The following is a 57,211-nucleotide window of genomic DNA, read 5'->3' as shown; positions in this document are numbered from 1 at the left end:
AGAGACGATTATTATTAAAAAAGTGTATTCAAAAGGGAAACGCCGTTTAATGCGTTTCCCTCTTATATTTTTAGAACTTTCGTCTTTTATATTTAATTATAAATACAAGTGCTCCTGCCATAATCGCAACATACAGTCCAAACAGAGCATATTTTTTTACATCTGCCTTTGAATTGTTCCTGTCTTCCATAGGTCCGAATCCATTAGGTGGTTGCATCTGCCCCTGCTGCCCATTGCCGCGTTCCCGCTTAGGACGTTTTACGGCATTGTTATCTTGTGAGTCTTGCGACTCTGATTCTCCTTCTTTTTTATCACCGCCGGGACCGCCCATATCGAATTGTCCCATTGCACTGACATCAATTTCCGAACCGTCGATGAGAGCAGATGAATCCTGTTTCTGACCTTCGTCGGTTGAAGGTATTGTACCGTCAAGCTGTCCTTTAATGCTTTCAGCTCTGAGCTCCACTGTTTTATACAGCATTTCACATGCCGTTTCATATTCTTCATAGCTGTAGAATGCAGTCGGATCTTCTTTAACCAGTGTATCTATCTGACTTCTGATCCTGTTATAAGTTTCCTCGAATCTTCCGCCATCGATATACTCTTCTACAAGCTGTCTCAGATACTCATGGTATTTTTCCAGATATTCATCATTTTCCAATAATGCATCAAAGAAATCTGTTGCCGAGAACGGAGTATCTATCGCATCGTTTATCATCTCGGTTCCTTTATCGCTGTCTTCTCCGCCTCTTCCCATGGCTGACATTCCGCCAAACGAAAGATTATAATCCCAAGGTAAAATATTCAACTGTCCATCATGCTCATAAAGATAATAGTTATGTGCCATATTTCCGGACAGGCTGTCCAGATTTACCGCAAAAGTATGTACAGCCATGTACTTAAGAATATTATCGACATCAAGATATTTCTCTATGTCAGTTCCTTCACTTATATTCTTAAGCGCCTTAACCACTCTTTTATGATCGCCGTCTGCAGTCTCTGTTATCTCGCCGTCCCATATAGTCGAATAGCTGTCAAGGTCGTCATCTATATAATTAAGATTCGCGCCTCCTTTGCCCATCATAGGGCCACCACCTTCCATTCCTTCGGGAGGTGACGGAGGATTGTCGGGATCAAAATCTTCCATACCATCCGGCGGTGTTGGAGAATTAGCAGAACCAGCACCATTCATACCATCCGGCGGTGTTGGAGGATTGTTTGAATCATCACCTTCCATGCCGGGAGGTGATGGCATATTAGCAGGATCAAAGCCTTCCATGTCAGGCATTTGTGGAGGTTCTCCGGGGGTATCGCCCTCCATGTCAGGCATCTCCTGCGGATTAAAATCGCCAAAATCCGGTTTGCCGTCTTCACCAAACGGTGGCATTCCGCCTCCCGGACCTTGTTGCGATTTTGCTCCCTGTTCGGATTTGGGTTTATTATCGCTTCCGCCGCCCATTCCCATACTTTCGGGCTTATAAAGCTCTCCGTTCTGGGTTCCGTAGTTTCGGAGCAAGAAGCTCTCTTCAACAGCTTCCAATGCAAGATATACACCCTTATACTCACCGTTTAGTGATACAGATGCATAATTGTACAATGACGAATCTGCTCCGATAAAGTTAAACATGTCATATATGATCGCCTCTTTCATATTGGTGGCGTCAGCGTAGTTATTGTTTAGAATAAGCTTATCAAGTCCAAAGCAAGTCTGGCCTTCTATGAAATGACCGAACTCCAGCTTAAAGCTGTACCTGTCGGTATCCGGGTTCATCGCTATTGACGAAAGGGATGTGTTTCCCTTGGGACGAATCGCAACATTTTTAAATGTTTCGCCACATATCTCGACATCGCAGGTGTAGTATTCCTCGGACATCGCATTTTCCAGCATCTTATTCCATTCTTCTTCATCCATTTTGATGTTTATAGTTATTGCTTCATCTGTATTAAAAAGCTTGCTTGGATATTCCATTAAAATGTTCGCGTTTTCCGCATATTTATTACTTTTTCCAACGATCAATCCGGCAAGCAGACATATCACTACAGCTACGGCCATGATGACCATCACAATTTTATCAATATGCTTGTTCGTAGCCATAACAAGGCCCTCCTATATAACTTCAACTCATGTACTCGCCGTTAAAAGCAACAAGCGTAGCGCTTGATACGCCGTTAACATCATTCACACGATTTACAAAACTTGTTGCCGCATTTTTTGTACGTACCTCAACAGTAAATTCAATTCCGTCGTCGGTAACAGTCTTAGATTTTACGATAAACTTATCCACTTCTTTTTTAATAATGCTGTATACCTTCTCCTCCGCTCTCTCGTCAAAGCAGTCGACAATAAGGATATACGGAATATTTGAGACCTTCTTGTTGGCAAACAAAACAAGTATAATTCCAATTATCACAGAGCCGATCACAGCAAGAGGGATCATTCCTGCCCCAACTACAATTCCGGAAGCAAGTGCCCAGAACAAAAATACTATTTCCATAGGCTCTTTTATGGCTGTACGGAAACGCACAATAGAAAGTGCTCCGACCATACCGAGTGACAGTACAACATTTGATGTAACCGCCATGATCACAAGATTGGTTACAAGAGCAAGTCCTACAAGAGTCATTGCAAAGCCTGTAGAATACATAACTCCGCTAAATGTCTTTTTATAGATCAGATAAATAAACAATCCTATAGCCAGCGCAAAGGCCATTCCTATCAATGTATCAACAACAGAAAACTGTGTTACGCTTTCCAAAAAACTTGATTTAAAAATATCGTTAAATGACATTATTATTTCCTCCTTCAAATGAACAGATTTGTGTATCTAAATTTTTTTATCCGAATCTACGGCATGCGCCGTATTTTGAAAATGCCTGTCTGGTTATGTTATTAACCTGTATCAGGTCCTGTATCACCGATGGCAAAAATGCATCGTATTTCACTTCAAGTATCATATCCTCAGGGTTATCCGTCGCACTTATGTCCCTGACCTCCCTTGTCAGAAACTCCCTGCTATATAGCGTTGTTCTTATCCTCGAATCGAATGTAACCCTGACATTACCTGCTTTATATATATAAGGCTCGCGTACATACGAAACCAAAACCCTCGGAACAAGTCTTTGATATCTCATCTTTGCATACAGCTCTTTTACCAGTTCATGCGGACTGTCTTTCATAAATTCAAGATTGCCGTCAAGAATCATTCTGCACTCGCTTTCGGTTATCCTTGCATCATATTTAAGACACAGGTCGTTGATCTTCATTTTCTTTTCAAGTGTTATAAAAGAAAAATCATCATTGTAATACCTGATACGAAACTTCTCACGTTTCTGTATGCCGTCAATCTTCTCTCGAAGTGCTTTGTCATCACTGTTATCAAAATATATGCTCCTGATCTGATAAAGACCTTCCGAATTTGTATGTGGATCGGAGATCATTATATTTCTGAGCCGGTTTCGCATTGCTATGTACTCGGAATAAGAAATACTGTATTTGAGTTCATGTCTGTAATGCTTTTCCACTATCCTCTTTTTCTCCCTTCTTTATCATCTTGAAGCCATAATATATTCCCAACCTGAAATGAACCTGAAAAACAATTTAAAAAATCGTAAAAAAAGAGAAGCCCCTTTTCGACTTCTCTTAACCTGCTTAAATTATAACTTTTATCGTCATTGTCTTACCGCTTGGGCACTCCGCACTTATCGTGCCGCCATGGGCTTCTGCCGCAGCCTTAGCGATTGCAAGTCCGACACCGGTACCGCCCGTCTCCGTACTTCTTGATGAATCGGGTCTGTAAAAACGGTCAAACAACTTATCCGTATCAGGTATCGCACTTAATTCGCATGTATTAAATACCTCAATTATCGCCTTGTTTTTCTTTTTATATACACTTAATCTGATCTCTGCGTTTTCATCGGAGTATCTTATCGCATTATCAATAAGCACCGACAGCATCTGATGAATTGCCGATTTGTCACCGTAAATATTCACATTGTCCTGAATATCCGCGGAAAAATTCTTTTCACTTGCCTTGGCCTGAACTTCAAACACCTCGAATATTTCCCAGGCAGCCGAACTCAAGGAGAAATGTTCCTTGTCGGGAAGCGGAATATCTTCATCAAGCCTCGATAGCTGAACAAGTTCGCTTACAAGCTTACTCATTCTTCCCGTCTGCTTTCTGATATTATCTATCCACTCGTCATTCTCATGTTCCATACTAAGAACATCCAGACTTGTACTTATTGATGTGAGCGGAGTTTTAAGTTCATGGCTTGCATCCGTGATAAACTGCTTCTGCCTGCTGATATTTTTGGCTATAGGGCGTATCGCCCTGTTTGAAAAAAGAACTACCAATATAAATACAAGTAAAAGACTTACAATCGAAACCGCAATCGTCAGCGACCTTAGTGTGTGCATAAATTGCAGCTCTCTCATGGAATTAAGAAAAACTATCACCGTGGAATCTCCCAGTTTAGCTTTTCCAAATCTGAATTCTTTTATATATCCACGTTCTTTTTTGCCCGAGTAAACCTGTTCGGCAAGCTGCTTTGCTCCGGAAGCATCGACTGATGCGACAAAATCAAGCGATGTTGACATGACAATACCACTACTATCTAGTCGTGCAATAAAAAATCGCGTCATATAGCCCGCTTCCGCATCGGGAGAATTCTGAAAAGGGCCATCAGGCGGCGGTCCCGGCGGAGTTCCGTCCGGGCTTGGTGGATTTCCTTCCGGCCCCGGCTGCCCCGGTATCATTCCGGGTGGCATCTGCGGATTTCCCGCCTCAAATTCCTGAATGTAATAAATAGTTTCATCAAGCCGCTTTGTGACAACGGTATAATTTATCAGATTCACAAGAAAGGCAACCATAAGTATTACTGCCAAAAAAGCTGCCATTGCTGCGATTATCACACGGTAACGCATTCTTTTCAGCATGAGGTCACCTCCAGTGCATATCCGATGCCACGCATTGTCTTTATTTCCACATTGGCTTTGATCTGCCTTAACTTCTTTCGAACATACCCTATGGTAGTCCATACCACATCTACATCAGATTCCGTATCATAGCCCCATATCTTTTCCATCAAATGCTCTGTTGAAAAGACCTGTCCCGGATGAAGGACAAACAGTTCGATAAGTTGAAACTCCTTGTTGGTAAGTTTGACACTCTTTTTACCAACGCTCATTTCATACTTGTTACTGTCAAGAACTATATTACCGATACTCTGAACAGAATCGTTGTAGTTGTCGCTTCTTCGTCCGAGTGCCTTAACCCTTGCAATCAGTTCACTTGTGGCAAAAGGTTTCGGAAGATAGTCATCGGCTCCCGCTTCAAGCCCTGCCACTCTGTCTTCTATCTCAGCCTTGGATGTAAGGAGCAGGACAGGCGTCCTGATTCCGTTCTGCCTTATGAGCGACAGAACTTCAAGCCCGCTTTTTCCCGGCATCATAATATCAAGCACGATTACTTCATACGAACCCTCTTGTATGTAATCCCACGCATCATCTCCGTTATGCACAATATCCACGGAGTACATCGCTTTCTCCATCAGGAGTTTAAGCGCTTTCGCCGTTGCAACCTCATCCTCTGCGATCAGAATTCTCATATACGCCCCTCATTAAACGTTTTTACATCTTTAAAACATCTATAAATTAATAATATGATGTAAATGAAAAAAGGTCAAAGATATGAGCAAGCTTTGTCATATTCAGAATAATAGCAGATGTCACTACTATCTGGAAGAAATATTATTTCATTCCAATCAGCAAATTGTCCAAAAAGAAATCACAAATCCCATTAACTAATTAGTTCATTTGTGGAAAAATTGAAAGTTTTATTAAATCGATTTCTTTATGATTAATCGTGTGATATAAATATATCGATTGGTTTTTTGGTTTTAAATTTGAGAAAAGAGGGATTGGAATGGCAGAAGTAAGTAATAGTTCTACTATGTTATCACAAGAAGAAATAGATAAGCTTATTAAAAAACTCGAAGAAGAAAAAGAGAATAACGCATAATATAAGGCTCGTCGCTATGACGAGCCTTATTTTTTCTATAATGTTGAATATCCAAATCCATTGCAGATTGCATCAACAGGAACTCCGCTTTTGCACAGAGGGCACGAGTCCTGCGAAGCAGTTGAGTAATCCGGAAGATCACGCACCGTGAACAACGCACGGATCGGAATGTTTTCGATCTGAGTAGCTAAAGAGAAGATCGCGGATATTCCAACAATTTCCCCTTTATAAAATCTAATAGACTCAAGAGCGCTCTTTAAGGTCTTTCCGGTCGTTGCTGAATCGATAAGGATAAGCACCTTCTTTTCATTTATCATGTGCTGATTGTTCTCACGAAACATCATCTGACCGTTGACATTGTATTCGGGTGCCGTAATGTACATGGACTTATGGGAATTCATGGATAATATTCCTGCCTCGGTAAGCTTATTGGCCATGTATGAGCCAACCACTTCCATTCCGTCAAGACACAGGATCGTATCGATAACATCGGAAGACATGTACATCTCAGCAAGCGATTCACCGGCCGCACGAGCCTCTTTCATTCTTGCTTTGGTATCACACAGATCAATATAGTAATTAACATGGGAATTAGGGGTTATGAAATGTCCCTTTGTATAACGAAGAATTACGTCAGTATTTCCGGTGTATTCAAGTTTTTTGTATCCTTGCATGTGTACCCTCCTATGAGCCCATCGGCAAACAACAAAACAACCTAAATCTTATTACCATATTTACTTACAATACCATTATAATTTATATCTTATATCAGATGCAATTATAGCCTCTATTAATAAGGATGTTTTCAACCTGTGCAATGTCATCTGTATGTATCACCATAATAGGAAGACCTGAATCACGGTTAAAAGAAAGATATGTGTAATTTACATTTATATTGCTGTCAAATAAGGTCTTTAAGATTTTATCCAAAGATCCGACTTCATCCTGACACTCAACGGCAAGAACAGGAGTTGTCTTGCAAATGTAGCCTGCGCTGCTGAGTACTTCGATGCTCTTTTCAGGATCTGAAACAACCATTCTTATTATTCCATATTCTGCAGAATCATTAGTTACAGATCCAAGGATATTGATTCCGTTTTGGCAAAGAATCCCTGTAACATTCTGTAAGCATCCTTTTTTATTTTCTGCATAAATAGATATTTGCTTTAACATATAATTGCCCCTCTTCCAGTTGATTTATGCATGTATTCTAACATTGCACTTTATTATTGTCCAGTGTAAAAGAACTGTCAAAATCAAATAAACAGCGAGGCTACATGCTTTATATAGCCTCGCTTATTATAATTATATTACTCTTCTTCCTCTTCAAACGCCTTATTTACCGCTTTCAAAACATCTGAAGCGCTAAATGGCTTAACAATGAAGTCTTTGGCTCCCTTTTTTATCGCCATGACTATCATTCCTTCATATTTCTGATCGGAACACATGATCACACGCGCTTTGGGATCAAACTCCATCACGGAAGTCAAAGCATCTATCCCGTTCATCTTAGGCATATTTATATCAAGAACCATAAGATCGGGCTTCTTTTCTTTATACATATCAACTGCCTCGCCCCCGGTAACAGCTTCACCAACAATCTGATATTCATCTACGCTAAGCGCATTTTTTATCATCTCTCTGAATAATGATGTATCATCTGCTATAAGAACCTTCTTTTTCATGAGTTTGTCTCCTTATCTGAAATACAACCGTCTAAGAAAATACTTATTTAATCAGAGTTTCCATATATATATTATGTCTACAAAAGCACATATATTTCAAATAAAATATTGATAAAAAATGAAGGTCACTTTTTGTTTAGTCTGGCTATATCCGCCTGCCTTATGCGGGCTCTGCTTATCTTTCCGCTGCTTGTTCTTGGTAATTCGTCTACGAATTTGATTATCCTGGGATACTTGTATATCGCAACACGCTTTTTTACGAATTCCTGAATCTCAGTTCCGAGCTTGCCTGTATCTTCAACGCCATCTTTGAGGATAATGCTCGCTTTTACAACGGCGCCTCTGTTCTTTGAAGGAAATCCCGTAACAGCGCACTCAAATACCGCAGGGTGGCACATTATAACGTCCTCTACTTCGGAAGGTCCTATACGGTAGCCGCTCGATTTAATGACATCGTCATTTCTTCCCAGGAAAAAGAAATGTCCGCTTTCATCCATGATAGCTTTATCTTTTGTATGATAAACGCCGCCGCGCCAAACTTCCTTATATAATGCCTCATCACCGAGGTATCCCTTGAATATACCTATAGGTCTTTTGTCCCCTTCGGGAATTATGACTATCTCGCCCTCTTCACCTACAGCAACAGGTTTATTATCCTCATCGACCAAAGTCACCTTATATAAAGGAGACGATACACCAATGGAGCCCTTTATCTGCTCTTTGCCTACAGGTGTGCATATCTGTAGCGCGGTTTCAGTCTGGCCGAACCCTTCGCGAATGCGGATTCCCGTCATGTCAAAAAACTTTTCCGCTACTTCTTCAGGCATCGGCTCGCCGGCAGTTGTCGCATTTTTTAAATTGCTAAGATCGTACTTGGAAATATCTTCCAGAATAAGATACTTATAAATAGTAGGCGGAGCACAGAACGTGCATATCTTTTCCTCAGCGATAAGCTTCAGCAGATCTGCGGCATAGAACTGCTCATAGTCATAGACCATTATGGCTGTTCCTATAAACCACTGGCCATACAGCTTGCCCCATGCAGACTTAGCCCACCCTGAATCGGCAACCGTAAGGTGCAGTCCGTCATATTCCACACCGTGCCAGCATTTAGCCGTGTAGATATGTGCTATCGGATATGAAAAGTCATGTATTACCGCCTTTGGCGCACCGCTTGTACCTGACGTAAAATAGTAAAGCATATTGTCATTTACATCGGTACTTATTCTGTCAAGTTCCTCAGAAGCTTCTTCCATGATTCCCGCAAAAGAGATTGTATCCTTATAGCTGTCTCCAACTACAATCTGAATGACATCATGCCCTGAAACGGCGCGTTCCACTTTATCACAGATCTGCTCTGAATTAACACAGATTACGGCCTTTGCTCCAGAGATATTAATTCTCTCTTTAATATCCTCGGAAGATACCATATGTGACGTAGGTATAGCTATTGCTCCAAGCTTATGAATCGCAAGAATGCTGATCCAGAACTCATATCTTCTTTTTAGAAGGAGCATTACAGGATCCCCTCGCTTTATTCCAAGCGATTTAAGAGCATTTGCAGCTTTATTGGTAAGTCTTTTAAGATCACCGAAAGTAAATCTCGTATCCCTGCCATCCATGCTTCTGTGCACCATAGCAAGCTTATCGGGACATTCTTCGGCAAATTTGTCTATCACATCATAAGCGAAATTGAAATTATCATCAAAACTCGTTTCAATACTTACTATATTTCCGTCTTTATCGCATTTTTCCTTATAGTATTTTTGATATATGTTAATCATCTTTGCCTCTAATATCCGACTCTTCTGAATTTTTCATATCTTTCATCGGTAAGTGTATCAATATCCGTAGCCAACAATTTCTTAAGCTCCGAATATATATCGTTTTCTAAGTTCTCAAAAGAATCATTGCTACAAATCTTATCTATAAGCCCCAGTTTGTACAGCTTCTCAGCCGTAAGATAAAGAGCATCCGCGACCACATCTGCTTTTTCCGTACTTTTCCATAAGATATTCGCGCAACTCTCAGGTGATACCACGCTAAAATACGCATCCTCCAGCATCCATATTCTGTCCGCATGTGAAAGAGCAAGTGCGCCTCCGCTTCCACCTTCACCGATCACTATTGATAATATGGGTGTTCGAAGATCTGACATCTCATACAGATTCTCGGCAATGGCTCTTCCCTGACCGCGTTCCTCCGCATCTACACCGCAGAAAGCACCTGCTGTATCTATAAAGCACACTATCGGTCTGTGAAACTTTTCCGCCTGCTTCATGAGTCTCAAGGCTTTTCTGTAGCCTTCGGGATGAGCGCTTCCAAAGTTATGAGCTATCCTGTCTTCGGTATTCTTACCTTTTTCAATTCCGATAACCGTCACAGGCATGTCTTTTATCATTCCTATACCTGCGATAACGGCTCCGTCATCACCAAAGTATCTGTCACCGTGAAATTCAATAAAATCACCGATAACGGCGTTCATATAATCAACCGCCGTGTACCGATTGTCACTTCGTGCACCGAGCACGATATCATAATCTCTCATATCTGCCCTCTTGTATTCTTCTTTAGCAGTTGTGAATCTTAAGTATCTTTTCAAGGTAATCCCTTTGCTTATCTCTTGTTACAATGTCATCTATAAATCCGCATTCCAGAACTCTTTCTGCTTTCTGGAAGCCCTTGGGAAGCGCTCTGTTAAGAGTCTTCTCAATAACACGGGGGCCCGCAAATCCTATCCTTGCTCCGGGCTCTGCAAGCGTTATGTCCGCAAGCATCGCAAAGCTCGCATCCACGCCTCCTGTCGTAGGATTGGTCAAAAGATTTATATACAGATTTCCCGCATTGTTATGTCTTTTAACCGCCGCGGAAACCTTAGACATCTGCATAAGAGAAAGCATTCCTTCCTGCATTCTTGCTCCGCCGGAGACTGTAACTCCGATAACGGGAAGGCTCTTTTCGGTGGCATATTCAAAAAGACTTGTAATGCGCTCTCCGACAACCGCTCCCATGGATCCCATCATGAAATTTGCATCCATTGCAAAAATGCATGTTCTGTAGCCACCAATCGTTGAAACACCGCAGATAACGCCCTCATTCTCACGGCTCTTTTCCCTTGCCGACTGCAACTTGCTGTCATACTCTGGGAAATCAAGGATATTCTTTGACTCAAGATCTCCGAACAATTCCACAAAACTTCTTTTATCCGAGAGCATAAGTATTCTGCGCCTTGCTCGTACAGGAAAATAATATCCGCAGTTCGGACATACGAAATTGTTTTTTCTTATCTTGGCTACGGCAGTTTCTTTCTGGCATCTCTTACATGTAACTTTTCTGCTTTTTTGTTTAACATCACCGTATTCAAGCTCATTATTCGCTTTTAGAAAAAAACTTTTTAATTCCATAGTTTACAAAACCTTCTGACATATTCCCGTGTCATAATTACCGACAACAAACTTGCCGTTGTCCATGAACTTCATATGCATCTCTCTGTTGTTATCAACACCGACAAGCACAAACTCTGAGAGTGCACTTTTCATCTTACGGATCGCACCGTCCCTTGTATCCGCACAGACTATGAGTTTACCAAGCATGGAATCATAGAACGGAGTCACCTCATAGCTCTGATAGAGCGCCGAATCAAATCTCACGTCTACTCCTCCGGGAATATGTAAAAGCTCAACCTTTCCGGTAGACGGTCTAAAGTCTACTGAATTTTCCGCACAAATCCTGCATTCAATTGCATGTTTATTGTGCGCGATATCTTCCTGATTAAAAGGAATATCTATTCCTGCCGCGGTCCTTATCTGCCACTCAACTATGTCTATGCCGCATACCATCTCAGTCACGGAGTGCTCAACCTGAAGACGGGTATTCATTTCCATAAAATAGAAGGAATCCCCTTTCACAAGAAACTCCACGGTTCCGACAGTTACATAGCCAACCGTTTTGGCAAGATCTGAAGCCGCTTTGTACATCTTTTTACGTGTTTCGTCAGATAAAACCGGAGCAGGACACTCTTCTATGAGCTTCTGGTTTTTGCGCTGAACAGAGCAGTCTCTGTCGCCAAGGACAATTACTTTTCCTCTCTGGTCCGCAAGAATCTGAACCTCAACATGCTTTACATTCTCGAGATACTTCTCCATGAAGATGGCATCATCTGCAAAAGAGCTCTTTGCTTCCTTTTTTACCTGCTCAAAAGCCGGTATTAATTCACTTTCCTCTCTTACAACGCGGATTCCTTTTCCGCCACCACCGGCTCTCGCCTTAAGTATTACCGGATATCCTATCTCTTTTGCCCATCTGATCGCAGCCTTGTTGCTCTCTAAGATGTCGCTTCCGGGTGTAACGGGAACTCCCGTGCTGACAGCAATCTGTCTCGCAATCTCTTTTTGCCCCATCTTCTCCATAACTTCGGAACCGGGGCCGATAAGCGCGATATCGTTTTCTTCACACTTCCTTGCAAACTCAGGATTCTCGGAAAGCATACCGTATCCGGGGTGAATTGCTTCAGCTCCGACTGCCTGAGCTAACGTAATTATGACGTTAATATTCAAATAGCTGTCGTTTACTAAAGGTCCGCCGATGCAGTAGCTCTCATCAGCCATCTCTACATGAAGTGCGTCTTTGTCTGCATCGGAATAAACCGCAACGGTCTCTATTCCCATTTCCTTGCATGCTCTGATAACACGTACGGCAACTTCACCACGGTTTGCTATAAGAATCTTAGAAAACATGTCACGCTTCCTCTCTTTCTCCAACTTCCGTAATGGCAAAAGAAAAATCTCCGCTCATACATTTTTTCCCATCTACAGTCAATTCCCCATGAAGTACATACATGGGATGAAAAGACCTTATTACCTTAGTGTCGACTCTGATCCTGTCTCCGGGCTTAACCATGTTTCTGAAACGAACCTTATCAAGTCCCGTATAAACAGGGATAACTCCACCGTTTGCCATCTTATCGGCAAAAAGAACGCAGGCAGATTGTGCCATTATCTCGCACTGTATTACTCCGGGCACGATGGGATTTCCGGGAAAATGTCCCTGCAAAAAGTACTCATCGCCGCGCACGTTGTAATATCCCGTCGCAGTTCCATCCTCGTTAAGATACGCCTCATCAACAAGGAGCATCGGCTCTCTGTGAGGTAATATCTTCTTCAATTCTTCTCTATCCATAAATTCCTCTTATTCAATCACAAAAAGTGTCTGTTTATACTCAACAAGCGCGCCGTCTGTGACACAGACTTTCTTGACAACACCGCTCACGGGAGCTTTTACTTCGTTCATCATCTTCATTGCCTCGATGGTGCAAAGTACGTCTCCTTCGGATACTTTGTCGCCTTCTTTTATCGCCTTTTTTTCTCCTACAGAAGCATAGAAAATTCCAAGAAGTGGTGCGTTTACTTGTGTTCCACTAACCTGCTCAGATGCATCTTCCTTAGCTTGAACGGCCGGAGCACTCTCCTTCTGTACCGGTGCTGCTTCTACTACTTTTACGCTCTCGGTCTTGATGGAGTTCTCTCTTTTCATTTGAATCTTAAAGTCTCCTTCTTCGACAGAAAGCTCTGTTAAATTCAATCTTAAAAAAAGATCACCGTACTCTTTTAATGAACTCATATTTGCCCTTTCTCAATTAACTTTCTTAAATGCTATACATGCGTTGTGTCCGCCAAATCCGAGTGATGTGCTGATCGCATAATCAACATCAACGTTTTCAGCTTTGTTTACCGTATAGTTAAGATCACACTCTTCATCTTTCTCTTTGTAATTGATAGTAGGAGGTATGATTCCTTCGTTAAGTGCCATAACTGACGCAATTGCTTCAACGGCACCTGTTGCACCCATCATGTGTCCGGTCATAGACTTCGTTGAACTGATATGGATGTCATAAGCTTTCTTACCAAAGACCTTCTTGATTGCCTTTGTCTCCATCGCATCGTTAAGGTGTGTACCTGTTCCGTGTGCATTGAAGTAAATCTCGTCGTTATCGCTTACTTTTGCTTCCTTAACTGCAGCCTGAATTGCTCTTACAGCGCCGTCTCCTTCAGGATCGGGAGCAGTGATGTGATAAGCGTCTGATGTGTTTCCGTATCCTACAACCTCAGCGTAGATCTTAGCTCCGCGCTTCTTTGCATGCTCATATTCCTCAAGGATAAGGATTCCTGCACCTTCGCCCATTACGAATCCGCCTCTTCTCTTATCAAAAGGAATGCTTCCTTCCGAAGGATTTTCTGAAAGGTTGAGAGCCTGGCAATTGATGAATCCGGCCATAGCAAGTTCGTTTATGGAAGCTTCACTTCCACCTGCGATGATCGCATCTGCATAGCCGTGCTTGATAACTCTGTATGCTTCACCGATAGTATGTGTTGAAGTAGCACATGCTGTAACGATAGGAAGTGTAGGCCCCTTAGCACCGAATTTGATAGATACGGCACCTGCTGCCATATTACTGATCATCATGGGGACAAAGAAAGGAGAAACCATCTCGGGTCCCTTTTCATCAAGCTTTCTTGTCTCACGGATTGTTGTATTTATTCCACCGATTCCGGATCCTATATATACACCAAAGCGCTCTTTATCAAGATCGCTCTCTAAGATTCCACTCTGCTCAACAGCCTGTCTTGCAGCAGCCATTGCATACTGCATGAAAAGATCTGACTTACGGATTTCCTGAACGGTGTCATAATATTTTTTAGGCTCAAATTCTTTTACTTCTGCATCAAGGCTAACCTTAAGTCCTGAAGCATCAAATCTCTGAATTTTGTCAATGCCGCATTTTCCGGACTTTAAGCTATCCCAAAAAGTATCGATATCATTTCCAACCGGTGAGATTACTCCCATTCCTGTAACAACTACTCTACACATACATTCCTCCATCTACTTTTATAACTTCGCCTGTGATATATGAAGATTTCTCACTTGCAAGGAACAAAGCAAGTTCCGCAATATCTTCCGGCATTCCGAGTCTTGCAAGCGGAAGCTGCTTCTTAAGCTCATCTGTCTGAGCTTCGGACAGCTGGGCTGTCATCTCGGTAGCTATATATCCGGGCGCGATGGCATTGCATCTTATATTCTTTCTGCCATATTCCTTAGCTACAGTCTTGGTAAAACCAACTATTCCTGCTTTTGAAGCGGCATAGTTTGCCTGACCTTTATTTCCCATCAGTCCTACTACAGAACTGATATTTATAACATTTCCACCTTTTCTCTTTATAAAATTACGGATAAAAGAGCGTGTTACATACATTGTTCCTTTTAAGTTAATGTCAATAACATCGTCTATATCCGCAATGCTCATTCCCGGAAGCAAGTTATCTCTTGTTATTCCGGCATTATTTACTACTATGTCAACTCCGCCGAAGTCTGACAGAATTTCCTCCGATACGGAAGTTACCTGATCGGCATTTTTTATATCACACAGATATAGCTTTACATCTGTACCGTTCTTCTTAAGTTCTTCAATGGCGGCCTGCGCCTTTTCATTGTCTTTTGTAGCGATTATCGCAAGGTTCGCACCGTTCTCTGCGTATTTCTTCGCAATGGCGTTGCCGATTCCTCTTGTACCGCCTGTAATTACAGCAACTTTTCCCTTTAACATTATTTTTTCAGCTCCTCTACAACTTTGTTCAAAGAATCGATATCGCTTACGTTATAAATGTTTGCTCCGGGAACAGTTCTTTTTACAAATCCGGAAAGTGTCTTTCCGGGGCCGCATTCTATGAAGGTGTCAATTCCTTCAGCCGCCATGTTATTAAGTGTCTCTTCCCACTTAACACTGTTTGATATCTGATTCGAAATAGTATCGATTATGCCTTCTTTATCAACGGGATACGGCTTTGCTGTCATATTGGCATATACCGGAGTCTCAGGTCCGTTTATGCTATATAACTCTTCGTTTTCTATCTCTTCCTGTAACCCTAAAGACGCCTCTTTCATATATGGTGTATGGAAAGGGCCGCCTACTGCGAGAGGCACGAATCTCACACTTTTTTCGGAAAGAGCGCCTTTCAACTTCTCAATCCTGTCTTCCTCCCCGGAAACAACAATCTGTCCGGGGCAATTGTAATTGACAGGATATACTCCGAATTCATCGCATAATGACTCAAGCTCACTCTTATCCATTCGCATAACAGCGATCATGCTGCCTTTCTTGGCATCTGCAGCTGCCTGCATGAGCTTTCCTCTTTTACATACCAGTCTGAATGCGTCATCTTTGGCAAGTGCCCCTGACATTCCCATAGCAACAACTTCTCCGAGTGAAAAGCCTGCAACCACGTCAGCTTTTATTCCGCTGTTTTCAAGCGCGATTGCACTTGCAATATCAGCCAGAAAAAGGCAAGGCTGTGTGTTCTCTGTTTTTTTCAGCTCTTCTTCCGTTCCCGAAAACATCTGGTTAAGTGTTCCGGGTCTTACAGATTCGGCAGTGTCAAAAAACTCCTTCACTTCAGTGATATTCTCATATAGGTCTTTTCCCATTCCGGCGTACTGACTCCCTTGACCGGCAAATAAAAATGCGATTTTTTTCATATTTTCTCCACTTTTCAAGCACCCATAAGTGCCATCGCTTCACTGTATATGCTCTTAATGATCTCTTCGCAGGTTCCTTCGCTCTTTACAAGTCCCGCGATCTGTCCGCACATACATGAACCGTACTTTACGTCTCCGTCTATAGCTGCTTTTCTTAATGCGCCTGCGCCCATTGCTTCAAGCTCTTCACTTGTAGTATTGGGATCAAGCTCTTTTGCCTGAAATTCTCTGGTCATTCTGTTCTTAAGTGCTCTGACAGGATGTCCGAGAGACTTTCCGGTAACGATTGTGTCTCTGTCTTTTGCGCTGAGAACTTTTTCCTTGTAGTTTTCGTGCACGCCGCACTCTTTTGCTGTAAGGAATCTTGTTCCCATCTGCACTGCCTTTGCTCCAAGCATGTATGCTGCAGCCATTCCTCTTCCGTCGGCAATTCCGCCTGCAGCGATAACAGGGATGTTTACTGCATCTACAACCTGAGGTACAAGCGCCATAGTTGTTGTCTCTCCGACATGTCCGCCTGACTCGCAGCCTTCTGCAATAACAGCGCTTGCGCCCATGCGCTCAACCATTACGGCAAGTGCAACGCTGGCAACAACACAGATAACCTTTATATTTGCACCTTTAAGCTTTTCCATATATTTCGAAGGATTTCCCGCTCCTGTAGTAACAACCGAAATACCTTCTTCACATACAACATCCACAGCCTCGTCGATATAAGGGCTCATAAGCATCAGATTTACTCCAAAAGGCTTATCTGTAAGCTTTTTTGCCTCTTTTATCTGGGCTCTGAGCTGTTCGCCGTTTGAATTCATCGCTGCGATAAGTCCAAGTCCACCGGCATTTGAAACGGCAGCGGCAAGCTTTGCATCTGCAATCCATGCCATTCCGCCCTGTATTACGGGGTATTCAATCCCAAGCATTTCGCAAACAGGATTTTTTTCCATTTTCTTATTCCTCCAAACGGATCACTGATTACTGCTTCTCAATAAGCTCTGCAAGTTTGTCAATTGTTGTGATTTCCTGAGAAAGTTCGATCTTGCAATCAAGTTCTTCCTGCATCTGCATTACAAGTTCCATGATGTCAAGTGAATCAAGTCCGATTTCTGTAAAAGTATCAGTTGTCTTGATCTCTGACTCCTCCTTATCAAGGTACTCTGCGATTATACGTACAATTGTTGCTTTTACATCTTTCATGTTCTTTTCTCCCTTTTCTTAATTATTTTTCCTATTGTCTGAAAATAAGATTGTATTAACTTAATTCTCTGTTACAATAAACGTGGGGGTAACCCCCAGGTCAAGTGCATTTTTGATATTTTTTTATCATTTTTTAGGAGGTTTCTATGACAAGATTTAGTGACTTCGAAGATGAAGATATAGAGTATTCACTGAGCGTGAGCCAGTTTGCAAAACTATGTGGTACGACAAGAGATACTCTCAGATATTATTACGAACAAAATATTTTGACTCCGAGAGTTGATCCAAACAACGGCTATCACTACTATTCCGCATCACAGATCAGCTCTTTTTTCTTTATAAATACAATGCGAAAAGCCGGTTGTTCGATAAAAGAGATCAGCACTACCATTCACAATTCCAGTAAAGAAAGTATCTCAAAATTGGTAAACACCAAAATACTGGATATGCAACGTGAGCTTTTTCTTATCAATAAAAAGATAAGTTCTCTTCATCTTGGCCTTTGGATCTTGGAAAAATATGACGGTTGTAAACCCGGTGTCCCGTTTCTTGATATCATTCCGGACATGAGTTTTTCATCAACAAAAGTTAAAGACAAATCTTCGTCCTATCATGCCGCCGATGTTGCCAAGGATATCTCCGCACATCTGGCCAGGGCGAATTCCGACTCTTCTTTTGCCGCATTCCCTTCGGGAGTTACTATCGATTATAAAGACCTAATAAAAGGAGATTACGTATATAACAACATTATTACTTTGTCATTTTTGCCTGCGGATAATGTTGATTCTTTCCCGCTCCCAAGCAGAAAAGCGATAAGCTGCTATCACGACCACAACACTTCCGGAATAGACAAGACATATAAGAAAATGGTCACATACATAAAAAGGAACAAGCTGACCGCCTGCTCAGATCTTTTTTCCGTGAGTCTTATAAATATATATAATAAAGAAGCAGACCACACGTATTTTAAGTATTTGTTCATCTGCGTCGAGTAATCTTACATATACAATGCAACTTTTAAACACATCATTATTATATTTCGTTAATTACTCTGGCATTAAGGCCTCACCCTCATTTTAAACCATTTAATCATGCGTCTTTTCAGAATTATGCACTAAAAAATACTATAATTTTTGGCGTTTTTTCGATTTAAAACTCTTGTAAGGCGCATAAAAACATTGTAAAATCTTGATTAGTAGTTAAAATACTCATTTTGAGGGAGGTATTATCATGAATAAGACAGAACTCGTTGATGCTATTGCAAAAGAGACCGGTCTTTCTAAGAAGGATTCTGAGAAGGCTGTAAAGGCTTTCACAGAGGCAGTTTCTAAGGAACTTAAGAAAAAGGGCAAAGTTCAGCTTGTTGGATTTGGTACTTTCGAGACAGCTAAGAGAGCTGCTAGAACAGGTAAGAATCCTCAGACTGGCGCAGCTATTAAGATTCCTGCAGCTACTGTTCCTAAGTTCAAGGCTGGTAAGGCTCTTAAGGATGCTGTTAACGGTAAGAAGAAATAATAATTTCAATCCCCCTGCTTATCAGTATTGATCAGCAGGGGATTGTTTTTGCTTAATTTATCGTAATATCAATACTCATATCTTCTGATCTCGCAATTATTTATTCCAAATCTTGAGAACTCCTCATTATCCATTTCCCTGAAATAAGATTCTACGATCCTTACGATTCCGTTATGTGCAACAAGTATATACTCTTTGTCGTCTTTATTAATGTCATCAAGAAGGTTATATATTCTCTGTGCCAGTTGCATCATTGATTCTCCGGTCTTAAAGCGGCTTGCCATGTGCTTCTTGGCTTCATGAAACTCAAGACCGTCACGAGCCGTTGATTCATATATTCCAAAATTCTGTTCTATAAGCCTCTGCTCAACTCTTACCGGAATACCGGTGACTTCCGAGATATGTTTAGCAGTATCATATGCTCTCATCAATGGGGATGTAAGTATCTCATCAGCCTTGATATTCTTTTCCTTGATCATGCGTCCAACCTCGATTGCCTGTTCATGCCCTCTTTCGGTCAGTGCGATGTCAGTTGCTCCACAGATCTTGTTTTCAACGTTCCAGATGGTTTCCCCATGTCGTACAAAATAAAAATGATCCATTTGTAATTATCCTTCCAAAAGTAAATGTGATATTTTATTATTTTCGTTTTTTCGAAAACTTAAATTAAGTTTCACCTTCAATCATGTTCACAAAATGAACACATCTTTTTCACATAAATAACACACGAAAAAGCGAAAATAGCTATTGCGATTTGCAGGAATCGACGATCCAGTTTTCGATGATATATTTAAGAAAGAATATATTCTACACTAATCATCTTTAAGTTCCGGCTACAAATTCCAATGTGTTTTTTTATTTCTTTCTAAAATAAAAAAATTCTTATTCGCTATTTCAGGAATAAGCGTCTTTAAAAGAAATGATTTTTCTTTTCTGTTATCTTTGGCTCCTTCGAGACTTGTCCGCATGATCCTGCAGTCACAGGCACTATGTCACGAAGGAGTATCCTTATTAATACTCTCTTTTGGTTGAAGCGCGATTTTTTCTTTTTCAATTTCCCAATGGATTAAAAATGTCAGAGTTGCCCTAAGCGCAATAATAGCCCCAAGGATACCTAGTTCCGACCATTCTCTGACCACAACGGTCCTAAGCACCTCTCCTCCAAGCTTAAATTCAAGAGCGAGAGCTATTCCCTGTGCCAGTTCGAGCCTTATAGACTCATCCTTTTTTAACCAGAATATAAAACTTTTTACAGCTGTAAATACAAGAATACAGATTCCAAATAATTCCAAAAGAAGTGTGGAATATTCTACGGCATATCTAAGTACTGTTTCAGAAACACTATATAATCCTTCCATTTCCGTCCTCCATACAGCAATTTCAAGAATTATCCCTGCAATGTACTTTACATAATGCTATTGTTTATATCTGTCAGATTTATTATATCAAAAGTCGCCGGTCCGGGACACCGCCGTTTGCGCAGTTTTTACGATATGCCTTATTTATACTTGACTTGTCAGGGCGATACTGCAATAATATGTTAGATACATACCAAAATACTTGTATACAATTTGCAGGGGATTGATTTATGAAAAAATACAGTGAACTGTCACAAGATGAATTGATTAAAGAGAAAGAAGTTCTTTCAAACGAGTACAAAAAGTGGCAAGCCAAAGGCCTCAAGCTCGATATGAGCCGCGGAAAGCCTTCTGTTGAGCAGCTCAATCTTTCTATGCCTATTTTTGATATCTTAGACGGTAAGTCTTTAATGAGATGCATGAATGGTGTTGAAACAAGAAACTATGGTTGTTTGGAAGGTATCGTTGAGGCTCAGCACCTGATGGCCGAGATAATGGACTGTCAGCCCGAGCAGGTTATCGTTTGCGGTAACTCTTCCTTAAATATAATGTTTGATACCGTTGCACGCGGATATATGTTTGGTTTTGGCGGTTGCACACCTTGGTGCAAACTTGAAAAAGTTAAGTGGCTCTGTCCTGTACCCGGATATGACAGACACTTTGCCATAACACAGCATTTCGGATTTGAAATGATCAACATTCCTATGAATGATGACGGCCCTGATATGGATATGATTGAAGATCTCGTATCAAAGGATGACTCAATCAAGGGAATCTGGTGCGTTCCTAAATATTCAAACCCTCAGGGAATTGTTTATTCGGATGAAGTTGTTCGTCGCATGGCTAACCTTAAGCCTGCAGCAAAAGATTTCAGGATCTTCTGGGACAACGCTTACGCAGTACATCACTTATATAAAGAAAAATGCAAGATCTTAAATATCCTTCATGAATGTGAAGAAGCAGATAATCCAAGCCTTGCCTTTGAATTTGCTTCCACTTCAAAGATCACTTTTGCAGGTGGCGGAATCGCTGCCATTGCTTGCAACAATGCAAACAGACAGGAACTTAAGAAAACTCTTACTGTTCAGACTATCGGATTCGATAAGATCAACATGCTTCGTCATGCAAGATACTTCATGGATGTTGAATCCGTAGATGAGCACATGAAAAAGCATGCCAAGATCTTAAGACCTAAATTCGAGATGGTCATCAAGACCATGGAAAGAGATCTCGGTGATACAGGTTGCGGAACATGGACTTCTCCAAAGGGTGGTTATTTCATCACTTATGAAGCACCAAAGGGAACCGCTTCACGTATCGTTGAACTTGCAAAAGAAGCAGGTGTCATCTTAACTCCTGCAGGAGCACCTTTCCCTTATCACATGGATCCTATGGATTCTATAATAAGATTTGCTCCTTCCCTTCCTCCTCTTGAAGAACTTGAGCAGGCTGCGGATATCTTTACCGTATGTGCAAGACTCGCATACTTAGAGAAGCTGATATTAGCCAAAGCATAATTTCACACTATACGAAAAAGCTCGGACATTTACTTTAATGTCCGAGTCTTTTTTATAAATTCCGGCATTGCCAAAACAAATATGAGGTCAACTTACGCAGACCATGATTTGAATATCGTATAATCTTTTGTTATCATACGTATATCAAATACTTTTTTTATATAATTGGAGCGTTATTATGAATAATACATTTATTGAAGCAATCGGATATTTAGGATCGACATTGGTTCTTGTTTCTTTCCTTATGGCCTCTGTGGCAAAATTAAGAATCGTAAATTCGATAGGTAGTGCGATCTTCACATTATATGCGTTTATCATTCACTCTTATCCCACTGCGATAATGAATATATGCCTCGTTTTGATAAACATATATTATCTTGTAAAGCTGAGCAATACGTCCGTAGAATACACTTGCATAAAAATATCCAAGGATGATTCGGTGATAAAGCATTTCCTTGATCACTATAAGTCAGATATTTCCAAGTGTTTTCCGGGCATCAATACAGACTTTGATTCTGCAGATGTCGGTTATGCGGTTCTGCACGAAGGAACTCCTGCCGGAGTATTTCTTGGAAAAAGACAAGCCGATGACAATGTAGACATTCTTTTAGACTATTCTATTCCTCAATTCAGAGACTTCTCTATAGGTAAGTTCTTGTATTCAAAACTTCCCGATGACGGAATAAAAACCCTTACCTATAGCGGTCCCGATAGAAATCACATGAAATATCTTGCAAAGCTTGGCTTTGAGAAAAATGAAAGCTGTTACAAAAAAAGATTTTAATTACCTGTTTTTGGCGATATCCATTATCTGCTGAAAAGTTGTTATATCATTGGCGGTTATCTTTATGTTTGACTCAATCTCTTTTCCGTCAGGTGTAGTCACTTTCACGGCAATAATTGTTCCTTCTTTCATTGAATCATTTCCGATTGCTTTGAAAAAAGCGATGATCTTGGGATGTTCCTGCTGGAATATCTGAAAGCGCTGTTGTAATTGCATTAAACTCATTGGATTCATATTTTTAAAATTTCTCCTGTTTTTCTTTTTATACTAATGTAAAACTTGAGCGAAATCAAATTATTTTCCCGACAATAGGTCTAGAATATGTATGCGCTTACATATTAAAGAAATACCTGATATATAAAAGGAGGATAATAAATGTACGGATTTGGTGATATGATACAGAAGCTTAAGGCAAACCCGAAGACCATCGTTTTTCCCGAAGGATCAGATCCCAGAATCTTGGAGGCTGCTTCACGTCTTCTTGCCGGAAACTTTTTGAAACCTATATTGCTTGGAAATGTTGACGAGATCAATCGTTCTGCCGAAGATGCCGGATATAACATCAGAGGCGCTCAGATAATCGATCCCGAGAACTATGATAGATTTGATGAAATGGTAGAGACTTTCTGCGAACTTCGTAAGAGCAAGGGAATGACTCCCGAGAAAGCTATACCGATTCTCAAGCAGACAAACTATTTTGGAACAATGCTTGTAAAGATGGGACTTGGTGACTGTCTTCTCGGTGGTGCAACATACTCAACTGCAGATACAGTAAGACCTGCACTCCAGATTATTAAGACAAAACCTGAAAACACTATTGTTTCATCATGCTTTATTCTTGTTCGTCCTTCAGCTACAGGGGAGAACGAAGTGATCGCAATGGCAGACTGCGGTATCAACATCAACCCCAACGAAGACGAGCTTGTTGAGATCTGTGGTGAGACTGTAAACTGTGCTCAGAGATTTGGTGTTAATCCCAAAGTTGCTTTCCTTTCATTCTCTACAAAGGGCTCTGCAAAAGATGAGACAGTTACAAAGATGCAGAACGCAACAAAGAAAGCTCAGGCAAAATATCCTGATGTTCCGATTGACGGAGAGCTTCAGTTTGACGCTGCGGTAGCTCCCAATGTTGCAAAGCAGAAGGCTCCCGGTTCACCTGTTGCAGGATATGCAAACACATTCATATTCCCTGACATCAACGCAGGAAACCTTGGATACAAGATTGCTCAGCGTATGGGCAACTTCGAAGCATACGGACCTATTCTTCTTGGTCTTAACGCTCCGATCAACGACCTTTCTCGTGGCTGTAATGCAATCGAAGTTTACTCAATGTCTATCATTACAGCTTCTCTTGCATAAAGCGGTTTCTTTGTAAAATATAAACGAACATAAAACACCCCATAGAAATCAGATATCCTGACTTTTATGGGGGTATTTTTTACTCATCTTTATTTAGTTCGTGCTTTCCTCTGCGTTCGTGTTCTTTATCTTTGTAATAAGCAGCCTTATCTTCATACATACGCTCATCTGCTTTTTTAACAGCTTTATTGATTTCCCTTGAATCTTCAAGCCATATATAGCCTGTCGCAGCGGATACTTTTTCCAGTTTAGTGCGAAGTTTTTTCACAAGCTCTGTAAACTTCTCTTCGGTTATCTCGGGGATAATGGCTATAAACTCATCTCCGCCTATCCTGTAACAATACTTCCTCTTAAATACCGAAGCGACGATTGACGATGTCTCTCTTATCTTTTCATCTCCGGCATCATGTCCTTCAGTTGCATTGATTGCTTTAAGTCCGTTTATATCTATATAGCACACGCCTACTACAGAAGACATTCCTGACAAAACAAGCAGTGCCTGATTCAGAGAGTTTCTGTTTCCAAGCCCCGTCAGTGCGTCGTGACTTCCAAGATACATCATCTCTTTTGTCAGAGCTCTGTTTCTCATATCATAGGAAATAAAGATCGCTACTGACTCCATTACTTCAGCGACATTTATCGGCAACGTATTTTCATAATTATCGGCAACAAGGTATCCGATGATCTCATCGTTATCATGAAGCGTTGTCACTATATATCTTGAAACACTTCCCGCAAGAAGCTCGTTATAAACCTCTTCTTCATATTGCAAGATAATCGAAGTATCATTTACAACTATCGTATTCTTGCCCTTGAGCTGTCTGTCCCACATATCAACTATGTTCATCCGCTCAAAATCTTTTCGACTCGGAAGATTAGAAGCATGTGCATCATTAAGCCACTCTCTTACATCTACAACCTTTTTGTCTTTTACCTCAACGATTCCTACACGGTCGGCTTTTATCGCCTGTCCGAGTAGCTTCAGTACTTTACGTATTCCTTTGCCAAACTCTGCGGATGACAAGGCTGTAGCGCAGTCAATAACAAGCTTACTGGTATTGGAAGCAAGCTCGCGATTATCCTCACTCTTTTTTGCAATTGTTATGTCATGGATTATAAATGCACAAAAGCCCTTCTGATAAACAGGAACAGCGCAGTATTCAAGCCACTTGTCATGTTGTGTGTTATAAGTCCTTATTGTCGAAGACTGTCTTAAGATCGCAGCCTGATAACTATACTTGATCCAGTCCTCATCTCTGTTCATAACAGTCTTTAAATATGTATTGCCAACAAGCTCAGCCGAAGGCTTTCCGACAAGCTGAGAATACTTCTCATTTGCGAACAAAAAAAGCATATCCTTCACTGTTCCGAAAGGATCTGTCATAACTTTAAAAATACAATATGCATCCGGCAGATCTTTTAGCATATACAAAATATCACTTGGCGCAAAATTAGAAGATGATGAGTATCCAATTTTTCCGTCATTCTGATTGTCCGGCATCTGCATTCTCCTTAATTAAGTATATTCATTTACTTCCTTTCGTAAATTATACTATAAAACAGTACACTTTGCACCTATACCGATGGCTCCCCCACATATTTTACCAATTCCGCGCGGTCAAGATTTTCTCCGATTATTATAAGTACCGCCCTGTCTGTGTTTACGCGCTTTGTATCATACCTTTTCCTTGTAACATTAAGTTCAATCTTTTCGGTATCGCCTACTTGGATAAATCCCTTTATCCTGTGCACATTCCCGCATTTCTCATCCTCAAATATCTTAGTTACCGTTTCATGCAACAGTTCTTCATCCATTGCAAAATCAAAATAAAACAGCGTCTGATATCCGGAATCTCCTACGTGCATTCGCTTGGGATAATCAGCTTTTTTATATCCCGAACCAAACATCTTGTTATAATCCGCATCTGAAAATTCATCCCAGTTTTTCGCGATTATATCTTCAGGTCTTATTACTCTCGAACAGTCAAATTCATCCATGACTGACTCGATATGCGAAAGAATCTCATCTCGTTTTTTCTCATTTTCTTCATCCAACTTACTTACAACAACGACTCCTGCCGATGCAATCTCAGACATCAGCATATAGCGGGATTCCTGTGACAGATCCGCCACGTGCTCCGCATCGTATATACATATTACGCTCCCCATCTCATACCACATATCTATCGGTGACTCATACAATATGTCAAATAACTCATCCGGATCAAAAACACCCGACGGCTCGATTATTACCCTGTCATATCCAAGCATTCCCATCGCTATAAGCTTTGTCTTTAGCCTTCGCTGATGCGCCACCTCTCCGTCTCCGCCGACTATCATCTCAATATTGCAGTTTTCACCGAGCAGCTCCTGCAAAAGAACCATATCTACATTTATGGCTCCGAAATCATTCTCAATAATGCATATTTTCTCACCTTTTTCCATGAGTTTTTTTGCATATTTTTTTAAAAAAGTAGTCTTTCCCGATCCAAGAAATCCTGTAATAAGATCGACTTTTGTCATTCTTTCTCCATTCCAAAAAAGAGGCCCATAAGACCTCTTTTCCTCAATCTTCAACTGTTATACTCTTTATCACTATATCCTTGCCTTCTATTATCTTTGCCCTTTTTCCGCCACAATTAGGGCATAGATATCTGTTGCTCTTATCGGGAAAATACTCTTTTCCACACTCTTCACACAGCGCTTTTACGGGAACCTCTTCGCATATAAGCTCGCTTCCGTCAAGCGGTGTGCCTTCCACAACTTTTGTATAATATTTATTTAGATAATAGGGCAAAATTCCGCTTGTCTTGCCGACAAGAACATGAATACTTTTTATCTTGCTGTCTTTTGCAGAATCCATCGCCATCGCTACTATCTTCGTGACGTAACTCATTTCATGCATATTATTCACCGTACATCATATTTTAATTATCATTTTATAGCATTTTAATTGAATAAATCCTGCTTTGAAAAGATAATATTAATACCTAAAGGAGGGTTTGCCATGTCACATAATGCCATAAAAATATGCATAGGCTGCGGTCGTACATTTAATGCCCGCAACAGTAACATGCCCTTTTGCTGCAAGTTCTGTAAAAAGAGATACTCCTATCACTACACTTTCAAATGCAGTGATTGCAGAAACGCAGCATGTGAAGTAAGAAACAACTATCTAAGCGGCTGTGCAATAGGATGCCCCAATCTAAAATGGGTTCCGTAAGGCTCTTCTTATCACATGCCAAGCAAATGGTTAATAAACTGCTGTGCTACACGACCGGAAATGCCACCATGGTTCATTTCCCATCTGTCTGCCTCTCTAAACAATTCTTCTTCCTTCATATCTATTTTATTCCTGATTGCCAATTTTTTGACAATATCATAATATTCCTGTCTTGAAGGCTTATAATAGCCGATCGTCACACCAAATCTGTTTGCAAGCGAAAGCTTCTCTTCCATTGTATCCGAGTGATGGATATCAGCATTCTGTTCAACATCATGCCTGTCTCTCCAAGTCTCGCGGATGAGATGCCTTCTGTTTGACGTCGCATAAATAAGGATATTATCGGGTCTTGTCTCAACGCCACCTTCGATAACCGCTTTGAGGAACTTATAATCGGATTCATCTTCTTCAAAAGAAAGATCGTCCATATAAATAATAAACTTATAGTTTCTGTTCTTGATCTGCGAAATAAGTCCGGATAACAGCCTGAACTGATACTTATATATCTCGATCATTCTAAGTCCGTCGCTGTAAAACTCATTTACTATAGCTTTTATACTTGTCGATTTTCCCGTACCGCTGTCACCAAAAAGAAGTACGTTGTTCGCTTTCTTTCCCTCAACAAATGCCTTGGTATTTTCAACAAGTTTCTTCTTCTGGATTTCATATCCCACAAGGTCGTCAAGCACAACACTGTCCATGTTGTTTATTGATGAGAAAAGAATCTTTCCGTCGTTTCCCTCATTTAATCTGAACGCCTTATTAAGACCGAATGCGCCAACACCGATTTCCTTGTAAAAATTCGTTACGGTATCAAAAAAAGCATTTTCATCCTTAGCATTTTCAAGCTTTTCAGAAAGGCTTCTCACCTTTTCGCTTACGTTGTGATTGTACATAAGCTCAGGCTTCTCAATTGCCTTATAATCCGTTATGCATGAAAAACAATCTATCTCAAGCGCATCTTCTATTTCTGAGAAATCATATTCAAAAAGTTTTTTGAAAACGCCAAAATCACTCTTTGCAAAATGATTTACGCTTCCGTCCTTGCTTCCGACTTTTTCACATGTCAAAGAAAAAGGATTTTCCTGCATGATCAGAAGATATGTCAGATAGTTATGCCATAAGTTTTTATCAAAAGCATAATCTGTTCCCAACTCAAGAATTCTTTTTATCTGTTTATATATTCTTGTCGTCAGGTCTGTCTTATCATAATCATTTGAGTGAAAATCCTTAAAAACAGACGCAAGCTGCATTAATATTGAATTTTGAGGCAGATCGCCGTAAATCAGCAAATTTGATACCAGTTGTTCCATAATGTTCTCCGATCATAATTTCTATGATGATATACAAATTCTTTTTTGCACCTACATCATGTATGATAGGTAAATTATATATCAGTTATCTGAACTTGGCACCATTTTGCATTTATTTTATTCGGTATTTCCTTAGATCTGCATAGCTTCTATCTTTCTTGATATTGCGGTTGCCAGTGCTTCATGCCCCTTTTCATCAAGATGTTCGTCGTCGCGCTTGCTGGGTGAAGCATAGGAAGAAGCTGCAAGGAAAGTGTTTCCTCTTTTTTCCGCGATCTTCTTGTATGTGTTTGCAAGCTCTTTACTGCGGTTTACAGAATCCGTGTCAAACTCCGGATCCTTTGTGGGCTGCCACACATCGTCGCCAAGATGAATCGGAGATACGACCAGAACCTTCTCGGGCGATACATATTTTTCAATTTCCTCAATGCAACGCTCAAGGCCCTTTCCTATCACATGCGGATTGGCATGATAGTAGGTTTTGCAGTCATTGGTTCCGAGCATGATTATTACTCCGTCTAAAGGAGAAGCACTCTCAAGAATAAGGGGAAGTGTATCGACACCTTTTCTGAAAGGTCTTATCTCATCTTCAAATACGGTTGTTCTTCCGCAAAGCCCCTCTTCTATTATTTTTGTGTCATTAAGTTTGTTCTGAACAAGGCCCGTCCATCTGATCTCATCGGGATATCTTTCCTTTGTTCCGGGGATAAGTCCCCATGTATTTGAATCACCAAACGCAAGTATGTTTTTCATAGTTTTGTACTCCTTTGATAATTCCATTATGCTATTCAAACTTTATTTTGTATAATATTGACATCTTATAGGCAGATATAAGCATTTCATATTACAATATAAAAAATATTTATATCATACAGATATCAGAAGTCAGAATTTACTTATGAAAGGGAAGATGTTATGAGAGATAAGCTAAAACTCATTCAGGAATGCATGGACAGAGCCGTTGAGAACGGGGAAGTTGCAGGCGTTATCGCACTTGAGATAAGAGAAGGAAAAGAAATCTTTTTTGCCAAAAGCGGCTATGCCGATATAAAAAACAATATTCCAATCGGTCGCGACAATATCTTCAGACTATATTCACAGTCAAAACCGATAACAGCAACTGCCGCCATGATGCTCATAGAAGACGGAATCCTTGACCTTGGCGAGCCCGTCGGCAACTATATCGAAAGCTACAACAAGCAGACTTATCTTTCCAAAGACAAGGTTCATAAAGTACCGGAAGAAAATAAAATGAGAATACGCGAACTCCTTAACATGACTTCAGGACTCGTTTATCCCGGACTCAATACCGCTTCCGAAGTTGAAGTCGGCCGTCTCATGAACAAGATGGAGAAAAAACTCGGATCGGATAAGATGATGACTACAATGGAATTTGCGGACGAACTTGGAAAGATCCCTCTTAATTTCATACCCGGAAGTCATTTCCAATATGGCACAAGTGCGGACGTTCTCGGTGCCGTTATAGAAAAAGCTTCGGGAATGAAATTTGGAGACTTCGTAAGATCAAGAATCCTTGAACCTCTTGATATGAAAGACACTGATTTCTATGTTCCCGAAAGCAAGAAAGACCGTCTTGTAAAAGCATACAGATTCACAAAAGGAAAGCTTTGCAAGTACTCCGGTGACCATCTTGCCATTAGAAACAACGGCGATCCCAATCCGTTTGAATCAGGCGGAGCAGGTCTTTTCTCAACAATAGATGATTACGCACATTTCGGGCAGATGCTCCTAAACGGCGGTACATATGAAGGCAAGCAGCTCCTTACTCCTAACAGTGTAAAATATCTGACTTCAGGAAAACTAAACGTAACTCAGCAACTCGACCTTCAGAAGTGGCAGGGACTTGAAGGCTATACCTACGGAAACCTCATGCGCGTTTTGGATGATCCGAGACAGGCTTCTCTCATTGCCAACAAAGGTGAATACGGCTGGGACGGATGGCTCGGTGCACACTTCTCAAACGATCCAGAGACCAACACGACATTCATCATGATGGTCCAGCGCTACGACTACGGTACAGGACCGCTCACAAGAAAAATCAAGAATATCATCTTTTCATAAGTGTATTTACGGACGTCCGGCCGCAAAGGTATATTCGGAAATTCGCTGTGTACGGCTGCGCGGTGATTTTTTAAGACTCAAAAAAGAAGAGAGCTCTCCTCTCAGCGTTGTTCGAAGCAGTCGAGCTCTCTTCTTTTTTTAGTCTTAAAAATCATCCTGCTCGTCCGAAGACAGCGAATTTCCGAATATATACCTTTGTGGCCGGGCTGTCTGTGAAAATGCTTTTATTTGATAAGATTTTCTTACATTAGATATAAGCATCTTGGTCTTTTGAAATCAGTACATTTCCAAAACAGTTAACTTGGCGGGCGAGATGTATGTATTATTTAGTTACTTAAGAACCTTCTTAAATGCAGGGATTATCTGGGCTGCAACGACTGCTTTGATAAGATCGAGTACAATAAAAGGGAAGAATCCCATTGTGAAGCCTGTAATTAAGTTATAGTGTGACATTGCCATAAGATAAAGCATTCCTATAATATCTATTACCACAACTCCGATGACGGCGCTGATGGTATATCTGATTCGATTGTAGGACTTTCCGCGGATAAGGGGAATAAGTACCGCCACAACAATAAACGCCCACGTATAAGCTCCCCATGGCTGAATAAGATAGCCTATACCTCCCTTTCCTCCAATGAATACAGGAATGCCTACAATTCCCAAAAGCATCCATACCGCTACGATGAGAAATGATTCTCCGACGTTGAATAACAACGCGATAAGTAACAGCACGAAGTTTATCATTGTTATATGCGGTGCTCCGGGAATCGGAAGCGGAACGCTGATATATGCTCCTATACATAATAGTGCTGCAAAAAGTGCACTGATCACAAGTCTTTTGGTCTTATTGCTCTGCTCAGTCATGGTTTGTCCTTCTTTCAGTCTGTCTGATATTGAATCTTTCTATGTTTTCTCACGTAAAATCTGAAAACAATAAATTTATTTGCATGTACCTTAGGAAGTATATATTCTATCGTTTGCATTGTCAACCTTGTTTACTAAACAGGTTGACAATATTATTTTATTGCTTATACTAAAATGCAATCGGCAAACATAACTGCAACGACATACGATTTTCATGCCGTTTGACATTAATCGCAACATTAACAGGAGACAAAACATGACTGTAAATGAATTGAAAGAGAAAGTATTAAACGATGCAACAATTTCCAAAGAAGAAGCTCTTTTTCTGGTAGACGCAGACCTCGAGGAAGTCGCTTCTGCCGCAGATGAGATAAGAAAAAAGAATAACGGAAACAATTTTGATATGTGCGCCATCATGAGTGTAAAAGGCGGACGTTGCTCAGAGAACTGCAAATTCTGCGCTCAGTCGAGCTGTTCAAATGCAGATATCCCCGAATATAAAGTCAGGGATACAGATTACGTTGTCGCTGACGCAAAAAAGCGTAACAAAACCGGAATAACCCACTACTGCCAGGTTTCATCGGGAAGAAAAGTTAATTCCAAAGAGCTTTCACAAATATGTGAAAACGTAAGAGGAATCGTATCGGAAACAAACCTTATCCCATGCGTATCTCTGGGACTTTTATCAAAAGAAGACTTAGAAGAATTAAAGAAAGCCGGAGTTAAGCGCGTGCACAACAATATCGAAACAAGCCCGAAGTACTTTGGAAAGTTATGTACAACGCACACTACCGATGAAAAAATAAAAGTAATGAAACTTGTCCATGAAGCAGGACTTGAACTTTGCAGCGGAGGAATCTTCGGCGTCGGAGAAAGCTGGGAAGACAGGATTGATATGGCACTTGCTTTAAGAGAAGTAAATCCCGAATCCGTTCCTATCAACATGTTAAAGCCCATCAAAGGAACTCCGCTGGAATCCTATCCCTACCTGTCAGAAGATGAACTAAGAAGAATCATAGCCATTTTCAAATTCATCCTTCCACACTCCGAGATCCGCTTTGCGGCAGGAAGAGATATCATCGAGGATGCGGGGATATCATTTTTCAGATCCGGCTCAAATGCCACAATCTCAGGCGACATGCTGACCGTAAAGGGTGTCTCTTTGGAAAAAGACCTTGAGAACATCCGCGCGCTCGGATATGAAATCGCAGAATAATTGATTTATCTTAAAGCAGATCACTTAATAACTCTGTCATTATATGCTTTCAAAACTCCCTTTGTACTCTCTGTGCTCAGCCTCGAAAGATTGCATATAATGGCAGCAATAAGTCTGTTCTTTGTCACCGTAGATTTCCCCGGCTCAAATAGCGCTCCCGCTATGCTTTGCAAGTCTTTTGGAAATAGACTCATATCGGAATCAAAATTTATACCGATCCCGATAACGATCCACTGCACCGTTCCCGTATCGAACTCTGTTCCCGACTCTGTGAGGATTCCGCAGATTTTTTTACCGTCGACGAATAGATCGTTCACAGGCTTTATCTTCGGTTCTATCCCGCATAAATCCTGCACCGCTTCGCAAACTGAAACACCCGCAAGCGCTGTAATAACGTCGGGTTCAAGACTTGGAAGCATTTCGGGAGTCAGAATTATACTCATATAAATTCCGCCCTCGGGAGAAAAGAATTCGTGCTCTCTCCTTCCTTTTCCCAAGGTCTGACTCTTGGCAATGACCACCGTTCCGCCGGACGCTCCCGCTATCGCCAGCTCCTTCGCGGTTCTGTTGGTCGAATCAAGCGTTTCATGTATATGTATCATGCCGTGAGATGAAACGATCGCGCTATAAATCTTTTCTTTTTTTCCAGATGACACATTGGCTGAATATGTTGAAAGCTCCGCAAGTATACCAGACTCCGAGATTATATCGTTCGATGTTCCCAGAATATATCCTTTTTTGCTGGACGCTTCTATTACATATCCCTGATTTCTAAGCTCCTTTATCGCCTTCCACACAGCGGTTCTGGACAGTCCGAGACTCTCCGCCATGAATTCTCCCGAGATAAAATCCTCTTTATTTTTTTCCAAAAAATCCAGCACTCTGTCTTTTGAACTCATGCATAATCTCCTTCTGCCAGTCTAAATCAAATAAACTATGTACATATTAACATACTTTTTACCTTTCTTTTGAATCCTGACAAAAAAGTGATATAATACCCAAAACGAAATACCAAGAGGAAATGAAATGATAAATATTGGAATTGTGTTCGGATGTTTCATACCGATGCACAAAGGGCACGAGTCCCTGATAAAAAGAGCTCTTGATGAAAACGACAAAATCATTCTCGCCGTCTGCGGTTATCAAACTGACAGAGGCCGCGACTTCATCGACTTCGAAACAAGAATACGACTTGTTGAAAAGATGTACAAAAACGAGAAAGACCGCGTCATTGTAATTAAGATTGATGACAAAAAACTCGGTCTCGACGGAACTTTTACCCATGAAAACTGGGTTCTCTGGGGCGACGAACTTTTTGCCAATGCAGGCATAAGTCCTGACAGCGCACACTTTACCTGGTATACGGGCGAGCCTTCATACGTCGACAAGTTGGGAGAAATTTATCCCCATCACACTTTTACTCTTGTTGACAGGCAAGTGATAAAGACCTCCGGAACAGAGATAAGAAACAATCCGGACGTACATGAAAGCGAAATAAACAGCGTTTTTCTCGAATACTTAAGATCAGCGGGAAAACTCAAATAATGTAATAGAATACAAAAAAGGAGCCAATTATGGAAAATATTATTCAAAGCCTTCTGGAAACAGACCTTTACAAGTTTTCAATGGGCCAGGCAATTTATCACAACTTCCCTGACTACACTACAACATGGACATTCAAGTGTAGGAATAAGGACGTGAAATTCACCAAGGAGATGGTTGAAGAGATCAAGAATCAGATTCTTGCTTACTGCAATCTCACATTCAAGGAAGACGAACTCACTTACCTTTCCAAAGTCACATGGATAAAAAAATCTTACGTAGACTTCCTTCGTCTCTGGCACCCCAGATATGAAGACTTCACAATAGGCACCGATGCAGAATGCGGACTTACCATCGAGACAAACGGCACATGGCTTAACACATCTATGTACGAGATTCCCACTCTCGCCATCGTAAACGAAGTTTATTTCAGAATGGCTTACGATTACAAGGAGCTCATGGCTTCTTTCGAAGAGAAACTTGATGAAAAGATTAAGCTTCTTTCAGATAACACATACAATATCGGCGCTTTCAGTGAATTCGGATTAAGAAGAAGGCTTTCAGCCGAAGCACAGGAGCTTGCTGTTAAAAAGCTCAAAGAATCCAAACTCGGCAATTCAATATTTGTTGGATCTTCAAATGTCTTTTTAGCAAAAAAACTCGGCGTAAATCCCGTCGGAACAATGGCCCACGAGTGGATCATGTGCGTAGGTCAGGGCAATCACAAGCACAATCCCGCATACTCAAACTGGTATGCTCTTGACTACTGGGTAAAAGAATACGGAATCCTAAACGGAACAGCTCTTACCGATGCGATTACAACAGACTGCTTCCTTCGCGACTTCCAGCTCACTTATTCAACTCTTTTCTCAGGTGTTCGTCACGACAGCGGAGACCCGATCGAATGGGGTGAAAAGATGATTAACCACTACAAGAGCCTTGGAATCGATCCTACAACAAAGACTCTCCTGTTCAGTGACAGCCTTGATTTCAAGCGTGCAAACGACATCAACGCTCACTTCAAAGGAAAAGCAAAAGTTGCTTTCGGTATCGGAACATACATCGCAAACGACACAAAGGTTCCCGCACTCAATATCGTTATGAAGACAACCGCATGTAACGGACAGGACGTTGCAAAGATTTCTGACGTAGAAGGTAAAGGAATGTGCAAGAACCCCGATTACGTTGATTATCTTCAGAGATGTATCGACTGGAGAATGACTCACGAGAAGGTATGATTATGGAAAATTTGATTAAGATAGATCCTAACGAGCAGATTGAAAAAATCACAAAATGGATACGCGACTGGTTTGACGAAAACGGAAAGACCGCAAGCGCAGTTATCGGTCTTTCAGGCGGTAAGGACTCTACAATCGTTGCCGCACTCCTTGTTAAAGCACTTGGAAAAGATAGAGTCGTAGGCGTTATGATGCCAAACGGTGAACAGAAAGATATTGCTGATTCACAGAAAATCGCAGAACTGCTCGATATCAAGACATACACAGTAAATATTGCTCCCGCTGTCGACGGAGAAAAAAAAGCTCTCGAAGAAGCCGGAGTAACCATGTCAAATGATGCAAACATCAACACACCTCCGAGAATCCGTATGACAACACTGTATGCTATCGCACAGTCACTTCCAAACGGTGGCCGCGTTGCAAATACATGCAACAAGTCTGAGGACTACGTCGGATATTCAACAAAATACGGTGATGCTGCAGGCGACTTCAGCCCCTGCTCAGATTTTCTTGTATCAGAAATGCGCATGATCGGAGATGCATTGGGACTTCCAAAGGAACTCATTCACAAGACTCCTTCGGACGGATTATGCGGACTCTCCGATGAAGACAAGCTTGGATTTACCTATGATACTCTTGATAAATATATAATTACGGGAGTTTGCGAAGACGACGCTGTCAGAGAAAAGATTGACCGTCTCCACAACATAAACCTTCACAAACTTAAGACTATTCCTATGTACAAAAAATAATTTATTTAGCGGAAAATAATAAGGACATTTCATTCTTCTCTAATTGTCTGTACAGACTTTGAAAAAAGAATAAAATGTCCTTATTTCATTTCAGAAAATCCTTATTATTCTTCGGAATCGTCAGTATCGTCGTACTCGGCAATGATTGTTGACTCTGCCTCGGAAGCATTTGAATTGTCACGCTCTTTTACCAAAACAATAAGTCTTTTCGGCTTTTCAGGTGCTTTTCTTTCTGAAACAAGACTGATCCTGCCACAACCGGTCAGGCATAATGAAAGTACTATTACTAATGGTAAAATTCTTTTTTTCATATTCGTATCCCTGTCAAATCTGAAATCGTCAATTTGTCCCCTTGTGTGCTGTCTTGTTGACTTTTAATGATAAATCAATAAAAATTCTAAATCCCAACAAGACAGCACACTTAAAAAACCGCATGTACACTGGCTTCGTACAATAATATGGTACCATAATCGCATGGTTGCTTCAATTTTAAAGATATTTTCACATAATTTACAAACAGGTTTCATGAGTTCAAATCGCAAACAACACTTTAATGTGGTAATATATATGATGATTTTATTTTGAACATTTTCAGGAGGATATTATGGACCAGCAAAAGATCGGAACCAGATGCGTACAGGCAGGCTATACCCCGGGCAACGGAGAACCCCGTCAGATACCTATTATTCAGTCTACAACCTTTAAATATGATACAAGTGAGGACATGGGTAAGCTCTTTGACCTCGAAGCTTCAGGATACTTCTATACAAGACTCCAGAACCCCACAAATGACCATGTTGCGGCAAAAATCGCAGCTCTCGAAGGCGGATGTGCGGCAATGCTCACATCATCAGGCCAGGCCGCTAACTTCTTTGCGTTATTTAATATATGTGAATATGGAAGTCACATTGTTGCCTCATCTTCCATCTACGGTGGAACATTTAATCTCATTGCTGTGACTATGGCAAAGATGGGAATCGAAGTTACTTTTGTTTCTCCCGATGCAAGTGATGAAGAACTTGATGCAGCATTTAAGGACAACACAAGAGCCGTATTTGGCGAAACAATCGCTAACCCTGCTCTTACCGTTCTTGATATAGAAAAGTTTGCAAACGCAGCACACAGACACGGTGTTCCTCTTGTTGTCGACAATACATTCCCTACTCCTGTTAATTGCAGACCTATTGAGTGGGGTGCAGATATCGTAACTCATTCAACAACAAAATATATGGATGGACACGGAGCAGCCGTTGGCGGCGCTATCGTTGATTCCGGTAAGTTCGACTGGATGGCTCATGCCGACAAATTCCCCGGACTTACACAGCCCGACGATTCATATCACGGAATCGTATACGCTGAGAAATTCGGACAGGAAGGTGCTTTCATAACAAAGTGTACAGCACAGCTTATGCGTGACTTTGGTTGCATCCAGTCACCTCAGAATGCATTCCTTTTAAACCTCGGACTTGAATCACTTCATGTTCGTATGCCTAAGCACGTAGAGAACGGACTTGCAGTCGCTAAGTTCCTTCAGGAGCAGCCTCAGGTAGAAAAAGTAAGCTATCCCGGACTTGAATCCGACAAGTATTATGAACTTGCAAAAAAATATCTTCCAAACGGCGGATGCGGTGTCGTATCCTTTGAGCTTAAAGGCGGAAGAGCCGCTGCCGAGAGTTTCATGAAGAAGCTTAAACTTGCTGCTATCGAGACTCACGTTGCCGATGCACGCACATGTTGCCTTAATCCTGCAACATCAACACACAGACAGCTCACAGACGAGCAGCTTGAAGCAGCCGGAATTCCTGCAGGTCTTGTACGTATGTCTTGCGGTCTTGAGGATAAGGAAGATCTTATCGCAGATATCAAGAATGCACTTTCATAAGTAAAACTAAACACGCCCGGTGGTGCGCATAATAAGGAAAAAAGAGCCATGAAAAAGAATAATTTCTTCTCATGGCTCTTATATATTCATTCAATGATTTAATTATTTATCAAGTCTTTTACAACCTCTGAAGCAATCACAAGTCCCGCTACAGATGGCACAAAAGCAATGCTTCCGGGCGTACTTCTGCGCGATGCTTCATTCTCTACTTCAAACGCAGGCTTCATTGGTTCTTCCTCTGAATAAACCACCTTAAGCTTGTCGATCCCACGCTTTTTAAGTTCACGTCTCATAACGCGTGCAAGAGGATCAATCTTGGTCTTAGAAATATCTGCAACCTTAAATCCACACGGTGAAATCTTATTCCCCGCTCCCATGGAACTTATAACGGGAACGCCCTTCTCTTTTGCCCGCATTATTATCTCAATCTTCGCAGTTACGGTATCTACCGCATCCACCACATAATCATATTCTTCAAAAGGAAATGAATCCGCATTCTCCGGAAGAAAGAAACACTCATGGACATTAACGATAACGTCTGGATTGATATCCTTCATTCTCTCCTTCATCACTTCGACCTTGGGCATTCCTACAGTCTTGGTTGTGGCAATGATCTGCCTGTTTATATTAGACACTGAAACAGTATCCTTATCGCATATATCAAACGTGCCGATACCACTCCTTACAAGGGCTTCACACACGTATCCGCCTACGCCTCCGACGCCGAAAATCGCAACTCTTTTTTGAGACAATCTTTCAACCGCCTCACTTCCCAGTAATAATTCAGTTCTGGAAAATCGCTCGCTCATACCAAGTCTCCTACTACCTATATTTGTGCCGATACATATACACCGATTTCATTTTATACCACCCCTGCACAATGTCTCAACATGATTCAGAACAATCGAAAAACCCTGCCCGAAAATCGGACAGGGTTCATTAAATATTAAAATGCTAAAAAATACTTTGTATTACTTTGATGTAGATACGTTTGGTTTATATGCACCTTTTACATTAGGCTTATATGCACCCTTCACATTAGGCTTTGAAGCGCCCTTAACCTCGGGTGTGTCATTGACAGGCTGAGGCTGTGGTGTTACAACCGGTGCGGGTGTAGGCTCCGGTGTAGAATCTGAATCATTATCATGATTATCATTGTCTTCATGATGTTCAGGTTCAGGTGTTGGCTCCGGTGTAGGCGCAGGTGTAGGTTCACAAACCGGCGCAGGAGCTGGTGTAGGTGCAGGTGTAGGCTCGCATACCGGTGCGGGTGTAGGCTCCGGTGTAGGTGTGGGCGTACAAACTGGTGTGGGTGTGCACTCAGGCTTTGGTGTACACTCCGGCTTAGGTGTGCACTCAGGCTTCGGTGTACATTCCGGCTTAGGTGTGCACTCAGGCTTTGGTGTGCATTCCGGCTTAGGTGTGCACTCAGGCTTTGGTGTGCATTCCGGTTTAGGTGTACATTCCGGCTTTACCGGTGTCTGGAAATTCCACCAATCAAATCCTCCACAATATGATGACTCCATTTTAACAGAATCCGAATACTCTGATACCAATTCAAGGTCATCAGCATTTGTATCAGTCTTACCTGCGAAATAAGAACCGAAACAATAAACTAACGGAACTGTCACTAAAGCAGTGATGGCCATCGCACCTGTAGATAATAATCTTTTTCTCATTTTTTTATACCCCCGTGAGCAGTATGATAATGCATTTTTAATATTTTTGTCGCATTAATTACTTTATCATTAACCTTTGGGGTATTCAATACATACACAAAATATATCGCATCTAATGCAACACATACAAAAAGATTCAGCAACCGGCTGAATCTTCTCGATATTAATCACTATAAAAAACATTACAATTTTTCTACATTAGATTAATCCATATTTTACTTCAACCCGATAAACAGGCCGTATCACACAGCACTACATCAGGAAGTTCGGTCATATCCTTAATCGGATAAGTCACCTGTGGATGAGTTGATGCCTCACCTATTCCGATACATTTAAAACCTCCCGCAAGTGCCGCATCTATGCCCGAAAGAGCGTCTTCCACGACTATCGCATCCGAAGGTTCTACACCGAGCATCTCTGCTGCCTTTAAAAAGACCTCCGGATCGGGCTTTGATTTTGTTATATTTGTTCCGTCGGAAACAGCATCAAAATAGTCTTTAAGCCCAAGCTTTTCAAGTATCTTCTTGGTATTCTTACTGCTTGAGCCTATTGCAAGAAGTGTTCCTCTCGACCTTAATGTATCAAGTGCATTCTTGACCGAGTCATCAAGATCTTTTTCACTCATGGTATCAAGAAGTGACACATAGATATTGTTCTTCTCTTCTGCTATTTTTTCTTTCTCAATAGCGGAATACGTTCTGCCTGCCTTCTCCAAGATAATATCAAGCGAATCCATTCTGCTGACTCCGCGTAATCTGTCATTTATCTTCTCATCAAAATATATCCCCTGCTCATCGGCAACGGTTTTCCACGCCTTGTAGTGGAGCTTATCGGTAAAACAGATCACTCCGTCAAGGTCAAAGATTACTGCTTTCATTTTTCATACCTCATTTCTTTTACGCCTTTTACCTCGATCTTTTCTCCCCTTAATACTTCGCAGACTGCTCCACTCTTGGTGACGGTAAATTTCAAAAGGCTCTTTCTGTACTTAATCTTAAAGCTGTACTTCTTCCAGCCCGTCGGCAGGAACGGATTGACCGAAATTCCTTCCGCGTTTATCCGTAGCCCCGCAAAACCGTTTACTATCGCCATGTAGCTTCCGCCCATATTTGCCGTATGAACGCCGTCTCCGGAGTTGTTGTGCGCATTCAATAGATCGAGTTTTATCGAGTCTCCGAAATAATCCACAGCTTTTTTGTGCATGCCAAGTCTTGATGCAACAATACTGAACACACACGTTGAAAGAGATGAATCATGAGTCGTGATCTTCTCATAATATTCAAAGCTCTTTTTCATAACTTCCTTAGGCTGCCTGTCCTCAAACAGGAAGTAAGAAAGCACCGTGTCAGCCTGCTTGCAGACCTGATATCTGTACAAGTGAAGCGGATGATAGTGAAGAAGCAGCGGAAACTCCTCTTTAGGTGTGTTCTTAAGATCCCACACAGGCTTTTGCAAAAATGAATCATCCTGCGGATTGATGCCAAGTTCCTCATCATAAGGAAAATACATTTTTTCCGCTGCTGCCTTTATCTCCTTTAGTTCCTTGGTTGTCACACCGAGCTTATCAAGAAGCTCCTTTAGCCTCTTGCTTGACGCGTGCTTCTCGGCAAAAGAAACCGCCATACTCATGTTGTAGGCCGCGCAGCAATTGGTGTAATAATTGTTGTCGGTCATACACGTATATTCATCGGGACCCGTCACCTCATTGATCACAAAGCGCCCCTGTCTGTCATAATTTCCGGCATCAAACCAGAGCCTTGCCGTCTCAAGAAGCATCTCTTCGCCCTGATCAAGCATGAAATCAAGGTCTCCCGTCGTGAGATAATACTGCACGATCGTATAAGCTATCGCACCGTTAATGTGATACGCAGCTGTTCCTGACGGAAAATATCCGGAGCACTCTTCGCCCGTGATCGTTCTCCAGGGATAAAGAGCTCCCTTCTTATGTCCCAAAAGAGCTGCATTTTCCCTTGCTTTATCAAGAATTCCGTACCTATACTGCAAAATATTTTTTGCAAGTTCAGGATTGGTCAGTATGAAAAAAGGTGCCACATACATCTCTGTGTCCCAGAAATAATGACCTTCGTAACCTTCACCCGAAAGCCCCTTCGCCGCTATACTGCAATGTTTGTCACGCGTCGCCGACTGAAAAAGTTCATACATGTTGAAATTTACAGCCTGCCCAAGTTCTTCGTCTCCGTCAATTTCCATTTCAGAATTGTCAAAGAACTCTGTGACATACTCTTTTTGCTTCTCATAAATATCCGCAAGATTTCCTCTCATCGCTTCTTTAAGAGTTTCCCTTGCAAACTCCTCGGGATCGTCCTCGCGGACAGAATCAGAAAACGTCGAATACTTTATAAGAGAAAGTTCCTCTCCCTGCTTAACTTCAGCCTTTACATGATAGAGAGTCCTTCCCTCTTCTTTGCCGTAACTAATTTCCGCTTTGCCGGGAAGCCTTAACCTGTGCGAAACTGCTGACGCCACAGTTATTCCGCTGACATCTGTCGCGCTTACCGCAACGCTCATATCCTCTCGCCACTTCACAACCTCAACATTAAGAAGTGCTCCGCTGTCATCGGCAAGCCTCGGATCGTCAGGGTTTGAGTAGTTCCTTACATCCGCAATATGATATGACTCTATCTCTATCTCACCGTCAAAATTTAGTGCCTTAACGTTGTACTCAATTGTGAAAAGAGAAGGAATCAGAAATGATGTCATCCTTGTAACCGACAGCTCTATTTCTTTTCCGTCAGGGGAAGCCCAGATTACATGGCGCCTCGTGACGCCCTGCTCCATATCAAGGATTCTCTCGTTCGTACGCACTTTTCCTGTAGTTAAATCGAACCTGTCACCGTCCGCTATAAGGCATATTGTCTGAGTGTCTGCGACATTGAGCATCGTCTGTTTCTTCTCTATAAGGTTGCACAGACTCTCTGCCTGTTTCATCGGGATAATCTCGTACACACCGTTTATGTACGTTCCGCGCATGGTATTCCAGCCACAAGGAACACCTTCTTCGACATTACCCCTCACGCCTATATATCCGTTTGCATTGGAAAAAAGAGCCTCATGAAGATTGACTTCTTTTTCCTCAAATTTTTCCTGTCTTGTAATGATACGCTTCATATCCTTTTCCCTGCTTTTTATCCCTTTACAGCTCCTGCTGCCACGCCTTTTACAATGTATTTCTGTGCCGCAAGATAGAAAATCGCAACAGGAATAATTGTTATAACAAGCGCCGCCATAGCTTCATTCCAGCTGATCGTATATTGCCCGAAAAACTTGGCTGTCGAGATCGGTATTGTTCTGTTTGCCGTAGACTTAAGAGTAAGCGAAGGCAAAAGATAATCATTCCAGATCCAGATAACATCAAGGATTATAAGTGTCATCGTAGTAGGTTTGAGAATTGGGAAAACAATCCTCCAGAACAACGTCCAAACGCTGCATCCGTCAATGATTGCCGCCTCTTCCAACGATACGGGAATCGACGATATAAAACCGTGATAAAGGAATACGCCCATTCCTGCGCCAAAGCCAATATACATAAATATCAGTCCACCGACGGAGTCTGTCATTTGAAGGCCTGTAACCTTGCCGATCTTGTTCATCTCCTGCATAAGAGGCATCATGATAGTCTGGAAAGGAATCAGCATAGTTGCCACAAGAATTGAAAAAAGCGCTATACTCAGCTTGTTTGCACTTCTTACAAACATCCATGCTGTCATCGCAGACAAAACAACGATGATAGTTATCGAAACAATCGTAATGACGATCGAGTTAAACAAAGATATTGTGAAATTCATCTTTCCTATTGCGGAAGTATAGTACTTAAATGAGAACTTCCCCGGAAGCGCCACCATGTTTTTGTACATCTCGGCTCTGCTCTTAAATGAATTCGTAAGTATCAGATAAATCGGGAACAGGTACAGTAAACACATAAGTGCAACAAGTACGTTCGGAATAATCTTTTTTACACTTTTAGCCATTTACATTGCCACCTCCCTTTTCTTTGTTATCGATACCTGAACAAAGGTAACTATCGCAATGATCAGGAAAAAGATAATTGCCTTAGCCTGACCGTATCCGAAATTACTGAGACTGAAAATCTCGTTGTAGATATTAAGTGAGAACATCTCAGACTGGAAATTTGCTCCTTCGCCCGTAAGAGATACGTTGACATCGTAAATCTTGAAACAGTTTGAAAGAGCAAGGAACAGGCATATCGTAAACGACGGCATAAGGAGCGGGAACTTGATTGAGAACAGAGTCTGAAAATAGTTCGCTCCGTCAATTGCCGCAGCCTCCATAACATCATCCGGAATAGCCATGATTCCCGTTATGTACACGATCATCACGTAACCTGCAAGCTGCCATGTTGTTACAACGATCATCGCGATTATTGATTTTGTTGAATCCGTAAGCCAGTTACCAAGACCCACGCTCAGGAAGAACTCACTGAACACGCTCTTCCAGATATATCCCAAGATAAGTCCACCGATAAGATATGGTAAAAAAAGCATGGTTCTGGCAAAGTTCTTTACCTTGAGCCCCGTAGTTACAAGAAGGGCAAAAAACAATCCCAGGACATTTACGGTTATTACACTTATGACTGTAAAAATCGTTGTCCTTGCTGCTGCGTTTATAAACTGTCTGTCTCCGAATACCGCTTTATAGTTACTCATCCCTACAAAGTTTGCGGCGTGTTTGGCAAATCCGTCCCATTCCACAAATGAATATCCTATTCCTATAAAGAACGGAATGATCACAACCACAAAGAATGTGAACATAAGCGGCGCCGTAAACAATGCGTACCATCTTTTTCTAATCTTCATACCTTTATCTCCATAATAGGTGCTGCAACATATGCTGTTACAGCACCCTCATACCGTTAAAAAACCTTATTTTGCATTTACAAATGCTTCGTTAAGCTTGTCGATAAGTTCCTCACCCGTCATTGAAGGATTTGTAAAGAATTCCTGTGTGATAGGTGAAAGACTTGTTGTAATGATTCCTGCAGGCCAGTTGCTCATTACCCACGGAATGCTGTCCTTTGATGCCTCTGAGATTGACTTTGAAAGAGGATCGAGTTTGTCTGAAGTCATTCCGTCTACAACAGGAACGAATCCAAACTGATTCATAAGATAATCTGTTCCTTTATCACTTGTGTAAAGCCACTCAAGGAAATCTTTTGCCATAGTCTTCTCTTCATCCGAAGCATCAACATTGATGTACCACGCTGCGGGAACAGAAACTGCTACTTTCTTATTGCCCTTGATCGGCACGGGAGCGATACCCATGTCAAAATCCACATCGTAATCTTTGAACATTCCGTATGCCCAGTTACCCTGGTGGATCATTGCTGCCTTACCTGTTGCGAAATCACCGCAGTTGTTGTCGTATGTTACATCTACAGGGTTCGTGCAATTCTCACGGATTGCTTCCATAAGTTTTGCAAACTCCTTAAATGCATCGTTGTCTTTCATTTTTACTTCGCCGTTTAATACCTGCTGAAGGTATGCATCAGGATCGTCCTGAACCGCAAACGGTGTATTCAATATATGTGCGATAAGGAAATAATCTTCCTGTGAAAGTCCAAGTCCGTTTATTCCCTTGCCCTTTGCTTCTTTAAGAAAATCAATAAGTGCGTCGGTTGAACCTATCTTTGATGTATCTACAAGATTGCCGTCATATACAAGTCCAAATCCCTCGATCGTATAAGGAACCCCCACAACTTTTCCGTCTACAGAATCTTTGAGATTATCACTTATCTTGCTCATAAAAGAGAGGTCGCTTACATCTTCGAGATAATCTTTCATCTCAACAGACTCAGATCCGGGTGCAAGTGAAAACAGTACAGGGCCTGACTCTGTAGAAATACCCGTTTTAAGATCCTTATAGTAGTTGTCACCACTTGTCTCCCATACTTCGATTTCAACACCGGTCTCATCCTTGTAATCTTTGGCAAGCTGATTAAGCTGATCCATGATCTCAGTCTTTGACTGGAAAATTGTAAATTTACCCCCTGCGCCGGCACTTTTTGATCCTGCGCCGCCGGCAGAATCTCCACCTGCTGCCTGTGAAGACGATGCTCCACAACCGGTAAGTACGGAACCTGCAAGCATAGCCGTTGCCAAAAGTGCTGCAAACAATCTGTTATTCCTCATAGTTAATTACTACTCCTTTCCCATAACTCCCCTTAAATAAGGTAAAAAGGTTATCTTCTTAACTACATAATCCTATTTTTTACTAAAAAAAGACAATACCCCATCTGTTTTTTAGAGGCATTGTCAGTTTGAACCTTGTTTTATTATGTAAAATTAATATAAAAAGAGGCGATTTTAGTAAAAACCACCTCTTTTTTAGTAAAATATTATCGATTTAACTTGTTTTAACTAAAGCGGAATTCCTCCACTTTATCCTCGCACCGATCTTGAGAGATTCGTAGCTTCCCGTCCCTTCAATAAGCTCAACCAGAGACTGGGCTGCAAGGAATCCTCTCTCGTAATTCGGAACCTCTACGGTAGTAAGTCCCATGTACTTGGAAACAAAAGCATCGTCGAAACCGCAGACCGCAATGTCTTCGGGAACGCGCAGTCCCGCTTCCTTAAACTTTCTCATAGCGCCAATAGCCATCATATCGTTTGCACACACAAGAACCTGTGGCATGTGCTCCGAAAGCATCAACAATCTTGCCGCCTGCGTTCCGCTCTTTTCCCTCCAGTTTCCCTCGTAATAATCTCTTCTGTGAAAAGTTATCCCGTGGGCCGAAAGAGCATCGCGAAATGCACGGTATCTCTCCTTGTTATCATCCGTATCCATACCGGATAAATAAGCAAAGCGCTCATATCCCGACTTGATAAGTGTCTCAACCATCTCTTTCTCTGCATCATAGTTATTTACTATAACGCTCTTTATTCCCGAATGATTTATCTCCCTATCAAGAACTATTATCGGATAGTTGTTCTCCGCTGCCTTTATCAGCATGGAATCTTCACATCTGTAATCGATGTTGATGCATCCCGCGGAGTACGCATCAGACATATATTTTTCGGCATTTCTGCTTGTGCACACCATAATGTCATAATCCTTGGAATATGCATAATCGCTTATACCATGGAGTATGTTCAGATAAAAATTGGTATCGAAGTCACTGAAATTAACTACTATAGTTTTGTTTTCGCTACTTTTTTCCTTTATTCGGATTTTTGGCAGTTCGTAGCCCAGTTCCTTGGCAATCGCAAGAATCTTCTCTCTTGTCTTATCACTCATGTTCCGCTTACCATGCAGAACATTTGAGACAGTTGCTATGGATACGCCGGCCTCTCTAGCTATGTCCTTAATTCCTACCATACCTTATGTCTTTCTGTGCAAAGTAAACAATCTGTCTTACAGTAAGTGCGCTCTAAGCTCCTCACAGCTCTTATCTGATAAATAAGAAGGAGCAATATCAAGCATAGTCTTGCATCCCTTCTGTCCTTCATTGTACATACGGAAAGCAGCACGTGCAACCGCCGTAAGAACGCTGGTTGTAAATTCAGGGTTTGAATCAAGCTTTAAGCTGTACTCAATAACATGGTTGTGCTCTTTGTCCGCACCTGTCTTACCGCTTCTGAATACAAATCCGCCGTGAGCCATTCCGCTGTGATTCTTCAAAAGTTCCTCTTCGCTGATGAAGTGAACTGTTGTGTCATAATCAGCAAAGTAGTTGGGCATTTCCTTGATCTCTTTTTCTACAGCTGCTGCATCAGCACCCTCTTCAAGAACAACAAAACATTCTCTTGTATGCTTCTGACGTGTTGTAAGCTTAGGATTCTGACCGCTTCTTACTGCCTCGAGTGCGCTCTCAACAGGGATTGTATACTGCTTTGCATTCTTAACGCCTTTTACGCGACGGATAGCATCCGAATGTCCCTGAGAAACACCCTTGCCCCAGAATGTGTAATCATTTCCTTCAGGAAGGATTGCATTTGAATAAACTCTTGCAAGAGAGAACATTCCGGGATCCCATCCGCATGAAATAACGGCAACTTTTCCTGACTCTTTTGCAGCCGCATCAACGTTTGCAAAATGCTCGGGAATTCTTGCGTGTGTATCGAAACTGTCAACAACGTTGAACATCTTTGCATACTGAGGAGTCTGCACGGGAAGATCTGTTGCACTTCCTCCGCAAAGGATCATAACGTCAACTTTATCTTTCCAGCTCTCTATATCATTTGTAGAAACAACAGGAACGCCCTGTGTTTTAATCTGAAGTGTCTTTGGATCTCTTCTTGTGAACACTGCCACAAGCTCCATATCGGGAGCTGCCTTAACTGCAAGTTCAACTCCTTTTCCGAGATTTCCATATCCTAAAATTCCTATTCTTATGCTCATAAATAATGCCTCCTTTACTCTCGTAAAGTATATCATATAAACGATAACTTTTAGCATTTTTCTTTCCTCCTAGGACTTTTTTAACTTTTCTGTAACATTCTATTGACCCAGCCCCCTCCTAGTAGTATAAGTGTATTAGAACCAATAATACACTCGATGCTTATTTTAGGAGACACGATATGAATAGAAAAAGTATCGCCGCTATTACATCTGTGCTGATACTCTTACTTATAGGATGCAGCGGAAAAAATTCCGAAACCGCTGACTCATCAAGCAACGAGGTTTCAAAAACAAATGTTAACATAGATAGCTCAGATGCAAAGGCAGACGAAGATGATGCAAAAACAGACAATGTAATACAGATTTCAGCCGGAAAAAATTCTTCATCAAAGAATCCCGATTCTTTGGTTAAATACAACGGAAAAGACTTATCAGTTTTAAGTGATGCAGAGACAGTTCTTTCAGAACTAGGTGATTACGACCCAAAACTTTCTTGTATAGATGATGAATATAAAAATTACGTCTTTTCTACCGCAAAAATACAGTTCGATACAGCAATTATCGACGGAAAGGAGGCTTCAGTACTTCTCTACATCTACAACCCCGATATAAAGACATCCAAAAATGTCGGTCTTGGAAATTCAGAGCAAGACGTGCTTGATGCATACGGATTTCCGGACGCCACGGACTCAAACGACCCTTCCTATTCTTTTGAATATCATTTTCCTTCATTCGATCTGATATTTGATTTTGAGACCGAAAGCCAGACTGTAGAGATGATACGCTACAAAAATACCAATAACCACTCAAAGGCCGCACCATGAAAAAATCTGAAGCACTTGCTTACCGATATGGAAGTTGCTAATATATAACGCATCAATGCTAATGAAAGGACAATTTTTATATGGATAAAAAACAGAAACTTTTGGATCTTATAGATAAAGCCGGCCGCGGAAGTATAGAAGCAGCAGAAGCAATTGCAGAGGGTTACTTTAAAGGAGATTTCGGAGAACCAAATCCGGAAAAAGCAAAAAAATGGGCATCCTACGCCGCAAAGCACGGCAGCGAAAATGCCCAAAAGATATTAAATCAATTATGAAAAAACCTATTTTGAAAAAATCTATCTAATTAAGTGTTTATGAAATCCTCCACGTTTTTCATTATACATGCCAAATTGCCAAGGTCAGTCTGCACTGAATCAGTTTCAAGTGAATGATTGGCGTTGGCAATTTTTATGCACTCAATGCCAAGTTCCCCGCACTTCTCATCCGCAAACGGCGTATCGCACCACGGATCACTCGTTCCGTGTATTACAATCCCGCATTCTTTTCTAAGATATTTAAAGGTCTGTGCCACCGGAGTAAAGACAATATGCTCGGCATTTACATTCTCCTGCCTGTCATACTCGGCCGCTATCGCTGTTCCAATACTCTTTCCCGCAAAAATAATTCTGTCATATGCAGCATAATCAATATCCTTAAGCTGCTCTTTTGCCTGGGAAAGAGCGATATTAAACGCCTCAAGCATCTTTTCCGGATTCCCCTTTACAGCAGATGCTTTCTCGGGAAGTTCAAAACTTACTTCGCGTATCTCATAACCGTACTTCTGCGCCAGTTTCCTCGTATAGTAGAGAATGGGTCTTGATGAGTTGTAACCCATTCCGGGGAATATTACCATTAAATCCTTTTTACTCATTACAACAAACTCTTTTCTTAATATTTATTTTGCCAAATCAGGTTGTCGCGTTCTGCACCAACATAAACTCTGATTATTTTATCTTTTCAAAATACTGAACAACCGCGCTCAGATCATCACAGATCACTTCCGACAGTTCACGCATCTCATCATCGGGACCTATGATATCGGGGACCATAATAGGTCGCATCCCTGCTGCCTTCGCAGCTCTTATGCCGTTATAGGAATCTTCTATCGCAAAGGTCTCACTTGGATCTACGCCAAGTTCCCTGCATGCGATCGTATATATCTCAGGATTGGGCTTACTTATCTTAACGGCATCGCCACCTACAACCATATCGAAATAGTCTATGAATCCTGCATCTGTAAGCTCGCTTATGACAAGCGCTTTCCTTGTGGATGAAGCGACACCCACTTTTACGCCTTTATCTTTAAGATATTCAAGTATCTCTTTTACACCACTCTTAATGGGAAGTCTTCCGCCGTCGAACTTCTCGTGAAACAGTTTTGAACTCTCCGCAAGCAGCTTATCCGCTATGCCCGCTCCTAACTTGTCCGCATATGCATTCTCAACAATGTCGTGTGTCTGAGCGTTATTCGTACCTATACATCTCTTAAATACAGGCTCCACATCTCCGAGCCCGAATCTTTCCCCAAGCTCATACCAGCATGAAAGGCAGGCTCTCTCGGAATCAAAAATAACTCCGTCCATATCAAATATTACGCTGTAAGAACATGCCATTTATCTTTCCTCCGAACTAATAATATAGGCGAAAGTATATCATAATAGTAATGACAAAAAAACACCCCGGTCTTTACCAGGGTGCATACCTTACTGTATCAAGTCTCTCCGGATTATTAAGATATTCGCAATCCGGTGGCGAATTTACAAGTGAATTGTTTCGTACTTTGCATGAAACGTTCCTACATTCTTTGCATCTGAAACTGATATGGTTGTTATAAAGCCTCCTACAACCTACGGAGCAAAATGCCCAATTACCGTTACGCGCTACGAAAGTCCTACCGCAATGCAAGCATATTCTCTTTACATTATGTGACATATCCCCTACACTTCCTAAGAAAAAAAAACTAAAAAAACTATTACTACTTTTTTGTAAAAATAAATTTGCTATAAAGTTATTATAAACTAAAGTGCACGTCCGTAAAAGAGGGACGTGCACAAGTTCAAACATTGTTCACAGTAAGTTCAATCTTTCTGAATTCGCTATACTGTTTATTCAATTTCACATATTATTTAATTCAATCATCAGCGATATATTATATATATCAAAAAATATCTGAAATCTTTTTTACGCTGCTGCCTTCTTGTCATCATGAGCATAGATTGCTTTCAAAATAACAGGCGTCAATATAGAACTGATAACGATAAGCAGGATTACCGCAGTAAAATACCTGCTGTCGATGATCTCCGCCTTAAGTCCTCTTTGTGCAACGATAAGTGCAACCTCTCCTCTTGTCATCATTCCGACACCAATCTTAAGACTGTCGGAACCGTTATATCCAAGAAACTTGGCAACAAGTCCGCATCCCACTATCTTACCGAGAAGACCGACTATAACAAATGCAAGAGAGAATACAATAACCGTTGTATCGACAGATCTTAAATTAGTCTGAAGTCCTACACTTGCAAAGAAAACAGGTCCGAATATCATATATGAGTTTATATCCATTTTTCTGTCGATATACTCGGAATCATCAAGCGAGCTTAAGATAATTCCCGCAACAAACGCACCTGTGATGTCCGCAACTCCAAAATACTTATCCGCAATATAGGAAAATACAAGAGCGAGCGCAAGTCCCATAATGGGAATACGTCTTGTATGACGCCACTTTGTATCAAGCTTCTGCATTATCTTAAAGATAATAAATCCCACAACCAAAGAGAACGCAAAGAAAAGAACAGTCTTAACGCACACCATTCCGATATTTGCACTTGGATCTTTCATACCGATAACGGCTGTAAGCACAACGATACCGATAACGTCATCTATTATCGCAGCACTCATTATTGTAGTTCCTACCTCAGTTGAGATCTTTCCAAGCTCTCTGAGTGCCTGAACGGTTATACTTACAGAAGTTGCCGTAAGAATTGTTCCGATGAAAAGAGCTCTCATAAACTCGACACTTCCCGGAGCCGCAAATCCGTAGAAGCACATATAAAGAACAGTTCCGAAAGCAAGCGGAATTCCAACTCCCGCGCATGCAAGTATTGTAGCTTTTATACCTGACTTTTTAAGATTATCGATATTAGTCTCAAGTCCGGCACTGAACATAAGAAGAATAACGCCGATTTCCGCCATCTGTGAAAAGAAATCACTCTCAGATACGATATTAAGTATTGTAGGTCCTATGATAAGGCCCGCAATAATCTCTCCCGCCACCTGAGGCGCCTTGAGTTTCCTTGCTCCAAGTCCGCAAAACTTAGCCGCAATAACTATGATCGCAAGATTACGCAAAATTTCTAAACTGTCCACTTTTCATCCCTCGATTCTATTATTCAAATAAAAAAGATTGCATCGGCCAAGTTTTAACCGAATGCAATCCTATTATAATACAACTTAGATTTTTCGCAATCGAATTAAATGCACCGTATAAGAAAAAACGGATAGCAGATATGTATTTGCTATCCGAATTTTTTATATGATATTCTTTATCCCTTCGCAGATTCTTCGTGCCACTACGGGATTGTTCATTGTGTACAGATGTATTCCGTCGATGTCGCTTACAAGAAGATCTATTACCTGACTGAGCGCATACGACATTCCCGCATCAAAAAGAGCTTCCTTGTTATTCTCGTACTTATCCGTAATTTTCTTAAATCTCTCAGGGAAAGTAGCGTTGCACATCGTAAGCATTCTCTTTATCTGCGCTGCATTTATAACAGGCATAACTCCCGGGATCATCGGAACTTCTATGCCCTTAGCCTTACTCTTTTCCCTGAAGTTCATGAACTTGTCATTGTCGAAAAAGAGCTGTGAAAGAAGCACCTCTGCTCCGCTGTCCACCTTGGTCTTGAGATTATTAAGCTCGTCTTCTTCAGTGGCTGTTTCGGGATGCATTTCAGGATAGCATGCGCCGAGTACACAAAAATCATACTTATCCTTCATATACGAAATCACATCCGAAGCATAATGAAAATCATCTTTCTCAGGAATATTCGCATTTCTGTCGCCTCTAAGTGCAAGGATGTTTTCAATCCCTTCATTCTTAAGAGCTGCCGCAAACTCATCAATCTCATTCTTGTCATAGTGAAGGCTCGTTAAATGAACCACAGGTTCAACGCTGCATTTATGCTTTATCTTCTTTGCAATCTCAATCGTATTATTTGAACCTACGCTTCCGCCCGCTCCGAAAGTCACGCTTATAAAATCCGGCTTTAGCTCGCAGAGAACATCAAGTGTCTCATCTATAGCCTCAAGCGCCTTATCTTTTTTCGGAGGAAAAATCTCAAATGAAAGAGTTTTTCTGCCTTCTTTATATAAATCCGATACTTTCAACTTCTTACTTATCCTCTCACTGTCTTTGCTGCCTTAACAAGATTTATAAGGCTCTCTTTGGTCTCGGGAATTCCCCTTGTCTTAAGTCCGCAGTCGGGATTTACCCAGAGCTTGCTGTCATCGATCCTGCCACGCATCTTGCCAAGTGCATCCACAATCTCCTGAACGGAAGGAACACGCGGACTGTGAATATCGTACACACCCGGGCCTACTTCCGTCTTGAAGTTATTTGCCTTTAACGAATCAAGAATCTGAAGATCAGATCTTGAAGCCTCAAAAGTGATCACGTCTGCATCCATCGCATCAATCATGGGAATGATATCCGTAAACTCGCTGTAGCACATATGAGTGTGAATCTGTGTTTCAGGCTTTACTCCGCTGTGCACAAGTCTGAATGCAGGAATCGCAAAATCGAGATACTCGCTGTACCAGTCTGATTTTCTAAGAGGGAGCTTTTCCCTAAGCGCCGCTTCATCGATCTGGATGATCTCAATTCCCGCCTTTTCAAGGTCAAGAACCTCATCTCTTATCGCAAGCGCAAGCTGCAAAATGCTCTCCTTAATCGAAATGTCTTCTCTGGGGAAAGACCAGTTAAGGATTGTAACGGGGCCTGTGAGCATTCCCTTCATAGGCTTATTTGAGCAGCTCTTTGCATACTTTGACCACTCTACGGTGATAGGGCTCTTTCTTGATACGTCACCCCAGATGATCGGAGGCTTAACGCATCTTGTACCGTAGGACTGAACCCACGCCTTCTCAGTGAACACGTATCCCGAGAGGTGCTCTCCGAAATACTCGACCATGTCATTTCTTTCGTATTCACCGTGAACAAGTACGTCGAGCCCTATTTCTTCCTGGAACTCTATGCACTTTTTGATTTTCTCTTTGTTAAAGGCAATATACTGTTCTTTGCTGATATTTCCTTTTCTGTAGTCCTGTCTGTTCCTTCTTACATCCGTAGTCTGAGGGAACGAACCTATTGTAGTTGTGGGGAAAAGAGGGAGTCCCAATTTATCTTTTTGAATCTTCTCTCTCTCATTAAACTCGGGACTTCTCTCGTAGTCACTCTCTTTTATATTTGAAACTCTCTCTCTTACCGCCTCATCCACGCTATCAACTCTGTTCTTAAAAAGTTCTGCGTTAGCCGCAAACTTTGCAGAGGCTGATACCTTCTTTACATCCTTCTCATCAGCAAGCTCAGCTATGTCCTTAAGTTCTGGCAATTTTTCTTTTGCAAATGCGAAGTGCTTCTTGTACTCATCTGAAATCTTGTGCTCACTCTCAAGTGTGTACGGCACATGAAGAAGCGAACATGATGTATTCACAACAATGTTGTCCGCACCTGTAACACCTTGGAGCTTTCTTATTATTTCAAGAGACTTACCGTAATTATTCTTCCAGATATTTTTACCGTTAACCACTCCCGCAAAAAGGAGCTTATCCGCAGGGAACCCGTTCTTATTGACAAGCTCAAGAGATTCTTTCCCCTCAATGAAATCCAGACCAATCGCATCAAAATCAAGCTGTGTAAGTAAGTTGTAAATATCTCGCACATCTCCGAAGTATGTCTGAAGAAGAACTTTGGTGTTTCCCTTTCCGGCAAGAATACTACGATACAGTCTCTCGAAAAGCTTAATGTCATCAAGTGAAAGATCTCTCACAAGATAAGGCTCGTCAAACTCAGCCCACTTTGCGCCGATCTCTCCAAGCTTTGAAAGGTATGCCACATACTCTTTTGCAAGAACCTGCTCAAAATCAGATATATTCTTATCTCCCGTAAACTTTGCAAGTTTTAAGAATGTAAAAGGGCCGATGATGCTGACCTTAAGATTATCTGCCAATTCAGATGCTTCCTTGAATTCGTCAAAGGGCTTTGTTCCGACGAGCTTGATCTTAGTGTTATCGTCAATCTCAGGAACAAGGTAGTGATAGTTTGTGTTGAACCACTTCTTCATTGCAAATGCTTTGACGTTTCCCTTTTCTCCCTGATAGCCCCTGGCCATGGCAAAAAATGTATCTATATCAGAAAGTCCAAGCTCTCTGTATCTGTCCGGTATGATATTGAAAAGCACCGCAACATCAAGCATGTTGTCGTAAAAAGAAAAATCGTTTACGGATATATAATCTATTCCGCTTGCCTTCTGAAGCTCTACGTTCTCTTTTCTTAATATCTGCGCTGTAGCTTTGAGCTCTTTTTCGTCTATTTCGTTCTTAAAATATTTCTCAGATGCAAATTTAAGTTCTCTGTCTTTTCCCACTCTCGGGTATCCGATTACCGCTGTTCTCATACGCTTTCCCTCTCCTGATATCGAAATATCTATCACTTTGTTCATTGTAGTAATTGGAAGTATAACGCTATAACATTCATAGGTAAAATACATATTATAGTGTGGTCATAATAGATTTTATCTATGATAAATGGTATACTTACATCATGACATTAAAACAATTAAATTACGTGGTAACCGTGGCTGATACCGGTAATATCACAGAAGCAGCCAAAAAGCTCTTTATCGCTCAGCCCAGTCTTACCAGCGCCATTCAGGAAATTGAAAAAGAATATAAGATAACAATCTTCAACAGAACAAAAAGAGGAATCAGCGTAACAACCGAAGGAACCGAATTCCTGGGCTATGCCCGTCAGCTCCTTGAACAGGCAAATCTTATCGAAGAGAGATATACGGGAAAGCCTGTCGGAAAGACAAAGTTCTACATTTCTTCCCAGCACTACTCTTTTGTCGTTGAAGCATTTGTCGAGCTGTTAAAAAAACACGGCGGTGAAAAGTATGAGTTTCACATGAGGGAAACCCAGACCTACGACATCATCGAGGACGTCGCGCGCCTTAGAAGCGAGATAGGCGTGTTGTATATGAATAAGTTTAACGAGACGGTCATAAAAAAAGAGCTTCGCGATAATGACTTGTCTTTTACTCCGTTATTCAAAGCAAAGCCTCATGTGTTCATCGGAAAGAACTCTCCGCTTGCCAAGAAAAAAAGTCTTACGCTTGATGATTTAAAACCTTACCCAAGGCTTTCTTACGAGCAGGGAACACATAACTCTTTTTACTTCTCAGAAGAGATACTCAGTACTCAGGACTCCGACAAAGATCTTGTTGTCTGCGACAGAGCAACTCTTTTTAACCTGCTGATAGGTCTTAACGGATACACAATCTGTAGCGGTGTTATCAATGAGAATCTTAACGGAGCAAATATTGTCGCGCGCCCGCTTAAAGTTGATGATTACATGGAAGTCGGATATATCCTTAAGAATTCTGTGGGAGCATCGCCGCTGACTCAGAGCTATATCGAGATAATAAAGAAACTTGTGAAAAAGAAATAGAAAAACACGGCACAAAAATAAGTGATAACTTGGGCAAATGAGCTCTTGTTATCACTTTTTCTTTCTGTGCAAATGGGCACTATATATTTATTAAGTTTGTTATGAAGAAGCTACGTATGCACAGAAATTTGCATAGGAAGGCACTTCGTGCCGCAAATTTCGCGCGTGTCCTATATTACTTTGCAGCGGCAAATCCTTTCTCAAGGTCCTCGATGATATCATCGATATGCTCTGTACCGATTGAGAGTCTGATTGTGCTCTGTGTGATTCCCTGATCCTTGAGCTCATCATCGTTAAGCTGAGAATGAGTTGTTGTTGCAGGATGAATAACAAGGCTCTTTACATCGGCAACGTTTGCAAGAAGTGAGAAAATCTCAAGGTTATCGATAAACTTCCAAGCTGCCTCTTTTCCGCCCTTAATCTCAAATGTGAAGATTGAAGCTCCGCCGTTGGGGAAGTACTTCTCATAGAGAGCGTGATCGGGGTGATCTGCAAGTGAAGGATGGTTAACCTTCTCAACCTGAGGA

61 protein-coding genes (2 of these 61 only partly in view) are annotated in these 57,211 nt (G+C 41.3%); 16 read left to right on the top strand and 45 right to left on the bottom strand.

The genetic code is table 11. From position 1 onward, the window contains the following. Positions 1-18: the 3' portion of a rhomboid family intramembrane serine protease gene (locus BM398_RS06765; protein ID WP_092336988.1), read on the top strand. The gene continues 555 nt to the left of window position 1, outside the view; only the last 18 of its 573 coding nucleotides appear in the window; the start codon falls outside the window, past its left edge; its stop codon occupies positions 16-18. Positions 19-70: 52 nt separating this feature from the next. Here the strand turns inward: BM398_RS06765 and BM398_RS17125 are convergent, their stop codons facing one another. From BM398_RS17125 to BM398_RS06670, 19 genes are all read right to left on the bottom strand, one after another. Then, on the bottom strand, positions 71-2,095 hold the full coding sequence (locus tag BM398_RS17125; protein ID WP_175531868.1) for a CotH kinase family protein: 2,025 nt from the start codon (positions 2,093-2,095) through the stop codon (positions 71-73). A gap of 22 nt (positions 2,096-2,117) precedes the next feature. Further along, positions 2,118-2,789, bottom strand: a complete 672-nt coding sequence (locus BM398_RS06755) for a DUF4956 domain-containing protein (protein WP_092336987.1) — start codon at positions 2,787-2,789, stop codon at positions 2,118-2,120. Between the two features lie 46 nt (positions 2,790-2,835). Then, a complete protein-coding gene (locus BM398_RS06750) occupies positions 2,836-3,522 on the bottom strand; it encodes a polyphosphate polymerase domain-containing protein (RefSeq protein ID WP_330390559.1) in 687 nt (228 codons plus the stop codon). 127 nt (positions 3,523-3,649) lie between these two features. Continuing rightward, positions 3,650-4,936, bottom strand: coding sequence for a sensor histidine kinase (locus tag BM398_RS06745; RefSeq protein WP_139233791.1), 1,287 nt, complete (start codon positions 4,934-4,936; stop codon positions 3,650-3,652). Next, a complete protein-coding gene (locus tag BM398_RS06740; protein WP_092336984.1) occupies positions 4,930-5,607 on the bottom strand; it encodes a response regulator transcription factor in 678 nt (225 codons plus the stop codon). Before BM398_RS06740 ends, BM398_RS06745 begins: the two co-directional genes overlap by 7 nt. Positions 5,608-6,055: 448 nt before the next feature. Next, positions 6,056-6,694 (bottom strand): type I phosphoribosyltransferase, encoded by a 639-nt coding sequence (locus tag BM398_RS06735; protein WP_026667162.1) that lies wholly within the window; start codon positions 6,692-6,694, stop codon positions 6,056-6,058. A gap of 94 nt (positions 6,695-6,788) precedes the next feature. After that, on the bottom strand, positions 6,789-7,193 hold the full coding sequence (locus tag BM398_RS06730; protein WP_026667161.1) for an amino acid-binding protein: 405 nt from the start codon (positions 7,191-7,193) through the stop codon (positions 6,789-6,791). A 137-nt stretch (positions 7,194-7,330) separates the two neighbouring features. Further along, positions 7,331-7,705: a response regulator gene (locus BM398_RS06725; RefSeq protein WP_092336983.1), complete on the bottom strand. Its 375-nt coding sequence runs from the start codon at positions 7,703-7,705 to the stop codon at positions 7,331-7,333. A gap of 125 nt (positions 7,706-7,830) precedes the next feature. Then, positions 7,831-9,489, bottom strand: a complete 1,659-nt coding sequence (locus tag BM398_RS06720; RefSeq protein WP_092336982.1) for an AMP-binding protein — start codon at positions 9,487-9,489, stop codon at positions 7,831-7,833. A gap of 8 nt (positions 9,490-9,497) precedes the next feature. Beyond that, positions 9,498-10,253: a carboxyltransferase subunit alpha gene (gene accA, locus BM398_RS06715; RefSeq protein ID WP_092336981.1), complete on the bottom strand. Its 756-nt coding sequence runs from the start codon at positions 10,251-10,253 to the stop codon at positions 9,498-9,500. Between the two features lie 22 nt (positions 10,254-10,275). Next, positions 10,276-11,109, bottom strand: coding sequence for an acetyl-CoA carboxylase carboxyltransferase subunit beta (locus BM398_RS06710; RefSeq protein ID WP_092336980.1), 834 nt, complete (start codon positions 11,107-11,109; stop codon positions 10,276-10,278). A 3-nt stretch (positions 11,110-11,112) separates the two neighbouring features. Beyond that, positions 11,113-12,441 (bottom strand): acetyl-CoA carboxylase biotin carboxylase subunit, encoded by a 1,329-nt coding sequence (locus BM398_RS06705; protein ID WP_092336979.1) that lies wholly within the window; start codon positions 12,439-12,441, stop codon positions 11,113-11,115. A 1-nt stretch (position 12,442) separates the two neighbouring features. Next, a complete protein-coding gene (gene fabZ / locus BM398_RS06700) occupies positions 12,443-12,883 on the bottom strand; it encodes a 3-hydroxyacyl-ACP dehydratase FabZ (protein ID WP_026513850.1) in 441 nt (146 codons plus the stop codon). A gap of 9 nt (positions 12,884-12,892) precedes the next feature. Next, positions 12,893-13,324, bottom strand: a complete 432-nt coding sequence (locus BM398_RS06695; RefSeq protein WP_092336978.1) for an acetyl-CoA carboxylase biotin carboxyl carrier protein — start codon at positions 13,322-13,324, stop codon at positions 12,893-12,895. A gap of 12 nt (positions 13,325-13,336) precedes the next feature. Continuing rightward, positions 13,337-14,572, bottom strand: a complete 1,236-nt coding sequence (fabF, locus tag BM398_RS06690) for a beta-ketoacyl-ACP synthase II (protein ID WP_092336977.1) — start codon at positions 14,570-14,572, stop codon at positions 13,337-13,339. After that, a complete protein-coding gene (fabG, locus tag BM398_RS06685) occupies positions 14,565-15,305 on the bottom strand; it encodes a 3-oxoacyl-[acyl-carrier-protein] reductase (protein WP_092336976.1) in 741 nt (246 codons plus the stop codon). The genes fabF and fabG overlap by 8 nt, the downstream gene beginning before the upstream one ends. Continuing rightward, the gene (fabD, locus tag BM398_RS06680; RefSeq protein WP_092336975.1) at positions 15,305-16,234 is read right to left on the bottom strand and encodes an ACP S-malonyltransferase; all 930 of its coding nucleotides are present in this window, start codon (positions 16,232-16,234) and stop codon (positions 15,305-15,307) included. The genes fabG and fabD overlap by 1 nt, the downstream gene beginning before the upstream one ends. A gap of 14 nt (positions 16,235-16,248) precedes the next feature. Then, positions 16,249-17,178: an enoyl-[acyl-carrier-protein] reductase FabK gene (gene fabK, locus BM398_RS06675; protein ID WP_092336974.1), complete on the bottom strand. Its 930-nt coding sequence runs from the start codon at positions 17,176-17,178 to the stop codon at positions 16,249-16,251. Positions 17,179-17,206: 28 nt separating this feature from the next. Next, positions 17,207-17,428, bottom strand: coding sequence for an acyl carrier protein (locus tag BM398_RS06670; protein ID WP_026513845.1), 222 nt, complete (start codon positions 17,426-17,428; stop codon positions 17,207-17,209). A 146-nt stretch (positions 17,429-17,574) separates the two neighbouring features. Here BM398_RS06670 and BM398_RS06665 point away from each other — a divergent pair, with 146 nt between their 5' ends. Beyond that, the gene (locus BM398_RS06665) at positions 17,575-18,423 is read left to right on the top strand and encodes a MerR family transcriptional regulator (RefSeq protein ID WP_092336973.1); all 849 of its coding nucleotides are present in this window, start codon (positions 17,575-17,577) and stop codon (positions 18,421-18,423) included. A gap of 235 nt (positions 18,424-18,658) precedes the next feature. Continuing rightward, positions 18,659-18,943: an HU family DNA-binding protein gene (locus tag BM398_RS06660; protein WP_013282588.1), complete on the top strand. Its 285-nt coding sequence runs from the start codon at positions 18,659-18,661 to the stop codon at positions 18,941-18,943. Between the two features lie 68 nt (positions 18,944-19,011). Here the strand turns inward: BM398_RS06660 and BM398_RS06655 are convergent, their stop codons facing one another. Then, positions 19,012-19,545: a histidine phosphatase family protein gene (locus BM398_RS06655; protein WP_092336972.1), complete on the bottom strand. Its 534-nt coding sequence runs from the start codon at positions 19,543-19,545 to the stop codon at positions 19,012-19,014. Positions 19,546-19,935: 390 nt separating this feature from the next. Continuing rightward, complete coding sequence (locus BM398_RS06650) at positions 19,936-20,301, bottom strand: DUF1622 domain-containing protein (RefSeq protein WP_092336971.1); 366 nt, start codon at positions 20,299-20,301, stop codon at positions 19,936-19,938. A 230-nt stretch (positions 20,302-20,531) separates the two neighbouring features. Between BM398_RS06650 and BM398_RS06645 the strand changes: the two genes are divergently transcribed. Together BM398_RS06645 and BM398_RS06640 are read left to right on the top strand one after the other, a co-directional pair. Next, a complete protein-coding gene (locus BM398_RS06645) occupies positions 20,532-21,818 on the top strand; it encodes an aspartate aminotransferase type Ic (protein ID WP_092336970.1) in 1,287 nt (428 codons plus the stop codon). Between the two features lie 127 nt (positions 21,819-21,945). Next, the gene (locus BM398_RS06640; protein ID WP_304528542.1) at positions 21,946-22,602 is read left to right on the top strand and encodes a YgjV family protein; all 657 of its coding nucleotides are present in this window, start codon (positions 21,946-21,948) and stop codon (positions 22,600-22,602) included. Here the strand turns inward: BM398_RS06640 and BM398_RS06635 are convergent, their stop codons facing one another. Next, positions 22,603-22,836, bottom strand: coding sequence for a hypothetical protein (locus BM398_RS06635; protein WP_034462078.1), 234 nt, complete (start codon positions 22,834-22,836; stop codon positions 22,603-22,605). It abuts the gene before it with no gap. A gap of 141 nt (positions 22,837-22,977) precedes the next feature. On the opposite strand from BM398_RS06635, the gene pta reads away from it, so the two are divergent. Beyond that, positions 22,978-23,961 carry a phosphate acetyltransferase gene (gene pta, locus BM398_RS06630; RefSeq protein WP_026655957.1) on the top strand — a complete coding sequence of 328 codons (984 nt, stop codon included), beginning with the start codon at positions 22,978-22,980 and terminating at the stop codon, positions 23,959-23,961. 79 nt (positions 23,962-24,040) lie between these two features. Here the strand turns inward: pta and BM398_RS06625 are convergent, their stop codons facing one another. From BM398_RS06625 to BM398_RS06615, 3 genes are all read right to left on the bottom strand, one after another. Continuing rightward, the gene (locus tag BM398_RS06625; RefSeq protein ID WP_242949770.1) at positions 24,041-25,462 is read right to left on the bottom strand and encodes a diguanylate cyclase domain-containing protein; all 1,422 of its coding nucleotides are present in this window, start codon (positions 25,460-25,462) and stop codon (positions 24,041-24,043) included. A 74-nt stretch (positions 25,463-25,536) separates the two neighbouring features. After that, on the bottom strand, positions 25,537-26,484 hold the full coding sequence (locus tag BM398_RS06620) for a GTP-binding protein (RefSeq protein WP_139233790.1): 948 nt from the start codon (positions 26,482-26,484) through the stop codon (positions 25,537-25,539). Positions 26,485-26,527: 43 nt separating this feature from the next. Next, positions 26,528-26,866, bottom strand: coding sequence for a hydrogenase maturation nickel metallochaperone HypA/HybF (locus BM398_RS06615; RefSeq protein WP_242949769.1), 339 nt, complete (start codon positions 26,864-26,866; stop codon positions 26,528-26,530). Between the two features lie 102 nt (positions 26,867-26,968). Here BM398_RS06615 and BM398_RS06610 point away from each other — a divergent pair, with 102 nt between their 5' ends. After that, positions 26,969-27,184: a hypothetical protein gene (locus BM398_RS06610; RefSeq protein WP_026655961.1), complete on the top strand. Its 216-nt coding sequence runs from the start codon at positions 26,969-26,971 to the stop codon at positions 27,182-27,184. Between the two features lie 11 nt (positions 27,185-27,195). On the opposite strand, the gene BM398_RS06605 is transcribed toward BM398_RS06610, so the two are convergent. Together BM398_RS06605 and BM398_RS06600 are read right to left on the bottom strand one after the other, a co-directional pair. Further along, positions 27,196-28,497, bottom strand: a complete 1,302-nt coding sequence (locus BM398_RS06605) for an ATP-binding protein (RefSeq protein WP_092336966.1) — start codon at positions 28,495-28,497, stop codon at positions 27,196-27,198. Between the two features lie 132 nt (positions 28,498-28,629). Next, positions 28,630-29,250 (bottom strand): GDSL-type esterase/lipase family protein, encoded by a 621-nt coding sequence (locus BM398_RS06600; RefSeq protein ID WP_092336965.1) that lies wholly within the window; start codon positions 29,248-29,250, stop codon positions 28,630-28,632. Between the two features lie 162 nt (positions 29,251-29,412). Between BM398_RS06600 and BM398_RS06595 the strand changes: the two genes are divergently transcribed. Then, positions 29,413-30,579 (top strand): serine hydrolase domain-containing protein, encoded by a 1,167-nt coding sequence (locus tag BM398_RS06595; protein WP_207648069.1) that lies wholly within the window; start codon positions 29,413-29,415, stop codon positions 30,577-30,579. 330 nt (positions 30,580-30,909) lie between these two features. Here the strand turns inward: BM398_RS06595 and BM398_RS06590 are convergent, their stop codons facing one another. After that, a complete protein-coding gene (locus BM398_RS06590; protein WP_092336964.1) occupies positions 30,910-31,446 on the bottom strand; it encodes a biotin transporter BioY in 537 nt (178 codons plus the stop codon). 256 nt (positions 31,447-31,702) lie between these two features. Here BM398_RS06590 and bioB point away from each other — a divergent pair, with 256 nt between their 5' ends. Beyond that, positions 31,703-32,662: a biotin synthase BioB gene (gene bioB, locus BM398_RS06585; protein WP_092336963.1), complete on the top strand. Its 960-nt coding sequence runs from the start codon at positions 31,703-31,705 to the stop codon at positions 32,660-32,662. A gap of 20 nt (positions 32,663-32,682) precedes the next feature. On the opposite strand, the gene BM398_RS06580 is transcribed toward bioB, so the two are convergent. Further along, positions 32,683-33,561 (bottom strand): biotin--[acetyl-CoA-carboxylase] ligase, encoded by an 879-nt coding sequence (locus BM398_RS06580; protein ID WP_092336962.1) that lies wholly within the window; start codon positions 33,559-33,561, stop codon positions 32,683-32,685. 127 nt (positions 33,562-33,688) lie between these two features. Between BM398_RS06580 and BM398_RS06575 the strand changes: the two genes are divergently transcribed. From BM398_RS06575 to nadE, 3 genes are read left to right on the top strand one after another with little or no spacing between them, the layout of a single operon-like run. Further along, positions 33,689-34,207 (top strand): adenylyltransferase/cytidyltransferase family protein, encoded by a 519-nt coding sequence (locus tag BM398_RS06575; protein WP_092336961.1) that lies wholly within the window; start codon positions 33,689-33,691, stop codon positions 34,205-34,207. 29 nt (positions 34,208-34,236) lie between these two features. Then, positions 34,237-35,442 (top strand): nicotinate phosphoribosyltransferase, encoded by a 1,206-nt coding sequence (pncB, locus tag BM398_RS06570; protein WP_092336960.1) that lies wholly within the window; start codon positions 34,237-34,239, stop codon positions 35,440-35,442. A gap of 2 nt (positions 35,443-35,444) precedes the next feature. Further along, positions 35,445-36,194, top strand: a complete 750-nt coding sequence (gene nadE / locus BM398_RS06565; RefSeq protein ID WP_092336959.1) for an NAD(+) synthase — start codon at positions 35,445-35,447, stop codon at positions 36,192-36,194. Between the two features lie 104 nt (positions 36,195-36,298). Here nadE and BM398_RS06560 read toward each other — a convergent pair whose 3' ends face one another. Next, complete coding sequence (locus BM398_RS06560) at positions 36,299-36,505, bottom strand: hypothetical protein (protein ID WP_092336958.1); 207 nt, start codon at positions 36,503-36,505, stop codon at positions 36,299-36,301. 293 nt (positions 36,506-36,798) lie between these two features. On the opposite strand from BM398_RS06560, the gene BM398_RS06555 reads away from it, so the two are divergent. Continuing rightward, positions 36,799-38,076, top strand: coding sequence for an O-acetylhomoserine aminocarboxypropyltransferase/cysteine synthase family protein (locus BM398_RS06555; RefSeq protein ID WP_092336957.1), 1,278 nt, complete (start codon positions 36,799-36,801; stop codon positions 38,074-38,076). A 98-nt stretch (positions 38,077-38,174) separates the two neighbouring features. On the opposite strand, the gene BM398_RS06550 is transcribed toward BM398_RS06555, so the two are convergent. From BM398_RS06550 to BM398_RS06510, 9 genes are all read right to left on the bottom strand, one after another. Further along, positions 38,175-38,885 (bottom strand): tRNA threonylcarbamoyladenosine dehydratase, encoded by a 711-nt coding sequence (locus BM398_RS06550; RefSeq protein ID WP_092336956.1) that lies wholly within the window; start codon positions 38,883-38,885, stop codon positions 38,175-38,177. 162 nt (positions 38,886-39,047) lie between these two features. Further along, entirely contained in the window at positions 39,048-39,755 is a 708-nt protein-coding gene (locus BM398_RS06545) for a hypothetical protein (protein ID WP_092336955.1), read from the bottom strand. A gap of 220 nt (positions 39,756-39,975) precedes the next feature. Further along, positions 39,976-40,632: a beta-phosphoglucomutase gene (pgmB, locus tag BM398_RS06540; RefSeq protein ID WP_092336954.1), complete on the bottom strand. Its 657-nt coding sequence runs from the start codon at positions 40,630-40,632 to the stop codon at positions 39,976-39,978. Then, positions 40,629-42,884 carry a glycoside hydrolase family 65 protein gene (locus tag BM398_RS06535; RefSeq protein ID WP_092336953.1) on the bottom strand — a complete coding sequence of 752 codons (2,256 nt, stop codon included), beginning with the start codon at positions 42,882-42,884 and terminating at the stop codon, positions 40,629-40,631. Before BM398_RS06535 ends, pgmB begins: the two co-directional genes overlap by 4 nt. 17 nt (positions 42,885-42,901) lie before the next feature. Beyond that, positions 42,902-43,744, bottom strand: a complete 843-nt coding sequence (locus BM398_RS06530) for a carbohydrate ABC transporter permease (RefSeq protein WP_092336952.1) — start codon at positions 43,742-43,744, stop codon at positions 42,902-42,904. Beyond that, positions 43,745-44,590 (bottom strand): carbohydrate ABC transporter permease, encoded by an 846-nt coding sequence (locus BM398_RS06525; RefSeq protein WP_092336951.1) that lies wholly within the window; start codon positions 44,588-44,590, stop codon positions 43,745-43,747. It lies immediately after the preceding gene. A gap of 66 nt (positions 44,591-44,656) precedes the next feature. Then, positions 44,657-45,922, bottom strand: a complete 1,266-nt coding sequence (locus BM398_RS06520; RefSeq protein WP_092336950.1) for an ABC transporter substrate-binding protein — start codon at positions 45,920-45,922, stop codon at positions 44,657-44,659. Positions 45,923-46,136: 214 nt separating this feature from the next. Then, positions 46,137-47,108, bottom strand: a complete 972-nt coding sequence (locus BM398_RS06515; protein ID WP_026667146.1) for a LacI family DNA-binding transcriptional regulator — start codon at positions 47,106-47,108, stop codon at positions 46,137-46,139. Positions 47,109-47,144: 36 nt separating this feature from the next. Continuing rightward, complete coding sequence (locus BM398_RS06510) at positions 47,145-48,131, bottom strand: diaminopimelate dehydrogenase (protein WP_092337102.1); 987 nt, start codon at positions 48,129-48,131, stop codon at positions 47,145-47,147. 179 nt (positions 48,132-48,310) lie between these two features. Between BM398_RS06510 and BM398_RS06505 the strand changes: the two genes are divergently transcribed. After that, positions 48,311-48,955 carry a hypothetical protein gene (locus BM398_RS06505; RefSeq protein WP_092336949.1) on the top strand — a complete coding sequence of 215 codons (645 nt, stop codon included), beginning with the start codon at positions 48,311-48,313 and terminating at the stop codon, positions 48,953-48,955. 80 nt (positions 48,956-49,035) lie between these two features. Continuing rightward, a complete protein-coding gene (locus tag BM398_RS06500) occupies positions 49,036-49,230 on the top strand; it encodes an SEL1-like repeat protein (RefSeq protein WP_092336948.1) in 195 nt (64 codons plus the stop codon). A gap of 29 nt (positions 49,231-49,259) precedes the next feature. On the opposite strand, the gene BM398_RS06495 is transcribed toward BM398_RS06500, so the two are convergent. From BM398_RS06495 to metE, 5 genes are all read right to left on the bottom strand, one after another. Continuing rightward, on the bottom strand, positions 49,260-49,826 hold the full coding sequence (locus tag BM398_RS06495) for a hypothetical protein (RefSeq protein WP_092336947.1): 567 nt from the start codon (positions 49,824-49,826) through the stop codon (positions 49,260-49,262). Positions 49,827-49,899: 73 nt separating this feature from the next. Continuing rightward, complete coding sequence (locus tag BM398_RS06490; RefSeq protein WP_092336946.1) at positions 49,900-50,568, bottom strand: HAD family hydrolase; 669 nt, start codon at positions 50,566-50,568, stop codon at positions 49,900-49,902. Between the two features lie 568 nt (positions 50,569-51,136). Beyond that, entirely contained in the window at positions 51,137-52,321 is a 1,185-nt protein-coding gene (locus BM398_RS06480) for a cation:proton antiporter (protein WP_092336944.1), read from the bottom strand. A 162-nt stretch (positions 52,322-52,483) separates the two neighbouring features. After that, positions 52,484-53,344, bottom strand: a complete 861-nt coding sequence (metF, locus tag BM398_RS06475) for a methylenetetrahydrofolate reductase [NAD(P)H] (protein WP_092336943.1) — start codon at positions 53,342-53,344, stop codon at positions 52,484-52,486. Between the two features lie 8 nt (positions 53,345-53,352). After that, positions 53,353-55,632, bottom strand: a complete 2,280-nt coding sequence (metE, locus tag BM398_RS06470; RefSeq protein WP_092336942.1) for a 5-methyltetrahydropteroyltriglutamate--homocysteine S-methyltransferase — start codon at positions 55,630-55,632, stop codon at positions 53,353-53,355. Positions 55,633-55,778: 146 nt separating this feature from the next. On the opposite strand from metE, the gene BM398_RS06465 reads away from it, so the two are divergent. Continuing rightward, a complete protein-coding gene (locus BM398_RS06465; protein ID WP_092336941.1) occupies positions 55,779-56,684 on the top strand; it encodes a LysR family transcriptional regulator in 906 nt (301 codons plus the stop codon). 175 nt (positions 56,685-56,859) lie between these two features. Here the strand turns inward: BM398_RS06465 and BM398_RS06460 are convergent, their stop codons facing one another. Beyond that, positions 56,860-57,211, bottom strand: partial view of an O-acetylhomoserine aminocarboxypropyltransferase/cysteine synthase family protein gene (locus BM398_RS06460; protein WP_092336940.1) — the 3' end only. Its footprint extends 932 nt past the window's final position; only the last 352 of its 1,284 coding nucleotides appear in the window; its start codon lies beyond the right edge, outside the window; the stop codon is at positions 56,860-56,862.

It is taken from the genome of Butyrivibrio sp. M55, assembly GCF_900116865.1.
Taxonomy (GTDB): domain Bacteria; phylum Bacillota; class Clostridia; order Lachnospirales; family Lachnospiraceae; genus Butyrivibrio.
This window is presented reverse-complemented; position numbering and strand designations above follow the sequence as displayed.

What these genes read in the sequence shown, in the direction of transcription:
- BM398_RS06740 (WP_092336984.1), bottom strand. Translation starts at nt 5,607, where the DNA reads ATGAGAATTCTGATCGCAGAGGATGAGGTTGCAACGGCGAAAGCGCTT.
- BM398_RS06725 (WP_092336983.1), bottom strand. Translation starts at nt 7,705, where the DNA reads ATGAAAAAGAAGGTTCTTATAGCAGATGATACATCATTATTCAGAGAG.
- BM398_RS06745 (WP_139233791.1), bottom strand. Translation starts at nt 4,936, where the DNA reads ATGCTGAAAAGAATGCGTTACCGTGTGATAATCGCAGCAATGGCAGCT.
- BM398_RS06710 (WP_092336980.1), bottom strand. Translation starts at nt 11,109, where the DNA reads ATGGAATTAAAAAGTTTTTTTCTAAAAGCGAATAATGAGCTTGAATAC.
- metE (WP_092336942.1), bottom strand. Translation starts at nt 55,632, where the DNA reads ATGAGAACAGCGGTAATCGGATACCCGAGAGTGGGAAAAGACAGAGAA.
- BM398_RS06720 (WP_092336982.1), bottom strand. Translation starts at nt 9,489, where the DNA reads ATGATTAACATATATCAAAAATACTATAAGGAAAAATGCGATAAAGAC.
- BM398_RS06555 (WP_092336957.1), top strand. Translation starts at nt 36,799, where the DNA reads ATGGACCAGCAAAAGATCGGAACCAGATGCGTACAGGCAGGCTATACC.
- fabK (WP_092336974.1), bottom strand. Translation starts at nt 17,178, where the DNA reads ATGGAAAAAAATCCTGTTTGCGAAATGCTTGGGATTGAATACCCCGTA.
- BM398_RS06625 (WP_242949770.1), bottom strand. Translation starts at nt 25,462, where the DNA reads ATGCCGGACAATCAGAATGACGGAAAAATTGGATACTCATCATCTTCT.
- pta (WP_026655957.1), top strand. Translation starts at nt 22,978, where the DNA reads ATGTACGGATTTGGTGATATGATACAGAAGCTTAAGGCAAACCCGAAG.
- BM398_RS06500 (WP_092336948.1), top strand. Translation starts at nt 49,036, where the DNA reads ATGGATAAAAAACAGAAACTTTTGGATCTTATAGATAAAGCCGGCCGC.
- BM398_RS06655 (WP_092336972.1), bottom strand. Translation starts at nt 19,545, where the DNA reads ATGGATCATTTTTATTTTGTACGACATGGGGAAACCATCTGGAACGTT.
- BM398_RS06615 (WP_242949769.1), bottom strand. Translation starts at nt 26,866, where the DNA reads ATGCATGAAATGAGTTACGTCACGAAGATAGTAGCGATGGCGATGGAT.
- BM398_RS06550 (WP_092336956.1), bottom strand. Translation starts at nt 38,885, where the DNA reads ATGAGCGAGCGATTTTCCAGAACTGAATTATTACTGGGAAGTGAGGCG.
- BM398_RS06580 (WP_092336962.1), bottom strand. Translation starts at nt 33,561, where the DNA reads ATGAGTTCAAAAGACAGAGTGCTGGATTTTTTGGAAAAAAATAAAGAG.
- fabZ (WP_026513850.1), bottom strand. Translation starts at nt 12,883, where the DNA reads ATGGATAGAGAAGAATTGAAGAAGATATTACCTCACAGAGAGCCGATG.
- BM398_RS06755 (WP_092336987.1), bottom strand. Translation starts at nt 2,789, where the DNA reads ATGTCATTTAACGATATTTTTAAATCAAGTTTTTTGGAAAGCGTAACA.
- BM398_RS06520 (WP_092336950.1), bottom strand. Translation starts at nt 45,922, where the DNA reads ATGAGGAATAACAGATTGTTTGCAGCACTTTTGGCAACGGCTATGCTT.
- BM398_RS06505 (WP_092336949.1), top strand. Translation starts at nt 48,311, where the DNA reads ATGAATAGAAAAAGTATCGCCGCTATTACATCTGTGCTGATACTCTTA.
- BM398_RS06495 (WP_092336947.1), bottom strand. Translation starts at nt 49,826, where the DNA reads ATGAGTAAAAAGGATTTAATGGTAATATTCCCCGGAATGGGTTACAAC.
- BM398_RS06650 (WP_092336971.1), bottom strand. Translation starts at nt 20,301, where the DNA reads ATGGAAGGATTATATAGTGTTTCTGAAACAGTACTTAGATATGCCGTA.
- BM398_RS06635 (WP_034462078.1), bottom strand. Translation starts at nt 22,836, where the DNA reads ATGAATCCAATGAGTTTAATGCAATTACAACAGCGCTTTCAGATATTC.
- accA (WP_092336981.1), bottom strand. Translation starts at nt 10,253, where the DNA reads ATGAGAGATTATGATATCGTGCTCGGTGCACGAAGTGACAATCGGTAC.
- BM398_RS06545 (WP_092336955.1), bottom strand. Translation starts at nt 39,755, where the DNA reads ATGAGAAAAAGATTATTATCTACAGGTGCGATGGCCATCACTGCTTTA.
- pncB (WP_092336960.1), top strand. Translation starts at nt 34,237, where the DNA reads ATGGAAAATATTATTCAAAGCCTTCTGGAAACAGACCTTTACAAGTTT.
- BM398_RS06525 (WP_092336951.1), bottom strand. Translation starts at nt 44,590, where the DNA reads ATGAAGATTAGAAAAAGATGGTACGCATTGTTTACGGCGCCGCTTATG.
- BM398_RS06645 (WP_092336970.1), top strand. Translation starts at nt 20,532, where the DNA reads ATGAAAAAATACAGTGAACTGTCACAAGATGAATTGATTAAAGAGAAA.
- BM398_RS17125 (WP_175531868.1), bottom strand. Translation starts at nt 2,095, where the DNA reads ATGGCTACGAACAAGCATATTGATAAAATTGTGATGGTCATCATGGCC.
- BM398_RS06590 (WP_092336964.1), bottom strand. Translation starts at nt 31,446, where the DNA reads ATGACTGAGCAGAGCAATAAGACCAAAAGACTTGTGATCAGTGCACTT.
- BM398_RS06730 (WP_026667161.1), bottom strand. Translation starts at nt 7,193, where the DNA reads ATGTTAAAGCAAATATCTATTTATGCAGAAAATAAAAAAGGATGCTTA.
- BM398_RS06620 (WP_139233790.1), bottom strand. Translation starts at nt 26,484, where the DNA reads ATGACAAAAGTCGATCTTATTACAGGATTTCTTGGATCGGGAAAGACT.
- BM398_RS06670 (WP_026513845.1), bottom strand. Translation starts at nt 17,428, where the DNA reads ATGAAAGATGTAAAAGCAACAATTGTACGTATAATCGCAGAGTACCTT.
- BM398_RS06560 (WP_092336958.1), bottom strand. Translation starts at nt 36,505, where the DNA reads ATGAAAAAAAGAATTTTACCATTAGTAATAGTACTTTCATTATGCCTG.
- fabD (WP_092336975.1), bottom strand. Translation starts at nt 16,234, where the DNA reads ATGAAAAAAATCGCATTTTTATTTGCCGGTCAAGGGAGTCAGTACGCC.
- BM398_RS06605 (WP_092336966.1), bottom strand. Translation starts at nt 28,497, where the DNA reads ATGGAACAACTGGTATCAAATTTGCTGATTTACGGCGATCTGCCTCAA.
- BM398_RS06510 (WP_092337102.1), bottom strand. Translation starts at nt 48,131, where the DNA reads ATGAGCATAAGAATAGGAATTTTAGGATATGGAAATCTCGGAAAAGGA.
- BM398_RS06530 (WP_092336952.1), bottom strand. Translation starts at nt 43,744, where the DNA reads ATGGCTAAAAGTGTAAAAAAGATTATTCCGAACGTACTTGTTGCACTT.
- BM398_RS06535 (WP_092336953.1), bottom strand. Translation starts at nt 42,884, where the DNA reads ATGAAGCGTATCATTACAAGACAGGAAAAATTTGAGGAAAAAGAAGTC.
- BM398_RS06490 (WP_092336946.1), bottom strand. Translation starts at nt 50,568, where the DNA reads ATGGCATGTTCTTACAGCGTAATATTTGATATGGACGGAGTTATTTTT.
- BM398_RS06600 (WP_092336965.1), bottom strand. Translation starts at nt 29,250, where the DNA reads ATGAAAAACATACTTGCGTTTGGTGATTCAAATACATGGGGACTTATC.
- fabG (WP_092336976.1), bottom strand. Translation starts at nt 15,305, where the DNA reads ATGTTAAAGGGAAAAGTTGCTGTAATTACAGGCGGTACAAGAGGAATC.
- BM398_RS06665 (WP_092336973.1), top strand. Translation starts at nt 17,575, where the DNA reads ATGACAAGATTTAGTGACTTCGAAGATGAAGATATAGAGTATTCACTG.
- pgmB (WP_092336954.1), bottom strand. Translation starts at nt 40,632, where the DNA reads ATGAAAGCAGTAATCTTTGACCTTGACGGAGTGATCTGTTTTACCGAT.
- BM398_RS06610 (WP_026655961.1), top strand. Translation starts at nt 26,969, where the DNA reads ATGTCACATAATGCCATAAAAATATGCATAGGCTGCGGTCGTACATTT.
- BM398_RS06515 (WP_026667146.1), bottom strand. Translation starts at nt 47,108, where the DNA reads ATGGTAGGAATTAAGGACATAGCTAGAGAGGCCGGCGTATCCATAGCA.
- BM398_RS06595 (WP_207648069.1), top strand. Translation starts at nt 29,413, where the DNA reads ATGAGAGATAAGCTAAAACTCATTCAGGAATGCATGGACAGAGCCGTT.
- BM398_RS06735 (WP_026667162.1), bottom strand. Translation starts at nt 6,694, where the DNA reads ATGCAAGGATACAAAAAACTTGAATACACCGGAAATACTGACGTAATT.
- bioB (WP_092336963.1), top strand. Translation starts at nt 31,703, where the DNA reads ATGACTGTAAATGAATTGAAAGAGAAAGTATTAAACGATGCAACAATT.
- BM398_RS06575 (WP_092336961.1), top strand. Translation starts at nt 33,689, where the DNA reads ATGATAAATATTGGAATTGTGTTCGGATGTTTCATACCGATGCACAAA.
- BM398_RS06705 (WP_092336979.1), bottom strand. Translation starts at nt 12,441, where the DNA reads ATGTTTTCTAAGATTCTTATAGCAAACCGTGGTGAAGTTGCCGTACGT.
- BM398_RS06695 (WP_092336978.1), bottom strand. Translation starts at nt 13,324, where the DNA reads ATGAGTTCATTAAAAGAGTACGGTGATCTTTTTTTAAGATTGAATTTA.
- fabF (WP_092336977.1), bottom strand. Translation starts at nt 14,572, where the DNA reads ATGTGTAGAGTAGTTGTTACAGGAATGGGAGTAATCTCACCGGTTGGA.
- nadE (WP_092336959.1), top strand. Translation starts at nt 35,445, where the DNA reads ATGGAAAATTTGATTAAGATAGATCCTAACGAGCAGATTGAAAAAATC.
- BM398_RS06465 (WP_092336941.1), top strand. Translation starts at nt 55,779, where the DNA reads ATGACATTAAAACAATTAAATTACGTGGTAACCGTGGCTGATACCGGT.
- BM398_RS06660 (WP_013282588.1), top strand. Translation starts at nt 18,659, where the DNA reads ATGAATAAGACAGAACTCGTTGATGCTATTGCAAAAGAGACCGGTCTT.